The sequence below is a fragment of the Lactobacillus sp. YT155 genome, from assembly GCF_030504545.1.
Taxonomy (GTDB): Bacteria; Bacillota; Bacilli; order Lactobacillales; family Lactobacillaceae; genus BQUT01.
Genome location: NZ_JAUKWP010000001.1, coordinates 1 through 57671 on the forward strand (window position 1 = coordinate 1; position 57671 = coordinate 57671).

Sequence of the window (57671 nt, forward strand, 5' to 3'; positions counted from 1 at the left end):
AAATCTGCTCCTAATTCAAAAGTACCACCATTACTGTCATACTTAACCCATTTATTTTCTATAGCACCAATATCTGATGGTAATGCTCTACCAAATGATCTTTGGTCACTTACTGAAGTTAGAACATCAGTCATCTTGTTGTCAGCATCTTTAGCTGGTACAACTGGAATTGATGGAATTACTTGCGCATCTTTTGATGTTCCAGCTTTAATTCCTGAATAGTTAGGAACTAATGCAGGTGCGAACTGTCCAAAGACAGTCACAGGATCAACTGTGTTAGCTGTTCCATTATCGTAACCAATGTTATTTCCTAAGTCACCTGCTCCAGGAACATTAGTTGTTCTATCAGCAACGTTGTTCTTTTGTGCCGTGTTATTTACAAAGATATTACCTTTATATGCACCAGCAGAATAGTTAAGTCCGTATCCAAATCCACCAATGGCTCCACCATCATATTTTGCTGTATTTCCAACAAAGGTGTTGTTAGTGAAATTAACCAAAGCAGTTTGTTTTGCAGTCAATGCACCATTAGCATATAACTGAATAGCTCCACCACTGTTGACAGATAAGTCACGTCCGTAAGCTTCATTACCAACAAATGTATTGTTAGCAACATTAATGCCACCAGTAATCGTAGAGTTTGTTTGAATCAACATTGCTCCACCATCATCTGCAGCAATATTCTTATTAAAGGTATTACCAGAGATATTAATGTTATTACCTTCAACAACATTAAATAAAGCAACAGCTCCACCGTCTGCTAATTTAACATTTCCACCGGTAGCATCTTTTACAGCTGTATTTCCTTCAAAATAATTATTTGTCATTTCAATGGAAGCTCCAGCTTTAGGTGAGAACATATAAACCGCTCCACCTTCTCCACCGACAGTAGTTCCTAGTGCATCAGTATGATTACCAATAAATCTAGAGTTACTTAGCTTGAAACTACCAAAAGTTGATTTACTTGCAAGAGCTCCACCAGAATATCCTGGTCCAAAAACTGAGTTACCTTCAAAAGTCGAATTAGTAATATTAGTATTACCAAAGAAGTAAATTGCAGCACCATCATCATAACTTGAGAAATTGCTGAATTTAGCATTATCAACATTCAAAGTTCCAGTATTATCAAGAACAGTAAGTGCTCTAGCATTAGAAAGATTAGCGCTGTCATCAAAGTTGATGTTTTGGAATGTCAATGAACCACCAGTAAAAATTCTTAGGTTGAACATTATGAAGTCGCCACCTGGTGTCAACGTTTTGTTTCCACCATCGATTGTAACTTTGGCAGTACTTGTTGTCTTCAATTCAGTTGTGGCTGGAATTGAAGTTGGGAAGCTGCTTGATAAAGTAATAGTTGTATCAGATGTAGCAGCAGAAACAGCAGCAGCCAATTCTGCTGGTGTTGATACAGAAATGTTAGCACCAACTAAAGGTGCTTTTTCTTTTTGAGTGTCTTTTTGGATAGCTGGTGCATCCAATAAACCACCATTATCTTTTTGATCTACTGATTGATCATCATTATTAGTTGTATCATCAGTAGCACCTGGTGTTTTGTCACCATCAACAACAGTACCTGTCTTAGGTGTTGTGTCATTTAGGACTTGATCAGTCGCTAAAACATTTAAAACGGGCGTCAAAGTTCCGACTGTAATTAATCCAGTCAGTAAGATAGACGTTCTTTTTTTCATATTCCCCATCTCCTCCACTGTTTGAGATATTAGTTTTCATAAATATAAAGCATACTTATGTAATTAATTAAACCATGAATTGTCTAGGTTAGTCAATGCTTATAGAAAAATTAAGTAAATAAAAAAGGCCTCTTGGCCTTCTATTTAATTCGATTAAACTTTGAACGATCAACCCATCCAAGTACTAACCACAAAAGAATTGTTTGAATCGGAATGGTAATCAATTCTTTTGGCAATCGGATGAAGAACATCTTTATAAACAGATCAGGAATTTTACTAAGATCAGACGATCCCATCATACTAATCCAGAGAGTTGTAAAGAACATATTAATAATTACTACTATTAAAACAACTACTAACAACATTCTCCAGAACGTAATCTTTTTTTGATATAAGATTAACCCATAAATCATCCCAGCAATTCCTGCGGATAAAGTGAATCCCCAGAAGAATCCCATTGGATCTGGGAAAATAGTATTGGCAATGATATCTGATAATACGGCAGCAATAAATGCTTTAAACGGTCCAAAGTAATAACCAATCAAAGCAGTTGCTATCGAACCGAACCCTACCTTTACTACATTGTTACCTAGAGTCAACTTATTCAAAATAATCTGTAATGCAATTAATACTGCAAGCCACGTCAATTCTCTAACGTGAAAAGAATTTGTTTTTGCAACATTTTTCATTACGGACACCTCCTTTTCAGAGCTGCCACCAAAAAAAGTGGCGAATGCGGAAATAAAATCGCGAGCCAACTCTTCGTCCGATGTTCACATTCCGTTCCATCAGCACTTGACGCTTTATTTCCTACTCCATTATTTTAAAACTACTTCATGTTAACACAAAAACACGGGTAATTTATCTTATTCTTCTCTAAAATCGTGATCATAATCGTCGTTTTGATTACGACGGTTATCACTATATACTTCTTGACGTTTTCTTCTTGGCCATAAAAAAGCTAATAGTGGTAACACAATCAAGAAGAACCACCAGAAACGGAAGAAAAAGCTAATCAGAAATACTACTAGTAAGATTGGAAAAACAATTCCAGCAACATTTCTAAAAAATGTAAATGTCAAGAATGTTAAAAACAGAAACAATAAAAAGCCCATTAATTTTCTCCTTACATGAATTGAGCATATTGTACTACTTCAAATAGTTTTTTAAAACAAAAATAACTTGGCTATTGCCAAGTTATCTTTAAGTCTGCATTTCGGTTTTCTTCTGTTTGAATTCGATGATATGTCGTTAACTCCTCACCATCTTCAATTTTGACAAATGATTCCGGTGTATCACCGTAAACCAATTCATTTTCATATTTAATATCAACGGTCTTAATTTGATGTTGGCTCAAGAATTCAATATCTAAGTTATCTAAAGCCCAGTCAAAGTAATAAGCATTGTTCACATGTTGATTAATATCGATATTGTAGTAGCCTATATGAATTTCACGTCGATTATCTGTAAAGTCAGTCTTCTTAACTCGAGGGAATTTTTCCATTCCTTTTAATTCAACTGATCCCAATGGTTCAACAACATCAGCAGTAACCTTAATCACTGAACGTTCTTTTAGATCAATCAGTACCCAAATTGAATTAATTCTTACTAATTCATTGCCGGCTTCATCTTCAATCCAAAAATCACGATAACAGAAGAACTTATTGTAACTTTTTGCTTGAGTGAAGATTTCAACTTCTTCATTCACTTTTGGCATTCTGGTGACTTCAATATGATATTGAGTTACCACCCAACCTAATCCTCTCTCAGCCATACTGTTTCCATCCAACTTCAACGAATTAAGTTGATTCTCAGAAACTAGTAATCCTAAATTCAAAACTGATGATAGACTCATTTCACCGTTCTTATTGGTGAAGAAGAATGGTACTTTATGTTTTTCAGAATAGATGCTTGCTGTCATAATAACTCCTTATAATTCATGGTAAATGTCGTAAACTTTGTTCTTTGGCTGATTGATTAATGTAGATACTTCTTTAATCGCATCCTTAGGTTTTTGTCCTTGATTGACTAATGCTTGAACTTTAGCAGCAATTTCTTGATCTGACAAGTCGAGTTCTGCTTCAACCTTACCCGCAATCAAAATCACAAATTCGCCTTTAGGTTCATGTTCAACGAAATAATCACTTACTTCTTCGATTGTCCCTCTGACAAATGATTCATGAATTTTGGTCAACTCACGAGCTGCTACAACTTCACGATTAGAATCCAATATTTCTTTTAAGTCGTTCAAAGTCTTCACAACTCGAAATGGCGATTCATAGATAATTGATGTTTCTTGCCGATTAGTCAAATCTAGTAATTCAGCTTGTCGTTGTTTTCCTTTACGAGTTAAAAAGCCATAGAAGTAAAACGGTTGCGGTTCTAAACCAGAGGCAATTAAGGCTGTAGTTGAAGCACTAGCGCCCGGTAATGCTACAACTGAAATATTCTCTTCAATCGCTGCTTGTACCAGTTCCTTGCCGGGATCAGAAATACTTGGCGTTCCAGCATCAGACACTTGAGCAATATCCATCCCGGTTTTTAATTTCTCAATTAATTCAGGAATTTTTTGGGCCTTATTATGTTCGTGAAAACTTGTTTGTTGCGTAGTTATTTCAAAATGATTGAGTAACTTCTTAGTATTACGAGTATCCTCAGCTGCAATTAAATCAACTTCTTGCAATTGTTTCACTGCTCGAAAGGTCATGTCTTCTAAGTTACCAATTGGTGTTGGAACTAAAAAAAGAGACCCAAATGAATTATCATGAAAACTCTTTTGTTCATTCATTCGTTGTCCCTCACTTTACTTTGCTATTATCCTTAGTTCGATAGATGATTTCCAAGCAAAAAGCACATTCCTCATCATCCTTTCGACGTGCACCATACATTGGTTGGCAGACGTGATAGCCCTTCTCATAGAGCTTCTCTAAGTTTTGATGAGCTTTGGAAAAATCACTTAGACTTTCATCTTTATTATTAAATTTTTCGCGAAGATTTTCGTTTTCAATCTTTAGCTCCGCATTTTCAACCAAAATCTTAGAAATCTCTTTTTGCATTTCTTTCATTCGTTCACTTAATTCACTGCTTTGTTTTACCAACTGTTCAAAATCTAGAAAATAATCTTTTTGTGTCATAGAATTTTCCCTTTTTTATTTAGTCCAAAGTCAATGATTCTAAACATGCTTGAAAACTGACATTGCTCTTCCATTTTTGCACTGTACCAAGATAACTGTCGATTTGTTGTGTTAACTTAGGTACGGTGAGGTTAGGATTCACATCAGTTCCTAAAATGACTTGTTTTTTTAAATCATATTTAAATGATAGCTCATCACTGAATAGTTTTTCAACAATACTCCAAAATAATTCTTGTTTTTCTCGGCTATCAACTAGATTTTTGATTTTACTTTGTACGTCAATAAAGGCGATTGCGTCATTATTTTCGTATTTTTTGAACCAATTAATTGTCACTTCCAAGAAGTGTGAAAATTCCTCATCAGACATTTCTTGAACATTTTTTAATTCCGTCGTCGCTTGGGCAATTGCCATGTTCTTTTCCGAAAAGCCTTGTTGACTCAATTCGGTTGCCAAACTGTTTTGATCATCAGTCGACAACGTAAAGGACTGAACACGTGATAAAATCGTTGGCAAAATTTGATTCTTAGAATCAGTCAACAAAATAATCAATACTTGTCCCTCAGGCTCTTCAATAAACTTCAATAAATTATTAGCAGCTTGAGCAGTTAACTTTTGAGCATCATTAATAATGAGAACTTTGACATCCCCTTGAGTTGTCGAAGTTGACATGGCTTTTTTGTAATCTTTGACCTCATCGACACCGATACTTCTTTTATCGTTTTTGATTTCCAAAACATCAGGATTATCATTCAAATCAATCGTTTGGCAGACACTACATTCTAGACAAGGTAAATTGTCATGTAAATTCGGACAAAATTGTGATTTCACCAAAAATAACGCCAATTCATGGCGTTGTTTATAGTTACCACCCTCAAACAAATAAGCATGGTTGAGGCGGTTTGAATTCAAAATTTGTTGAAACTCTTGCACAATTTTTGTATCTAATGACATTAGTTTTCCTTTAGAATCTGTGGAAACCTTCAACAGGAAGGATGAACACAGTTGCTCCTCCAACTTGGACTTCAATTGGAGCTTGAATAGCTGCATCAGCAGTCATACTGATTGGTGGAGTCATGAATTCTTGTCTAGCATGTGAAGTTTCTTTAATAATATCTAACACATCTTGGACTTTTTCATTTTCAACACCAATTAGAAAAGTTGTATTTCCTGCTCTTAAAAAACCACCGGTTGATGACAATTTTGTAGCACGCACATCAGCGTTAGTGAAAGCATCCCCCAATTCAGCACTATCTTTGTCTTGAATAATTGCAACGATCATTTTCATGATATCGTCCTCCTAGTTAAAAAGATTTGGAAATTTGGTTATGATTAATTCTAATACATCTTGAGCAACTTGTAATGTATCTTGATTGGCATTAATTACTTGAATCCGATCAGGACTTTGCTCTTGAAGTTTCATGTAAGTATCACGAACTCGTTGATGAAACTCAATTTTTTCTTTCTCTAAACGATCTTCAGTGCCAGAACGATTTGATTTAATTCGATCTAATCCCACTTCAGAAGGGACATCAAAATAAACTGTTAATTCTGGCATAGTTCCTTCAATCGCAAAATCATTGATACTGGTAACTGCGTCAACACCAATTTGACGTCCACCACCTTGATAAGCGATTGAAGAATCAACAAATCGATCACTGATAACAATTTTATCTGCTTCAAGATTTGGCAAAATAATGTCGATTAAATGCTGACGACGCTGAGCAGCATATAATAACGCTTCGGTACGGTCATCCATTTCTAAGTTCTTAACATCTAAAATCAAATCGCGAATTTTCTCAGCAATTGGTGAGCCACCCGGTTCACGTGTTGCTACAATTTCTTTCTTTGCTCTCTTTTGAAGTTCCGGTAGAACCGCATTCAATGCTGTAGTTTTTCCAGCTCCATCAGGACCTTCAAACGAAATAAAAACCCCACTCATAAAATAATACCTCTTTCATATACTTACCATTTTACTTTAAAAAGGATATGTATTAAATACATATCCTTTAAAATCTTTTTTATTTAATTTCTTGAGAACTTACTGAATATTTGCTTTTACTTTTTGTAAGCGAGCTTGTCGATATAAGAAACGATATTTAGCTTCCTGTGTTTTCAAATCTACCAACGATTCCTGAGAAATATCGACAGCATGGTCTTGAATTGCATGGAGGTTATTAAGTCTTGCTTGTACTTTATTAATATCAGCAAGTAAGCGACTGTCTTCTTGTTGTTTATAATCTTTCTTCTTTCCAAACATCCCTATAACTCCCTTCGTCCTGAAACGGCTCTTTGTAATGTCATTTCATCAGCATATTCAATATCTGCACCAACCGACAATCCGTGTGCCAATCGTGTCACTTTGATTCCTGCCGGTTTGATTAGTTTTGAAAGATACATAGCTGTTGATTCGCCATCTGGAGTTGCGTTAGTAGCAATGATAACTTCGTTGACTTGCGAATTATCTTTCAAACGATTTAATAGTTGTTTGATATTTAACTCATCTGGTCCGATACCATCAATTGGTGACATTACTCCACCTAAAACATGGTACAACCCATCATAAGTGTTCATCTCATCGAAGACCATGATATCTCTTACCTGTTCAACCACTAGAATGGTGGATTGATCACGACTCTTGTCTTTACAGATATCACAAATATCGTCTTCGGTAATATTTCCGCAAATTGAACAAAACTTGAGCTTGCTCTTAGTATCTTGCAAAGCTGCTGCAAAGTCATCTACGGTTTCTTTATCCATATTTAATGTGTAAAAAGCTAAACGAGTAGCAGTTTTTTTACCAATTCCCGGTAACTTCATAAAACTGTCAATCAATTTAGCAATTGGTGTTGGATATTGCATAATTATAGTCCTTTAGTGTATTTTCCTAGTTTTTCTTCGGTGGTTTTAGCAATTTGTTGTTCACCATCGTTAATTGCCATGATTAATAAATCTTGAAGCATATCTGGATCTTCTGGATCAATAACTTTTGGATCAATTTGTAAGTCAGTTACTTCATGTTTTCCATTAATACTTACTTTGACTAAATCATCGGAAGCAACGCCAGTGAAAATTTGAGCGTCAATTTCGTTTTGAGCTTCAGTCATTTGTTTTTGCATTTGTTGAGCTTGCTTCATCATTTGTTGCATGTTACCAGGTATTCCGGGCATTTTTTTCATTATATATTTCTCCTAGTCTTCCTTGATAGTAATATTGTCACTTCCAAAAAGATTTTCAGCTAAACTAACTGCTTTAGTTTCTTCTTTTTCGGCAACTGGTTGGTCTTGGGTTTCTTCATCACTAGTCATCTCATCTTGATGTTCTTGAAGATATTCTTTTCGAATATCAGGCCACTGACTTTCGGCAACTGGAACAATATCAAGATTTTTCTTAGTGAGTTTGCCTAAATTATCTTTTAGAGTATCTAACAACTCTTGATCTTGGGTGACTTTTTCAAACCATAGCGCATAGTCAAATGAAACCACAATCCCATTATCACTAGCTGCCACTGGCTTAGAGACATTCATCATCGCTTGTTGAGTAATTGGCAACATCTGCATCATATCAGGCCAAATATCTCTAACTTCGTTGAGATCATCTTTTGTAGCACCGTTTAAGATAGTGAAGACAGCAGTCTTGTTAACAACCTTAGCTTTTTTAGTCTTAGTCTTTGGTTTTGCAACCGGTGCTGCTTGAGTTGCCACTGGCGCATGTTTAACTTGTTCTTGAAGCTGTTCAATTTGTTTTTCTAAACTACTGATTTGTGATTGTAATTGTGGTGATTCAACTGGAGTAGTCTCAACTTGTTCACTGATTTCTTCACAAGATTTCACCGTCATAATTTCCAAATAAATATCAATTTGATTAGAGTTCTTCAAGTTCTTTTGGGTATCAGAAACAGTATCAACAATTTTAAATAAACGGTCTTGGGTGAAAGCATTTTGCATATCATTGAGCTCATTTAACATAGTTGCTTGTGAGACTTCATCAGAGTTTCCTGATTTAACTAGAATCAAATCACGACATAAAGTGATGATGCTCTCAGTTAAGCGTTGTGCTGAACGTCCAGAAATCAAGATATCATTTAACTTTTTCAAAGCACTGGCAGTGTCATGATTAGCAATATCTTTAAAGTAATCTAGTAATTGATCATTTCTTAGTGAGCCAGTAACTTGTAAGGCATTAACCAAGGTTAATTCATTGTCACCAAAAGAAATGGCTTGATCAGCAATGCTTAAAGCATCACGCATTCCACCTTCGGCAGCAACCGCAATCGTTTCAATTGCTTGCGAATCGTATTTAACATCTTGATCTTGTAAAACGAATTCCAAGCGACTGATAATTTCACTTTTACTAATACGGCGAAAATCGAAGCGTTGCGTTCTAGAAATAATTGTTGCTGGTAATTTTTGTGGTTCCGTTGTTGCCAAAATAAAGACAACCTTAGCTGGTGGTTCTTCCAATGTTTTTAGGAGTGCATTAAATGCTCCTTGAGATAACATATGAACTTCATCAATAATATAAACTTTGTATTCAGCTTGCGTTGGGGCATATTTTGCCTTATCACGAATGTCACGAATTTCTTCAACACCATTATTTGAAGCGGCATCAATCTCGATAATATCATTTAGACGGTTTTCATTTGCATCACGACAAATTTCACACTCATTACAAGGTTCGCCATCTTTGGGATTCAAACAATTAATTGCTTTTGCTAAAATCTTGGCACATGAAGTCTTCCCAGTTCCTCTAGGTCCACAGAACAGATAAGCATGACTAGTGCGTTTGTTTGCCACAGCATTTTTTAAAGTTTTGGTAATTACATCTTGTCCCACCACACTACTAAAATCTTGGGGACGAAAAACTCGATACAATGCTTGATATGCCATCTAATGACTCCTTAAATAATCTAATAAGATAATTATACTTTACTTGAGCTAAATAAAAAACTCCTAGCCGTTTGGGCTAAGAGTGTTAATTTCTAAACATAAGGCACATGGTGCAACCTACTTAGTGCTGCTTTCTTCCGAACCTGACACGATTCGTAAGAGCATCATTGCCTATGGCCTTGCGGCAAATACTATAGTATCAAAAAACACTAAGAATTTCCATCTTTTGCTTTATTTTTTTGGCGAATTTCTGAGAAAAACTCTTGCAAGATTCCGCCGCATTCATCTGCCATCACATCTGAAATTACATCTGCTTGATGATTGTATCGCTCTTCATTTAACAAATGATTAATTGAATCGACCGAACCAGCCTTAGGATCCTTGGCCCCGTAAATCACGTTAGGAATGCGACTATTGATAATTGCACCCGCACACATTGGACAAGGTTCCAGAGTAACAAACAACGAAGTATCTTCTAGTCGCCAACTTCCTTTCACCTGACACGCTTGTCGGATAGCTTCCATTTCCGCATGAAAAATTGCATCTTGTAATTCTTCACGACGATTATAACCTGTAGCAATCACTTCTTTGGTTTCGTTATCAACTATCAATGCACCAATTGGCACTTCACGTGTTTCTTTGGCAAAGTTAGCCAATTGTAACGCTTCATTCATATATTTTTTCAGTTCATCTGGAGTAAAAATCTCATTAGTTTTCATAATTGGCTTTGAGGATATAATATCCCTTATCTTTCTTTACAACTTCGACATTGTTAAAAGTTTCTTGCATAAGTTTTTTAACCGAAGGTGCTCCTTGTTTTTTCTGAATTACCACCCAGATTGAACCACCATCAATTAAGTGCTTGCTGGCATCACTGACCATCGCGGAAACAATCTCTTTACCTGCACGAATCGGTGGATTAGTTAGAATAGCCGCGAATTTCTTTGAAATCTTGTCATATACCGAAGATTCAATTATTTCAACATTTTCAATGTCGTTGAGTTCAGCATTCGTCTTTGCCAACTCTAAAGCCCGCTCATTAACATCGGACATCGTGATTTGACGGTCGGGAAATTTCTTAGCAATTGAGAGTCCAATTGGTCCATAGCCACAACCTAAATCCAAAATCTCACCTTCTGGTATAACGGATTCATCAAAGGCTGATATTAAAACTCGTGAGCCAAAATCAACGGTGTTCTTGGAAAAAACACCGTTATCACTTTGGAATTTCAGTTCATTATCCAGTAAGGTAAACTTCCATTCTTTAATATTATGTTCTGAATTTGGATTTGTTTCAAAATATTGTTCTGCCAAAAGTTCTCTCCAATTTGTCTATTCTCTTCAGTTTACTAGAAATTAGACAACAAAAAAAGCCTTTAACAAGGCTTTTTAATTTAATTATTTAAGGTTAACTGTAGCGCCAACTTCTTCAAGTTTTGCTTTCATTTCTTCAGCAGCGTCTGTAGCTACACCGTCTTTGATAACTGATGGTGCGTTATCTACTAAGTCTTTAGCATCTTTCAAACCAAGACCTGTGATTTCACGAACAGCTTTGATAACTTTAACTTTTTCGCCACCCACTTCAGAAAGTTCAACATCGTATTCGTCTTTAGCAGCTGCTGCACCAGCGTCAGCTGCACCAGCTGCAGCTACAGGAGCTGCTGCTGTTACATCAAATTCTTCTTCGATTGCTTTAACTAATTCGCTCAATTCCATGATTGAAGCGTCTTTTAATTGATCAATAATTTTGCTTGTGTCTAAAGCCATTTTTAATTTCCTCCATTTTAGAAAATGTTATTTTTTTAATTTATAAATTATGCTGCAGGTTCATCTTTACTATCAGCAACTGCCTTAACTGCATAAGCAACGTTTCTGACAGGAGCTTGAAGTACTGATACCAACATAGACAATAGTCCATCGCGTGATGGAAGTTTTGCAAGTGCTTGAATGTCAGCAAGTTCTGAAACTTTACCTTCAATCATTCCACCTTTGATTTCCATTGCTTCTACTTCGTTTGCATATTTGTCAGCAATCTTAGCAGGAGCAACAGGATCTTCGTTAGAATATACGATAGCTGTTGGTCCTAAGAATTTGTCTTCCAAACCATCAAAGCCAGCTTTTTCAGCTGCACGTTTCAAGATTGAGTTCTTGATAACTTGCATTGATGCTTCGCTTTGACGTAATTCAGCACGCATTTCAGTTACTTCAGCAACTGTTAAACCAAGATAATCAACAATGATTACTGATTTTGCATTCTTAAGAATTTCTGCTGCTTCATCAACAGCGGCTTCTTTTTTAGCTATGATATCTTTATTCAAATGTTTTACCTCCTATAAACGCGCTCCGATTACCAGAATTTTTCCGGTACTCATCACGCTTGATTTTATTATTTTCTACTTGAGGATTTAACCCGAGATAATAAAAAACTCCGCGCCCAAGGGCACAGAGTTATCATCGATAAACTGGCCTCGGCAGGTTATTAAGACTTTCGTCACCTGAGTCTTCGGTAGAATTAATATTAATAAATTATCACTAATTTAACTTCAAGTCAATCTAATTTCTTAGGCTTCTGGGTTAATTGTAAGACCAGGACCGAAAGTAGATGTCATATTGATACTCTTAATGTAAGTACCTTTTAGTGATGCAGGACGAGCTTTTACAACTACGTCATACATTGCTTTGAAGTTTTCTGCTAACTTATCAGCTTCGAAAGAAATCTTTCCGATTGGTGCATGGATTAATCCATTAGCATCAACACGGTAAGCTACTTGTCCAGCTTTGATATCATTAACAGCTTTTTCAACGTCCATTGTAACTGTACCGGTCTTAGGGTTTGGCATCAAACCTTTAGGTCCAAGTACACGTCCAAGTTGTCCTACTTTAGCCATCATTGGTGGTGTAGCAACAACAACGTCAAAATCAAACCAACCATCTTTGATCTTATCAACAAGATCATCTGAACCAACAAAATCTGCACCAGCAGCTTCTGCTTGTTTTGCTTGGTCTCCTTCAGCAAACACAATCACTTTTTGAGTTTTACCGGTACCATTTGGTAACACGATTGCTCCACGTAATTGTTGGTCTGCTTGTTTAACATCAAGGTTAAGGTTGAAAGCAACCTCAACTGATGCGTCAAATTTTGCAAAATCAATTTCTTTTAGTAATGTTGCAGCTTCTGTAGCTGAATATGTTTTATCAGCATCTACTTTTTTTGCTGCTTCGATATATTTTTTACCATGCTTAGGCATGCTAAGTTCCTCCTTGCTTTGTGGTCTAATGGAGTTTTACTCCTCCCACTTGTTAGAAATGTTTTCACATATCTTGTAAAACTACGACAATACTTTTGAATTAACCTTCGACAGTAAATCCAATACTACGCGCAGTACCTTCAACCATACGCATTGCAGATTCAACATCTGATGCATTTAGGTCTTTCATTTTGGTTTCTGCAATTTCGCGAACTTGATCTTTTGTCACGCTAGCAGCTTTTTCAGTTTTGGGATTTCCAGAACCTTTTTTAACACCAGCAGCCTTCATTAATAATGTTGCGGCTGGAGGAGTTTTAGTTACGAAATCAAATGAACGATCTTCGTACACAGTGATAACAACAGGAATAATCATTCCAGGTTGATCAGCTGTTCTTGCATTAAAATCCTTTGTGAAAGCAACGATATTGATACCAGCTTGACCTAGAGCAGGTCCAACTGGTGGAGCTGGAGTTGCTTGTCCAGCAGGAATTTGCAATTTAACAATGTTTGCAACTTTTTTAGCCACGGTACATACCTCCTTTGTTCCGTGATGTGGTTTTAATGAGGATCACAATTTCCTCTCCCACAGTGCGCCTAAAACGCACTTTAATAGTTTAACACGGTAGAAGTTGATTTTCAATATGATTAATTACTATTGTTTATCAACAAAATCGTAGTCTAATTCGGTGTTAGTCAAACGACCAAACATATCGATTTCTACCTTTAACTTCATATGTTCGTCATCAACTTCAGTAACTTTTCCAGTTAATCCTGAGAAAGCTCCTTCAACGATAGTTACCATTTCACCAACAGAGAAGTCAGTGTCATGGTTTCTTCTACTTAATCCAGCACTGTGCAAGATGTTATCTACTTCATCTGGCAATAATGGAGCTGGCTTACTTCCGGCACCGTGACTACCAACGAATCCAGTAACACCTGGAGTATTACGAACAACGAACCATGATTCATCAGACATTACCATTTCTACCAGAACATATCCTGGGAAAGTCTTCTTCATTTCGGTTTTTGTTTTACCATTTTTTGTTTCTGTTTCTTCTTCTTCAGGAACGATAGCACGGAAAATATGATCTTCCATTCCCATTGATGTTGCACGGGATTCGATATTTTCTTTAACTTTATTTTCATATCCAGAATAAGTATGTAAAACAAACCATTGTTTCAATGTTTCTTCAGCCATAAATGTTCTCCTATTTTTAAACAAAATAAAAAAACCTCGGTTACAAGGTTTTTCTCTAACAAGACAATATTACCAAAAATTTATTTTTTTTCAAATTATTTAGAAACAAAGTTATTAATTAGAAGCAAGATAAGCGCATCAATAGCAGCAAAGAATATTCCGTACATAAGTGAAGTCATGATAACAGTCCATGAATCACGACGAGTTTCTTTGGCTGTTGGCCAAGTGACAAGTTTCATTTCATCTTTTACACTACCTAAAAATTTAAATAATCTCATTTTATTATTACCCTCAATTACCTTATCTAGTTTCCTTATGCATTGTGTGTTTACCACAGTGCTTACAAAACTTCTTAACTTCTAATCGATCTGTTCGTGCAGGATTCTCAGTTACAGTGTAATTTCTTGAACCGCAAACACTGCAGGCTAATGCTATTTTTCTTAATCCCATAATATCACTCCTACACTTATTAACAAACAATAAGTATAGCCGGGATTGGCACAGTTGTCAATTAGCTAGATAGAGTCGCAATTTCTTTTTACATTTATACAATGCCGAACGAATTTGATTAATACTAGCATCAATATCTTCCATTTTTTGTTGTCCTAATAACATTTTAAAAACTTCAAGTTCAGTATAATTCAGTTGCTTAAAAAATTCTGTTAAATCAATTTTTCTGCTAAAAGTATTGGCACCTTTGTTTGAGCCGACAAACCTACCATCAAAAGCATCAGCAATAACCGTTCCTTCAAAGGAACTAGCCTCTTTATTAATTCTTCTTTTCAATGCCAACTCACGTCGTAATAAACTACGGGCATGATTCTCCAATCTCATCTTATAGAAGTTACCGAACTTTGAACCCTGTTCTCCTTTATAACGAAAACAAGTTTCATGGCACACGATTAGAAATTCTTGTCGCCAGTCATCTTCATCAAAATCTCTGATGAAGTATCGATTCATAATCGATTCTGTGATAGGCAAAAACTTGTGATACAAAATTCTTAAAGCTTCGGAACTATTCTCATACTTCACTTGGTTTACCAATTCTAAATCATCAAAATTATTTTCCATGTTTTTCCCTTTCACACTTAATATTTTAAAAATACACATAAATCCAGTAACTATTAAGCGAACGAATGTTTATTAGACACTTGATTTTTGTGTTATTAGACTGCTTTTATATACTTTTTCATGAAAAGCAAACACGTTTTTACAGAATCTAATAACTTTCATTTTTTAAAATAAACAGGTAGCATGAATTTATTAATTCAAAAGGAGCTCACTATGCGAAAAGTTCTTTTTTATGGGGCAATTAGTCTCGACGGTTACTTAGCCGATAAGCAGGATAATCTTGATTGGTTGTTGAACAGCGACTTACAAGGAAAATCAACTTACGAGGATTTCATTTCTCATGTTGATACTTTAGTAATGGGACACAACACCTACCAAGAAACCAAGAAGATTCTTGACGGTGAACCATTTTATCCAGAACAAAAAATTTTTGTTTTCAGTCACTCTCAAGCTAGTCTCGACGATGCCACTGTAGTCAAAGGTGACGTAGCTAAATTCATCAACCAACAAAAAGAACTTGCGGGGCAAGATCTTTGGATTGTTGGCGGTGGCCCCATCGTTCAACCATTAATTGAGGCTGATTTAATTGACGAATGGCAAATCCAAATTGCTCCGTTCTTGTTAGGAAATGGTAAGCGCTTGTTTGAACCTGGTGACTACTTTAAAAAATTAAAATTAGTCAATACCACTAACCTCGGTGAATTAACTGAATTACATTTTAAGAAATAAAAAAGACAATCCTAAGATTGTCTTTTTATTTTCTTCTGGAATTGAAACCTTGATACATCAGAACACCTGCCGCTACAGATGCATTTAAGCTTTGGACATGTCCGACCATTGGAATCGTCAACATTTGATCCATTTGTTTTTTAACTACTGGCGAAATTCCTTTTCCTTCGTTACCAATGACCAGTCCCACATTGCCTTTGGCATTCCAGTTAGTGAAATCTTCACCATTCATATCAGTTCCGAAGAACCACATGTTTTTCTCTTCTTTAAGTTTCTTAATCGTATTAACTAAGTTGGTTGCTCGAACTACTGGAACATGTTCGATTGCTCCAGTGGAAGTTTTGGCTACCACTGACGTTAACCCTGTCGCGCGATGCTTAGGAATGATAATTCCGTGGACACCAACTGCATCTGCTGTTCGCAAAATTGAACCTAAGTTATGAGGGTCCTCAATACTATCCAATACTAAGACAAACAAATCCTCATTCTTCTTACTTGCTAATTCATAAATATCTTCTAGTTGGGCATATTCATAAGCTGAAATACTAGTGACAACACCTTGATGATTTCCGTTGTCAGTTAAGTTATCCAGTTTGTTCTTAGGCACCTCTTGAATTACTAATTTATTACCTTTAGCAGCTTTGAAGATTCTCGATAGTTGTTCACTATGAAGTTCTTTTTGTAAGAAAACTTTGTTTACTCTTTGACTTGCATCATCGCTATTTAGGATTTCCATAACAGCATGAATGCCAAAAATGAACTCAGCTGTTTCATCACGATTGATATCTTTTTCCATTTTCTCACCTAACTCTTTTTAATTTAAATGATAGTTCTTCGTTGCACCTGCTTCGACTTTTTCAATACACCAATTAGCTAGTTCATCAAGGCGATCATTTTGTTCCATTAATGATAAGTAGCCAAAGACCGCTTCAAACCCTGTTGACATATGGTAAGTCACAATACTGGTATTCTTGGCCTTGGTATTCACGCGAGCGTTACGACCTCTTTTATAAACGGCCAATTCATCCTCAGTCAAAAAATCCTGCTCTTCCATGATCATGATTAAGGCTGCTTGAGCTTTTGCCGAAACATAGTTTGTAGCGTTTTTTTGAAGTGCGTTAACCTTAGTTATTCCCTTACTCAACAAGTATTTTCGGATATACACTTCATACACCGCATCACCCAAGTAAGCTAAAGTTACTCCATTTAATTGTTCATATATATTCATTAATTTTCTTCCTTGTGATAACGAGTTCCATTGGGAGTATCTTCAAGAATAATTCCTTGTGCCTTTAATTCATCACGAATTCGATCACTCTCAGCAAAATTTTTATTTGCTCTGGCAGCATCTCTAGCTGTAATCATTTCTTTAATTTGCGCATCTACATCACTTGCTTCAGTCAACTCAATTCCAAAGACCCCAGTCAAGTCTAATAGTGTTTCCTTCAAGAATTCTAAGTCCCCAACAGCAACTTTGTTTTCTTCAAGATAATTATTGATAATTTTCACTAAATCATAGATAGCAGTGATTCCGTTTTGCACATTGAAGTCGTCATCCATACTTTCGACAAATGCCGACTTAATATCACCAACACTGGTTTTTAGTTCCGGATTCTCAGAACTATCATTAGTGTCGTTTTGTAGACGATAATTTAAATTATTAAAACTAGTTTTAATACGATTTAAGTTTGTTTTGGCATCCTCAATGTTCTCATCAGTATACTGCAAAGGACGACGATAGTGAGTTGTGGCCATAAAGAAACGAATTACTTGAGGATTAACGGTCTTAATCAATTCATGAACCGTAATGAAGTTTCCCAACGACTTGCTCATTTTCTCCGCATCTGCACCAACAGTGACAAATCCATTATGCATCCAATAATTGGCAAACTTCTGTCCGGTCTTAGCTTCACTTTGAGCAATTTCATTTTCATGATGAGGGAATTCCAAATCCTGTCCGCCACCATGAATATCGAAATTATCACCCAATAAATCCGTTGACATTACTGAACATTCTATATGCCAACCCGGACGCCCTTTCCCCCAAGGAGAATCCCAACTAATTTCTTCTGGCTTAGCTGCTTTCCAGAGAGCAAAATCAATGGGATCTTCTTTGATTTTTAATTCTGAGGAAGTAACATGTTGGCTCGCACCTTCTTCAAGGTCATCAATATTTTGTCCAGAAAGTTCTCCATAATTAGCGAACTTTCGGGCACGATAATAAACATCCCCATTAACTTCATAGGCATAATCTTTGGCAATTAAGTCAGCAATAAAATCGATTATCTTAGGAATATATTGAGTAGCACGTGGATTCTTCGTCGCTGGTTGAACATTCAAAGCCTGAGTATCTTCCATGAAAGCAGCAATATATTTATCGGCTAATTCAGGCACAGTAATTCCGTCAGCTTTTGCTTGTTTAATCATTTTGTCATCAACATCAGTGAAGTTAGAAATATAGTTCACTTGATATCCACGATATTCAAAATAACGACGGATGGTATCAAAGGCTACCACTGACCGAGCATTTCCAATGTGGATGTAGTTATAAACAGTAGGACCACAGACATACATTGACACTTGATTAGCAACTTTAGGAACAAAGCGTTCAATTTGATTGGTCATTGTATTGTAGATTTTCATTAACGGTCCTCCTAGACTTGATTCAATGGTTATATTCTAACAAAAAAAACTAGAATTATCTTTGTAAACTTAATCATAAGTTTAAACCGTACTATAAAAGAACAAAATAAAAAGAGTGACTTCTAAGAAGTCACTCTTTTTTATTACACTCTAAAATTGTCCTAATGTATGTTCCAAGTGTTTAATTGCTTTTTCTTTTCCTAGCAACTCAATTGCCTCTGCAATTCCTGGGCCATGCATTGATTGAGTAGTAGCAATTCTAACAGGCATAAATAACTTACGTCCCTTAACGCCACTTTCTTCTTTTGTATCATTAATTGCTTGCATAATTTGAGGTGCGGTAAATCTTTCTAATTCACTCAATTTTGTCTTGAAAATTTCTAGCATTGGTTTAGCATCATCTGCCACCAATTCATCAAGTGCTTCTTGACTGAGAGCTTCTGGTTCTTTCAAGAAGATTGATCCAAATTCTGACATTTGAGCTGTGTAACTCATTTGTTCAGTGAAGAGACTTACCATTTGGCGAATCCATTGAATGGTTTTAGCATCTGGATTCTTTTCAACTAAGCCATCATTAATCAAATCATTCAATGACAAGTCAGTTAAGGTACTCAAGTCAGTCTTTCTAACATATTGGTTATTGACCCACTCAAGTTTCTTTTGATCAAATTTCGCCGGTGACTTACTCAAACGTTTTTCATCAAACATCTTGATTAGTTCTTTACGGTTGAATATTTCATCTTCTCCCACTGGAGACCAACCTAGTAAAGCGATGAAGTTAAACATTGCATCTGGCAAATATCCTAATTCTTTATACTGTTCAATGAATTGAAGAATTGATTCATCACGCTTACTCAACTTCTTACCAGTTTCAGTATTGATGATAAGTGTCATATGACCAAACTTAGGTGCTTGCCAACCGAATGCTTCATAAATCATCAATTGCTTAGGTGTGTTAGCAATATGATCATCACCACGAAGGACATGAGTGATTTCCATTAAATGGTCATCAATTACTACCGCAAAGTTATAAGTAGGCATTCCATCACGTTTTTGGATAACCCAATCGCCACCGATAGTATCAGAATCGAAACTGATATTTCCTTTAACAATGTCGTCAAATTCATAAACAGTGTCAGCAGGAATTCTAAAACGAATTACTGGAGTGATACCAGCGGCTTTTTTCTCAGCTTGAACTTTAGCAATTTCATCATCACTCATACCAGCGTATTCATATTCGTAGTGAGGCATTTCGCTACGAGCTTTTTGTTCTTCACGCATGGCTTCAAGTTCATCTTCGGTCAGATAAGATTCATATGCCAAACCACGTTCCAATAATTCATTGATGTATTTAACATAGATATCTTTTCTTTCTGATTGACGATATGGTCCGAAGTCTCCACCAACATCTGGACCTTCATCCCAATCCATTCCCAACCATTTAAGGTTTTCCAGTTGAGATTTTTCTCCATCAGTTACGTTTCTCTTTGTATCAGTATCCTCAATTCGAATAATGAACTTGCCCTTGTTATGACGAGCAAATAAATAGTTGAATAATGCAGTACGTGCATTACCTATATGTAAATGTCCTGTTGGACTAGGTGCATATCTTACTCTAATTTTGTCAGTCAAAATTAATACTTCCCTTATTTATTTTTTATTGTTCTTTTGATTGTCGTCTTTTTTCCCGTTAATACCTTTAGTTGAATGTTTTGGTTTCGCAAAAATCATTCTACCAGCATCCGTTTGCAAAGCACTGGTTACAATTACTTCTAATTCTTTATCAATAAAGAATTTACCGTCTTCAACTACGACCATGGTTCCATCTTCAAGATACGCCACACCTTGTTGACGTTCGGTACCTTCTTTAATAACTGTAACTTTCATTTCCTCACCAGGAATAACCGTTGGCTTCAAGGTTCTAGCTAATTCGTTAATATTCAGAACTGGAACTTTTTGGAATTCACTAACTTTATTTAAGTTGTAGTCGTTAGTAATAACGATACCATCAATTGTTTTAGCTAATTTCAAGAGTTTCATATCAACTTCAGCAATGGTATCGAAGTCACCTTCATAGCTCTCCATATTGATAGTTTTATCAGCACGCATTGTATTTAAGATATCTAATCCCCGACGTCCACGTTCACGTTTGAGCGCATCGGTTGAATCAGAAATCAATTGTAATTCATGCACCACAAAGTTAGGTACTAAGATAGTTCCTTCAAGAAAACCGGTTTTAGCAATCGCATAAATTCGACCGTCGATAATCACCGAAGTATCAAGAATCTTGTATTGATAGAAGTCTTTCTTCTCTACAGGCTTGATGATTTCGCCAACATCTTCACTTTCGGTTTTTTTACGACTTGTGAATGCTTTGGTCAAATCACCAATTCTTCTTGTTCCCACTCGGAATCCTAAGTATCCAAAAGTTACCATTAAGATGACTGGAATAGCGATACTAAAGATAGGACCTCTCAGACTGTACAAAGGAATTGAAATAATGTTAGCTAAAACTAAACCAACAATTAATCCCAATATTCCAAACACTAAATAACTGGTACTTAATTCGTTTAATCGCTTTTCCACGCGATCGACAATACTGATGATAGGATTGGTAATAATCAATGAAATCAAATAAAAAATGATGGCTCCAATAAGTGCGTTGACGATTCCAAGATTTAGCCATGTGTATGTTAAGTTAAATTGCATCCATAGTAATGGTAGAACTGCAGCTCCAATACCAATTCCTACAAAGACTGTCAAAATTCTAATAACACGTTTTTTCATCTAATATTGTCCTCCTTTCTTTTAAAATATTTTTTTAATAGCTTCTGCAATGGTGCTTACACCAATAATTTCAATTTTAGTATTAGGACTCCATTTATTCAAATTATTTTTAGGAATCATAATCTTTTCAAAACCAAGTTTTTCTGCTTCGGCAACTCGTTGAGAAATTCGATCAACACTTCTAATTTCTCCAGTCAATCCAACTTCGCCGACAAAACAGGTTGATGAGGCAATACCCTGATTTTTATAACTAGAAACAATTGACATCGCTATAGCCAAATCAATTGCCGGTTCATCTAATCTCACACCACCAGTTGCCTTCAAATATGCATCTTGGTTTTGTAATAAGATATTAGCACGTTTTTCTAAAACTGCCATGATTAAGGCTACTTTGTTACTATCCAATCCCGAAGCTGTTCTTTTAGCATTGCCAAAGACTGTTGGACTAATCAAGGCCTGAACTTCAACTAAGATCGGACGAGTTCCTTCCATAGAAACCACTACTGCTGAACCGTTAGCATCTGCTAAACGCTCTTCTAAGAAAATCTCTGAAGGATTATCAACTTGAGCTAACCCTTCTTCTTGCATTTCAAAAACACCAATTTCATTAGTTGAACCAAAACGATTCTTCACCGAACGTAAAATTCGATAACTCTGATGATTGTCACCTTCAAAATACAAAACAGTGTCAACCATGTGTTCCAAAACTTTTGGTCCAGCAATCGCTCCACCTTTAGTAACATGTCCAACAACAAACACGGTAATGTTTTGTTGTTTAGCAATATTCATTAATTCAGCAGTTACCTCCCGAATCTGCGAAACGCTCCCAACAGCTGAGGTAATTTCTGGTTCATCCATCGTTTGAACCGAATCAATAATTAGATAATCAGGATTGAGGTCATTAATTGCATTTCTGATTTCAGACATATCGGTTTGTGGATAGATATAAAGATTATCACCACTAACCTCTAGCCGATCTGCACGCATTTTAATTTGTGAAGCGCTCTCTTCACCAGACACATACAAGACTGTCCCACCAGTCTGTTGAAGTTGCCCTGATACTTGTAGTAAGAGCGTTGACTTTCCAATACCAGGATCGCCACCAATCAACACTAAAGAACCCGGAACAATTCCGCCTCCAAGGACACGGTTTAATTCCGACATACCAGTCTTAACTCGAGTTTCTTCTTGGAAAGTTACTTTTGTAATTGGCTCGGGTTCAATATTTTTCGAATTTTCTCTACGACTTGGCGTTGCCTTTGTGCTTAATGTTTCATCTTGAATTCGTTCTTCAACTAATTGATTCCAAGCACCACAATTAGGACAACGTCCGAGATATTTGGGTGAAACATAACCACAATTTTGACAAACAAATTGGGTTTTAACTTTGGCCAAAAAGATTCCTCCTATTAATTACCAGATGATCCGAAACCACCATCACGAGTAGTTACACCACCAGCATCATCATCTGTTTTTAGATATGTTGTAAAAATACCTTGAGCAATTCGTTCACCTTTTTTCAAATGAACATCGAATGGGAAGTAATTGGCCATTTGTACAAAAATTTCCCCTTCATTCTTATCATTATTGTAGTAATCGGCATCAATGATTCCCATTGAATTAGGAAGCACTAATCCTCTTTTTAAAGGGCTGCTAGAGCGACTAACTAACATTAAAACTTCGTCTTCTTGCATGTATGCTTTTAGTCCTGTTGGTACTAGGACTGGTTTTAATTCTTTTTGAGCTTCTTCTTTGATCTTTTCATCCTTAAAGATTGCAGTCTGAGCTGAGTAAATGAATTGAGCAACTTTGCTTTTCCAAATTGAAGGAACAACAAAATCTTCTGCACATTCAATATCATAACCAGCTGCTGCCTTGGTTTGTCTCACTGGCAAATTAATTCCAGCATCTTGGAACTTTGAAACGACTTCAAAACCTCTTTTTTTCATAAATTAGACTCTCCTAAATATATTGTTTAAATGATACCATTTTTTAGATTTTATTTCGTCATTTATCAAATGACTTTTTAAATTATTTTAGTTACTATTAATAAGTACGCAATTAAAAATAGAAACGAGGCAATCAAAATGAATTTTGATGAACAGAATCATCGTTTTTATATAGAAGAAAATGATCAGTTAATCGGTGAAATTACTTTTACACCGATTAATGATAGTAACGTCATTAGTATTGATCATACTTTTGTTGAAGAAGACCATCGTGGTCATGGACTGGCACGTCAGCTTGTGCAAACTGTTATTGATTATGCCAAGGAAAACAATCTCAAGATCTTGCCAATTTGTCCTTATGCAAAGAAGGTTTTCGACAACGAACCAGATATTCGTGATATTTTAGAATCTAAATACTTACAAAACTTAACTAATAAGGAGCTCAATCATGGATCAAAATGAATTAAAAAAAGCTGCTGGTATTCGCTCAGTTGATTTTATTAAAGACGGAATGACTGTTGGACTTGGAACTGGATCAACTGTCTTCTTCATGGTCGAAGAACTTGGACGTCGCGTTCAGGAAGAAGGATTGAACGTTCAATGTGTCACAACTTCAGATCGCACATGGGATCAAGCAGTCAATCTAGGCATTAAGATGTTAGATGTGAATGACGTCGACCATATCGATATAACGATTGATGGAGCGGATGAAATTGACGACAATTATCAAGGCATCAAAGGTGGCGGCGCCGCTCATTTAAAGGAGAAGATCGTTGCCTTGAATTCTAAACAAGTAGTATGGATTGTTGACCAAAGTAAAATCGTTCATACTTTAGGCAAATTCCCACTTCCTACTGAAGTCATTCCTTTTGGAAGTCAAAAAACTTTTGACCTATTAGAAAAAGAAGGACTTAGTCCTAAATTTAGAACTGATGACCAAGGTGAATTAGTGAAGACTGACTCCAATAACTTGGTTATTGATTTGTACTTAAATGAAATCAAACATCCCCATTTACTCGCTAAATATCTAGATGGAATTACCGGCATTGTTGAACACGGACTCTTCCTCGACATGGTTAACACCGTTGTTATTGGTAATGAACAAGCTCCTAAAGTAATCGAAAACATTCGTTAAAGATTAGATTTTTTTTAATAATAGGAGTATCATGTCTTATTAATCAAGCAAATAAGGAGTGTACCTATGGAAATAACAAATGAATTACTCAAACGTTTTGATAAAGACGTTCAAGAAACACCTGCTTCAGCAACACTTAAAAACGCTGTAGCAACTAACGGAATCAACAAATCAAGTGAAACACTGGCTTCAAAAATTGCTATGAATCCAACTTTTTCAGTTGAATTAGAAACTGGTTCTGTAACTGATCAAATGAAATCAGGATTATGCTGGGTCTTCGCCGCACTTAATACCTTGCGTCACCCTCTTCAAGCAGATTTCAAAATTAAAGACTTCGAATTATCACAAGGATATCTTCTATTTTGGGATAAATTGGAAAAATCTAATTTCTTCTTTGAAAATGTTTTGAACACTGCTGTATTACCAGTTGGTGATCGTAAAGTTGACTTCTTAATGACTACACCTCAACAAGATGGTGGCCAATGGGATATGATTTGTGCTTTAGTTGAGAAGTACGGTCTAGTTCCTAAGTCAGTAATGCCTGATACTTTCAGTCGTCAAAATTCATCCGAACTAAACGACGTTCTCAATAAGAAATTACGCAAAGATGCAATTGTTTTGAGAAAATTAGTAGCTGACAATGCTCCTGAAAGTGAAATCAATCAAGCTAAGGAAAACATGCTTAGTGAAGTTTATCGTATTTTGGTTTATACAGTTGGTACTCCTCCAACAAGTTTTGATTGGTCATACCGTGATGACGATAAGAAATTCCATGAAGAGAAAAATATTACTCCGCAAGATTTCTTTAAAAAGTATATTAACTGGGACTTGAGCGACTATGTTTCATTAATTAACTCACCTACCGATGACAAACCTTACAATCATTTATATACAGTCGAAATGTTGGGCAATGTTGTTGGCGGTCGCCAAGTTAGACATTTAAACCTTGATATCGACACCTTCAAATCTCTAGCTATTAAACAATTAGAAGCCGGAGAATCAATCTGGTTCGGTAGTGATGTTGGACAAAGTTCAGATACAAAACTGGGAATCATGGATACAAAAATTCATGATATCAACGGACTATTTGCTGCTGACTTCCAAATGACAAAAGCTGAACGTCTTGATTATGCTGAAAGTTTGATGACTCACGCAATGGTTATCACTGGAGTTAACCTTGAAGATGGCAAACCAACTAAATGGAAGGTTGAAAATTCTTGGGGTGAAAAAGTTGGAACAAAAGGATACTTTGTCATGAGTGATGATTGGTTTGATCAATACACTTATCAAATCGTTATTAATAAGAAGTATCTTCCTGAAAATCTTAAGAAGATTATTCAAGATGAATATGATCAACCTAAAGTTCTAGCTCCATGGGATCCAATGGGTGCACTTGCTTAATTTAAAAACCAAATAAAGAACACTTTTGAGTTAATTTTCTTAAAAGTGTTCTTTTAATTTAGCCAAACAAAATAGTATTTTAATTGCTTTAATAACTAAATTAAACTGTTATAATAGCTCTTAGATAATTTATGAATAGCAAGGAAAAATTATGTCAACAGATAAAAGAAATTTAGACATTGCAATGAAGAAAAAATTGCATAATAAATTAAGCGTTGCTGGTTTTCTAATCGCGCTTGGTGTGGTTTACGGTGATATCGGAACTTCACCACTTTATGTTATGAAAACAATCATTAGTGAAAATGGTGGACTTCAAACCATTTCCACTGATTTTATCTTGGGTATCGTTTCATTAATTTTTTGGACCTTGACGATTGTTACAACGGTTAAGTATGTTTTGATTGCGCTTCGTGCTGATAATAACGGTGAAGGTGGAATCTTTGCACTTTATACTTTGGTTAGAAAACGCGGTAAATGGTTAATTGTGCCCGCCATGATTGGTGGAGCTACTTTCTTAGCTGACGGTATGATGACCCCTGCTGTTACTGTCACCACTGCAATTGAAGAATTGAAAGGAATGGCCTTCTTTAATAATGCCGTTCCAATTACAACTCAGAACCAAGTTATTATCATTACTGTAGTTATTCTCTCAATTCTTTTCTTCATTCAAAAATTTGGAACTGAATTAATTGGTAAAGCCTTCGGTCCAATCATGATGATTTGGTTTGGTTTCTTAGGATTGATCGGTTTATATAACTTTTCCTTCGACCTTTCCTTCATTCGTGCCTTGAACCCTTACTACGCTATTCAACTTCTAATGAGTCCCCAAAACATTCATGGGCTTTTCATCCTTGGTAGTATTTTCCTAGCCACAACTGGTGCTGAAGCATTGTATTCAGATATGGGACACGTTGGTCGTGGAAACATCTACGGATCATGGCCCTTCGTTAAAGTATGTTTACTACTTAATTACCTTGGACAAGGTGTTTGGTTAAATCGAGTGAAAGATAATCACAACATTATCAACATGGATGCAATGAATCCATTCTTCCAAGCTATTCCTGAACCCTTGAGAATTACCTCGGTTCTGCTAGCAACGGCAGCTGCAATCATCGCTTCTCAAGCCTTGATTTCTGGTTCATATACCTTAGTTTCTGAAGCAATTAAATTAAAGATTTTCCCACGTTTGAAGACATTTTATCCAACTAATTTCAAAGGACAATTATACATTCCAACTGTAAATAATATCCTTTGGATTGCTTGTATCTTCATCGTCTTCTTCTTCAAAACTTCAACCAGAATGTCGATGGTTTATGGTCTAGAAATTACGATTACAATGTTAATGACCACAATTCTGTTATACCAATGGTTATTATCACGAGAGAATCTAAGCAAAATTATCTCAACTGTTATTGTTTCATTCTTCTTCTTTATTGAGATTATTTTCTTCGCTACTAACTCCGTGAAATTCCTTCATGGTGCATACATTACGATGTCTATTGCCTTTGCCTTGATTTTCATTATGTTCACCTGGCTATATGGCGACTACCTCAAAGACAACAACTCATTCCGTCGTCATTACGTCTCGTTGCTAGCATTTAAAAAACAACTTCATGATCTGCAAGAAGACGATAATATTCCACTATACACTGAAAACTTGGTCTATCTAACTAAAGTTCGTGAAGGCTTCAAGATTAGAAAGAACATTATCTATTCTATTCTTGATAAACGACCAAAACGTGCTCGTATCTATTGGTTCGTAACTGTTAATGTTACTGATGAACCTTACACCGCTGCTTACAGTGTTGATACATTTGGCACTGATTATATGGTCAACGTGCAACTCTACTTAGGATTCAGAGTTGATCAAAAGGTCAACGTCTTCTTACGTCAAATCGTTAATGATATGATGATTAATGGTGAGTTAAAACCACAACCGCAAAAATATACTACGATTCCTGACCGTCAAGTTGGTGACTTCTCCTTTGTTCTTATCAAAGAAGTTCTCTCACCTGAGACTCAGGTCAACTGGTTTAACAAATTCATAGTTGGTACAAGATTGAAACTTCAAAAATTCATTTCACCAGCTAACTGGTTTGGTCTTTCCTACAGTGATGTTGTAGAAGAACGGGTTCCATTAGTTGTTGGTCGTTTGGCCGTCGAACGTTTCCGACTCACTCGAGTTAATGAAACCGAAGCTGACGATCTTGATATCGAAAAAGAAATTGATATTAATGATGATGAAGAATAACAAAAAGAGGATATACAATGTATATCCTCTTTTTGTTATTTTAATTTCATATGTAGTGTCGGATATGGCTGTCCCTCATCATCAACTTCTGATCTACTTGAGACCTCAAAACCATTCGCCTGATAAAACTTAAGAGCTCGTGGATTGTCTTCATTAACATCTAGAGTTTTAACGCCAAAGTTATCAACTAATTGTTTAATTATTAGATGACCATACCCCTTGCCAATACTGTCAGAATCTAAAAATAACATATCTAAGTTACTGTCTTTAATTCCAGAAAAGCCAATAATCTTATCTTCATCAATCCACAGCATAACTTCTGCTCTAGGAAAATAAGTTAAGATTTTCTCTTTTAATTCGGCACGATATGAATCACTCAAAAAATCATGAGTTGCGATAACTGATCGTTCCCAAATATCCGCTAAGGTAGCATAATCACTTCTTTCAGCAATTCTATAGTTCATTATTATTTCCTATCAATTAATTTCAATTTATCATCAAACTCATAAATAATTGGCTGAGCATTGTCTACTTCTACGCCATCAATATCTTCATCAGAAATATCTTCTATGTATTTGATTAGAGCTCGAATTGTACTACCATGAGCTACAATCATTTGATTCTTTTGGTCTAATAATCGTGGTGCAATCACATCTTGAAAATAAGGAATTAATCGCTTGGTTGCATCTTCCAAACTTTCACCAACCGGCATAGATTTAATATCTAGATATTTGTACATCTTTTCAGTTTCATCAGGTCGTCCAAGTAATGGTGGTCGTTTCTTATAACTGCGTCGCCATAAGGCAACTTCGTGCTTCCCATATTTTTCACGAGTGTAATCTTTGTTTAACCCCCGTAACGCCCCGTAATGACGTTCATTTAGTCGCCAAGATTTAGTTAAAGGTTTTGCCAAATCATCCAATTCTTCTTGAATAATATATGACGTCTTAATTGCTCGGCTAAGCAATGATGTGTGATACTCAGCTATCTGATCATGAAAGCTATTTGAAAGCAACTGACCGGCTATTTTGGCTTGATTTTCGCCCTTTGGTGTTAAGGGACTATCTGTCCAACCTGTATAAATATTTTCTTCATTGGCCACACTTTGACCGTGTCTAACTAAAATTAATGAAACCATTACAATATCCCTTGAGGTACATAGTTTTGAAGCATGTTTACACATTGCTATCTGAAGCGCGTTCTAACCGTTATTTGTCACGCTCTATTTGATCATTGGTTCTTCTAATCCTTTTTTACATTCCACCTGCAAAGTGACGTGGCCAATGTTATATTTCTCTTTTAAAAGTGATCCCACTTTGTCATATATTTCTTCAATGTCGATTACTTTTTTACTTTGGTCAACATTAATGTGGGCATCGAAGTTAATACTATTCTCATCAATCATCCATAAATGAGCATGATGGACACCCTTAATTTCTGGAATTGTTTTTATTGTTTCTTTAACTTCGTCTAAATCAATTTTGGGTCCAGCTTCCATCAAAATATTGACTGTCTCTTTAACTACCCCAAATGACTCCTTCATAATCCACAAAGCAACAAGTATTGTAATTAGTGGATCAACCCAGTTCCAATGAAATAGTTGTACGAAGATGGCAGCAGCTACAACCCCAACAGAAGATACTGTATCAGAAAGCATATGCAGCATAGTAGCCTTGATATTCAAATTGTTTTTGGAATCTTTAAGTAGGACCAGCATTGAAATACCATTAGCAATTAAACCAATAATTGCCACTGTCATCATTAAACCACCATCAATTTCTTGAGGTTCACTGATACGTTTAATACTTTCAATAACCAATAAAACCGTGATGGCAATCAATACACTGGCATTGATAAATGCCGCTAAGATTTCGGCACGCTTATATCCAAAGGTCTTATTCGAATTGCTAGCTTTTTTCCCAATTACATGGGCAATATATGAGATAACAATTGAAATTGTATCTTGTAGATTATGAACAGCATCAGATAACAAACTTAGAGAACCAGAAAAAATTCCACCCAAAAACTCAAGTGCTGTAATCACAGCATTTAAGATTGTCACATAGAAGAATTTCTTTCCGGTTATATCGTGATTATCTTCCATCTTTTCTCCTCTTTTCTAGCTTCATTGTACCAAAGTAACAAACAAAAAGCAGTTAGACTATTGTCTAACTGCTTATTTTTAGCGGTTTACTTTTGTATCAATTTTAATTGGTTTATGAATATCCATGGAATCGGAGTAAGAGCGGAAGATATAATGCTTCATTCCTTCTTTTGCTTCTCGTTTGGAAACATTGTGGCAAATACGTTTTTTGACAATTTGTTTGCCTTCAATATTTCTGAAACTACAGGTTACTTCATAATCTCTTGCACTATCAAAGAAAAGCACTCTTTTTTCCTCCTGGGAATTCCCTTTTATTTTTTTCAACCAGATAGTTATACCACGTTCAAAAAGAGTTAGCAATACCTTTGCTTAAAATAATTTGATCTTTTTTTGTAATATTTATTTACGGTTAAAAATCCCTTTAATACCGCGGCCTAAGACTTGGAAAAATCCAAGTGATTTAACGATTTTATCAGGCCCTAAATATTTCCGAATAGCACGTAATGTCTTCTTATTGTCTCGAGTTGAAAATGTCAAAGTACCATTCTTTTTAGTCATAAATCCGAAACGCGGAATGTAACGCCCACCAAACAAAACAGAGACCGCCACTTTATCAACTTCTGCCCACGGAATTTGCACAAAATCCTTTGGATCTTTGTCATTAAAAAATTCAAATCCACGGTCACCAACAACAATAAATCCATAACTAGAAAATCCTAGAAATGAAGTAGCTTTTATTTCTAATTCAACTTCTTTATTAATTGATCCAACCATTATTACTTAGCTCCAATTCATTCTTCATCAATGAATCTATTATAACAAAAAAAGCCTTTAAAAAGGCTTTTTCTATCTTTTATTTATGCTAGGTCTTCACCATTAGAAGCGATAACTTTTTTATACCATTCAAATGAATCTTTTTTCATTCGTTTCAAGCTACCATTACCTTCATTATCACGATCAACGTAGATGTAGCCGTAACGTTTTGCCATTTCACCAGTTCCTGCACTGATTAAATCAATACATCCCCAGCTAGTGTAGCCTAGACATTCAACACCATCTTCAATTGCATTACCCATTTCTTCAATATTATCTCTTAAATATTCAATTCGATAATCATCATGGATCTTGCCATCTTCAGTGACAGTATCTTTAGCACCCAAGCCGTTTTCTACAATAAATAGTGGTTTTTGGTAACGATCATAGAGATCATTCATTGTTACACGCATACCTAAGGCATCAGTTTGCCAACCCCACTCACTAGTTTTTAGATATGGATTCTTCAATGATGGGAAAACATTCCCTTCAGTTTCTGCCATTTTTTCAGGATCTGCACTAGTCATTTTTGAAGCATAGTAACTGAATGAAATAAAATCAACTGTATATTTACGAAGAATATCTTCATCATCAGCTTCCATCTTCAAATTAATATTTTCTTTTTTGAACATACTCTTAGCATAATTTGGATAGTAGCCACGAGATTGAACATCAACAAAGAAATATCCTTCACGATCAATTTTCATTGCCGCAAAAACATCCTCAGGATTTGGTGTAGCTGGATAAGTTTTACCAGCAGCTAGCATACATCCAATTTGGAAATCCGGATTGATTTCATGTGCCAATTTAGTTGCAAGTGAAGAAGCAACTAATTGATGATGCGCAGCTTGATATTGTAATTGCTTCGGATTGCTTGATTGAGTAACATCCATTCCGCCACCTAAGAAAGGTAAGTGCAAAATCATATTGATCTCATTGAATGTTAACCAATACTTCACAACGTCTTTATAACGTTTGAATAGCACTTCACAGAAGTTAAGATAATAATCAATCAAGACACGATCAGTCCATCCATTACATTTATCTAGTAAGGCTAGCGGTGTATCAAAGTGATTAATGGTTACTAAAGGTTCAATATTGTATTTCTTACATTCTGCAAAAACTTTGTCATAGAATTCTAATCCAGCTTCATTAGGCGTTTGTTCATCACCATTTGGAAAAATTCTAGGCCAACTAATTGAAAGTCGGTAAACTTTGAAGCCCATTTCTGCGAATAGTTTAATATCTTCTTGATAATGATGGAAGTGATCAATTGATTCATGACTAGGATAGAATCCATAATCTGTCTCAACAGCTTTCTTAGGATTCAACAGTGCGTCCATTCTTCCATTAGGTCCAGTTGGTAGGACATCAACTAATGACATTCCTTTACCATCTTCTTGATAAGCACCTTCACATTGATTAGCAGCAGTAGCGCCACCCCATAAGAAATCTTTTGGAAATTTTGATGTCATAATATAATGTTCTCCTTAGTTTTATTTTAGTTCTAGAATTTCATCGCCAACTTTAATTGCACCACTATTTTTTAATGGTTCAACAACTTGGTAATCCTTGAAGTTAGTTACTACAATCGGTGTTTCCATGTCGTAACCAGCTTTTTGAATTTCTTCTAAATCAAAACTGATTAGTAATTGACCTTTTTTAACTTCGTCATCTTTTTTTACATGAGTTTCAAAGAATTTACCGTCAAGTTGAACAGTATCCATTCCTAAGTGAACCATAATTTGAGCACCGTTACTAGTTGAAATCCCAATTGCATGACCAGTTGGGAAAATCATTTCAACTTTACCATCAGCAGGAGCATAAAGATTTCCGTCAGCAGGTTGGATAGCAATTCCAGGTCCCATTGCTTTTGAAGCAAATACTTCATCTTTTACTTTTTCTAATGGAATTATTTCACCATTTAATGGACTACTAATATCTTCAAGAACTGAAAGGTTCTCTGTATCTAAATCGTCAACTTCTTCTGTATCAACAGCCACATTTCCAGCAGGAGTAGCAACTGCAACTTTTTCTTCAACTAAATCTTCTTTAGAAATACCAAACATTAAGGTAAGAACTAAACCAACGATGAATCCGATGAGAGCACCAATGATAGTTCCCCAGAATGGCATGCCGATACCACCATTAGGATTGATGTATGAAGGAAGAGCGAAAACTCCCATACCACCCATTTGATAACCTTTTGAACCAAACATTCCGATAATTGCACCACCTAAGGCACCACCAATACAACTGATGATAAATGGTTTTCTACGTGGAAGAGTAATACCGTAAATAGCTGGTTCGGTAATTCCAAAGATACCAGTAATGAAAGCTGAGATTCCTAAACCTCTAAGTTTCTCATTCTTAGTTCTCATCGTAATAGCTAGAACCGCACCAATTTGAGCCCATGAACATGCAAATGTTAACACTAACATTGGATCAGCCCCTGATGCCATATTAAGAATAGCGATAGGAATAAGTCCCCAATGTAACCCAAACATAACTAATACTTGCCATAGTCCACCAATTACAAGACCGGCTAAAATTGGACTGAAGTTGATCAAGGCAATACTTGCAGCACCAACCGCATTACTTGCCCAAGTTGAGATAGGTCCGATTACTAGTAAAGTAACAGGAATTGAAATCAACAAGTTTGTGAAAGGAACAAGGAAAACTTTTGTAGATTCCGGAATATACTTTTCAGTTAATTTATTAACTTTTGAAGCAAACCAAACTGCCAAGATTATTGGAATAACCGATGAAGTGTAGTTCATCATAATTACTGGTATTCCTAAGAATGTATCGTAAACAGGTGAAGCAAAAATTGATCCTGCAAACAATGTAAATAATGGCTTAGCTCCTCCAGCTGCTAAAGTAGCTGGATTCATACCAACAATTGTTGGATACACTAAGGTTGCACCCAGAACCATTCCCAAGAATGGGCTGACTTTGAATTTCAAACTGGCTGTATAACCTAACATAACTGGTAAGAAGTAGAAGAACGAATCACCTAATGCGTTAAGAATTAGATATGTTCCACTCTTGTCTGATAACCAACCCATGCTCAAACATAATGCAGCTAAACCTTTAATCATACCGGTAGCTGCCATGTAGCCTAACGCTGGCGCAAAAATTCCGGAAATTAAATCAACAAATCGATCAAGTAGGCTCCCTGTAGCCTCATCAGAACTTGCTTCTTGTTCATCCATTCCTAATTCACTTAAAACTGCTTTATAAACATCGGCAACTTTGTTACCAATAACAACTTGATATTGTCCACCAGATTGAACTACGGTTACAATACCGTCTGTATCTTTTAAGACGTCTGTCTTTGCTTTGTCATCGTCTTTCAACTTAAATCTCAATCTAGTTGTACAATGAACCACACTATTAACGTTTTTGCGTCCGCCAACGCCGTCGACAATTATTTTTGCGATTTCTTCGTATGCCATATTCTTCCTCTTTCCAAAATAAAAACCCAAACACAAAGAGAGTCTTCGTCTCTTCGTATTTGGGTTAATGCCCGCTTTTGCGGTAACACACCTATTTTGTCTATTTTTTATGTGTAACTCTAAAGATATGTAACGAGAGATAAACTTTCTCATCAGGTGTCAACTGCCAATGTTCAGTTTTCTCTAGAAAATCAGTAATGATTTCTACTGTTTCATATGCTTTAGGATATTTCATCTGCATCAAGGATGCAAAACCTGGATCTAGATCATCTGCTGTTACTTCTTCACTATTTAAGTGACGTAAGATAAACATATGTAAGTGAGCAATAAATCGACTGTAATTAAATGATTTAGTGTCGATTACTTCACCATATTGATACTGAGTTATTTCAACTATGTGGTTGATTAATTCAGTGATATAAATCGTATCTTGCATCTCTTCGTTGTCAGAAGCGGCGTTTAGAAAATGATAAGTGAAAAATATTGCTTCACCCTTATCCAATTCTATTTCTAGATTCTTCTCCACTATTTCCAATGAATCTAGTGCGACTTGATACTCCTTAGGGTACATATTACTAATACTCCAATTAATCGCACCATCTATCATTTCGACCTTTTGCTGAGCGCGCTTTACAGCAAAGTCTACGTGATCGGCAAGTGTTAAATACTGGTAATCGTCAAAAGTGATTTTTAGAGATTCTTCAGCATGTTTAATAATTTCATTAACTGTCTGTAAAACTTCTGAAGGAATTTCTATTAAGGTTTTTAATTCACTATTGGTATCGTCATCGGCTTTATAGCGATACTCGATTTTGTCTTCATCAACTTCTTGTCCTGATTTTTTCCCAAAACCAACGCCATTCCCAACTACGACGAACTCCCGATCCTTATCATCTCTGACTAAGGCAGCATTATTATTAAAATTCTTAATAAATTTCACTTCTTAGATTTGCCTCCTTTCAGTCAAACAAAAAACCCACCAATTTGTATACAAATATATTGTACAACTAATTAGTAGGTTTATGCCTGATCGAATCAGTAACACACTTGCTTAATTAAAAATATATACTTAATTGTAAACGTTGTCAATAAGAAAATAATAAAAGACTTCGAAATACTTCGAAGTCTTTTATCTAAATAAATTCTTAAATTACATTACATTAAGTACGTGTAATCCAACACCAAGGATGAATAATCCGAAGATGATAAGAATAGGTGAAACTTTCTTTCTTAGTAGCCACATGCAAGCTAGAGTCAATAGCAATCCAGCAAGTCCTGGAATTAATTGATCTAAGTTATCTTGTAAAGTAGTTACTTTAACATTTGACATTGATAGTCCTTGAGCTTGTTGTTCAAGAGCTTGTTTAATTCCTTGTCCACCTGAAGGTAGTTTATCCCAATGTATGTAAGCTTTTGGATCTTTCAAAGGAATCTCAGCAATAACTGGGGTGAACTTAATCGATACCCAACGGTTAACTAAGGCGCCTAAAATAAACATACCTAAAATTGAAGCACCTTTAGTGATGTCTTGTAACAATCCACCAGAAAGGTCATCAGTAATTTTTGAACCAGCTTTGTAACCAAATTCTTGTGTGTACCACATGAATGCCATACGAATTGCGTTCCAGGCAACGAAATAAATAATTGGTCCCATGATGTTTCCAGCCATAGCAAGTGAAGCTGCCAAAGCACCAATAATAGGTTTAACTGTAAACCAGAACACAGGGTCACCGATACCAGCCAAAGGACCCATCATACCAATTTTAACACCTTGAATAGTAACATCATCAACAGGTGCACCGTTAGCACGTTCTTCTTCAAGAGCCAATGTAACACCAATAACTGGTGATGCTAAGTATGGATGAGTATTAAAGAATTCCAAATGTCTTTGTAGAGCTGAGGCACGGTCTTCTTTAGTTGTATAAAGTTTTTTAAGGGCTGGGATTAATGAGTAAGCCCAACCACCGTTTTGCATACGTTCATAGTTCCATGATCCTTGAAGGAAAGTTGAACGCCACCAAACGGACAAACGATCTTTTTTAGTTAATTTAATTTGATCTGCCATTATTTTGTCTTCCTCCTTCTAGTAATTGTCTATGACATCGCCGACTGGGTCACCAGTATTGCCGCCGCCATTGTTTCCTGATCCACCTGATTTTGATAAAGCAAGATAGATAAGAGCTAATGAGACACCAATAGCACCAAGTCCGATAAGAGTAATTTGTGAGACAGTTGCTAGGACAAAACCAATAGCAAAGAATGGCCATACTTCACGACTTGCCATCATGTTGATAACCATAGCATAACCTACGGCAACAACCATTCCACCACCAATAGCTAATCCGTCTGTCAACCATGCTGGCATTTGGTTTAGAAGATCTCTAACGGGTCCTGAACCAACAGCTAAAATTAAACCAGCTGGAATAGCAATACGTAAACCTTGCATACAGATAGCAACAATTTGCCAAAAATCAATCATTTTAAAGTTACCTTCTTTAGCAGAAGCATCCATAAAATGAACGATAGCAGTAGCTAATGTACGAACAAGAATTGTTAATAACAATCCTGCAACAGCTAAAGGTACAGCGATAGCGATAGCTGAAGAAACACCTTTTTCACCTTGTCCACCAAGAACTAAGATGATAGCTGAAGCAACTGAAGCTAAAGCAGCATCAGGGGCAACAGCAGCACCAATGTTTGCCCATCCAAGAGCGATCATTTGAAGTGTACCACCTAGAATAAGACAAGGAACTAAATTACCTGTAACTAAACCGATCAAAGTACATGCAATAACTGGTTGATGGAAATGGAATTGATCCAAGATACCTTCCATACCAGCCATAAATGCAACAACTAAGATCAAAATAACTTGAACAAAATTAGGAACCATAGTTATTAATCCTCCGTTTTCTTAATGACTATTTTGTTTTATCGATTTCTTCTTGAGCTTTTTTAAGAATTGCATCCATATTGTCTTTTGAATCATTAGGAACTTTACGTACATCAAAACTGATGCCGTCTTTTTCTAATTTAGCAAAAGTATCAATATCATCTTGGTCAAAAGCCAAAACCTTATTAGGTTGAACTTTACCAGTTGAATGTGCCATTGAACCAACATTAACTTCTTTCAATGGAACACCACCTTCAACAGCTCTTAAAACATCTTGTGGTGTTTCGAATAATAGCATTACTTTTTGGCCACCAAAATGTTTGTCATCTTGGGCCAATTTAATCATTTGTTCTACAGGAACAACGTGAGCTTTAACTCCAACAGGTGCAGCTTGTTGAATCAAACTCTTTCTAAGTTCATCTCTAGCAACATCATCAGAAACAACAATAATACGAGTTGGTTGAGTTGACTTTGTCCATGCAGTAGCAACTTGACCGTGTAGCAATCTAGTATCAATACGAGCAAGCACGTATTGCATCTTACCTGGAGCACCAGCGTTTGCTGTAGCATTAGAACTTGTTTCAGCTTTAGGTGCCTTGTCCAAAGTTTCAGGTTTAACCTTAACCCCTTCTCTTCCAGCGCCGATAATTGCTGTAGCAATTTCTTGTGCAGAATCCATCGACATTCTTGCAGAGTATGCTTCGATAAGCATTGGTAAGTTAAGACCTGTAACAATTGCCCAGTCATCTTTGTGCTCTTCGAATAAATTGTTTGATTGATTAAAAGGTGAACCACCCCATAGATCAACCAAGAATAGCACTTGATCACTGGAACTTAGATTCTTAACTGCTTCTTCCAAATGAGCCTTCAAATCATCAGGACCTTCATTTGGCATGAATGTAACAGTTTGTACATCTTCTTGTTCGCCAAAAATCATTGAACCGGATTGTTTGATTCCTTCGGCAAATTGACCATGGCTCGCAATAATAATTCCAACCATTACAAAACCTCCCTTGTGTATTTTTGGCTTCAAATTTAACCAAAAATTGATTTTTCTGAAACCGATTCCCTAGCTTACATATCAAATCTGGGAACGTTTTTAATTATAAACTAGTTCAAAATAAAAGACCACAATTTTAAGTCGTGATCTTGAAATTTGTTCCCACAAAAGATAGGGGGTATTTATTATAGGAAGCTTAATAATTTTTTAAGTCTAAAGATATGTTTTTTAGCAATTCACTAAGTTGATTATTAGGATGCTCTTTTCTGAATTTCAAGGGACTTTGACCTACTTCTTTTTTGAATAAAGTACTAAAATATGCCGGGTTGTTAATTCCAACTTGCTTAGCAACCTCTGGGATTGTTAAAGTGGAAGTCTTCAGAAGCTTCTTACTTTTAGAGATTCGAATTTTTATTAATTCATCTAACGGAGTATTTCCAGTTGTCTCTTTGAACTTGTGATGTAGATAATATGGTGCTCCGTGTGCCATCTTGGCTATTGATTCTAAATTAAGATCTTTTTGATAATTTAATTTCACAATATTCTTTACTTCTTTGGCCCAATCTTCATCAGTGGCAACATCCCCCATTGGACGACATTTCTTACATGGTAAGTATCCATTATTTCTAGCCTCTTGGGCATTATCAAATAATTCAATAGCTTCTTTTTGTTCAACTTCATACTGACAAGAAGGTACACAAAAAATCTTTGAATCTTTTAATCCGTAAACAAATTGACTATCATACTCTTTGTTATTTTCTTGAATGGCTTGCCATCTTTTTTCAGTTAAACGATGTTGTGACATATTTTTTCCTCAGTAAGATATAATATAACTATCTTATGACTTTTTCATAGAAAAAGCCAGATTTCAAAAAAACGTAAGATATCCTTAAAAGTTAATGAGGTATTAATAATGCAAGTTTTTTACGACAATATTGTTCATAATAATGACTGTTTCTACTATGCTTATACAAATAATGGTCTTTGTTTTATTGGAACTCCGAACAAAGATTTTTCAGAAATTAAGCAATTTATTTCTGACGCTGAATTTTCTGAGCAAAAGAATTCACAGCTTAGAGGAACTCTACTAAATTATCTTGATGGCAAATCAAAAGGTTTCAATGTCGATCTCGACTTAAGTTGGGCAACTTCTTTCCAAAAGTCTGTCTATCAACAATTACAAAAAGTTAAGTACGGACAAACAGTTACTTATGAAGAGCTAGCAAGTAATTTAGGAAAACCAACCGCCACCAGAGCAGTCGCCAGTGCAGTTGCCAAGAATCCAATTTTATTTGTCATCCCATGTCATCGAGTAATTCGAAAAGATGGATCTCTTGGTGGATTTAGAGCTGGATTACCACTAAAACAAGCACTTCTAGATTTAGAAGCAAGCAAATAATTAATTACAAAAGTTGCCACTAATTCTAGAATTTGCTAAGATATTTTTAACAAGCCACCGGGCATTGATAACTTCTTTAGGTCTAAGTAGAAGTTATTGATGTCCTTTTTTATTTACAGAGGAGGAATTTCTTATGGCCTGGATTTATTTAATGATTGCTGGTGTGAGTGAAGTTTGGTGGGCAACCACGATGAAGCTTAGCCACGGATTCTCTAAACTGAATTTTTCAATTTTGACGGTTGTTGGAATGATTGTCAGTTTCTATTTTTTGATTAAAGCTTCCAAAGTATTACCACTCAGTTTGGCATACCCAATCTGGACCGGAGTTGGTGCAGTGGGCTCTATTATTATTGGTGTAATTTTATTTAGAGAACAGATTGCACCTCTTACTTGGTTATTCATTGCTCTACTATTAATTGGAATTATCGGTATTAAGGCAACTAGTGGTCATTAAAAAAACATCTGCTGTAATTAGCAGATGTTTTTTATCATGATTTTGTCTATCTGTATTTTTTCACCAATTTTAAATTGATGTTGGGTTAATTCAACAAATCCTTGCTTGTTATAGAAGTTCAAAGCCTTTTCGTTATGGCTCCACACTCCCAACCAAATTGCCTGTTTATGATTTTCCTTGGCAATACTCAAAGCCTTATCAAACAACTTTTGACCCAGCCCTAAATGTTGAAATTTTTGTTGAATATAAATTCTTTGCAATTCCATATTATCAGCACTAAAATCTTCAGTTTGTGCCTGATCGAAGTTAACTTTCAAATATCCAGCAATTTCTTCTTGATAATAAATAAAGTAAAATTGTGAATCTTGATTTTGCAATTCTGCTGATAGTTTTGCTTCATTAAAAGCCTGATTCAAATACTCTGCCAAATTTTCTGGTGAATTAAATGGTGCGAAGGTTTCTTGAAAAGTCTGGCGGCTTATCTGCTGCAAGTCAGCTAGTGATGATAGATCACAACGTTTAATAGTAATCATGTCATTCTTCTCATACTCTCTTTATTTACTACAAATATAACAAAAAGAAAGTATTACTCAACCACTGTTTTTTGTTTGTCAAAATAGTTAATTACAAATACCAAAATAAATAGGATAACTACCACTAAATAAATACTGTGCATATTATTAATGATAATATATTGAATTTCTTGCCCAACGTTTTTTCCTAAACTAGACTTGGTTACTGAGCTGATTTCATTAGTAATTTGTGTCAGTGAAATATTGTTGAAATTCTTTAATTGCGATTGGGTTGCTAAATTGAAAATCAGTCCAAAAACTCCAGTCATAATGGTTTGTCCCAGAGTACGACCTAGAGTAAACATTGAAGAAGCTGTGCCCAGATAATCCTTAGGAACTAAATGCTGGGAAATAACGGTTGTTGTCGTAATAACAATCCCCATTACCAAACCATTGATTGTTGCAATTAGATAAAATGTTGCTTCAGGAAGTTGTCTGGTTGCAAATACTAATGGTAAAAAGATGATTGTTTCAATCAAAACTAGTGGCATAATAATTCTTTTTGGTGCATAACGTTTGATCAACCAACCGACAAAAAATGATCCTACTAACCACATAATTGAACTAGGTGTAATAGCTAGGCCAGCCATAGATGGTGAAAAACTATAAACTGATTGCAGCCAAATTGGGAAATATATTTGATAGCCCATTTGTACTCCACTCAAGATTAATGCCGTAACTATTTGAATTGAAAAAGTTGAATTTCTAAATAATTTCAACGGTATCACTGGATCTTTAACTTTTCTTTCCACCACTAAAAATAAGATCGATGAAACGATAATAATGATAACTAGAGTAATCAATTTTGACATTGCTAATTGGGGATTACTCAAGTCTTGGAATAATAACAATAGTGAGACCAACGAAATGGATAGAAAAATGATTCCCAAATAGTCAATATTTAGCTTTTTCTTTTGAAATTCAGTTTCATGATACATATACCCAATAATCAACAAGACTATCAATCCTAACGGAAGATTGATGAAGAATATCCAATGCCAGTTTAATTTTTCAACAATGAATCCACCTACTATTGGTCCAAACAATGCGGAAATTCCCCAGGCTGTATTATTGAAGGCAATCTTATTCGAACGCTTTTCATATGAGAATAAGTCAGCAATAATAGTGAAAGTTACCGGCATAATTGCGCCAGCTCCTAATCCTTGAATGGCACGAAAAACAATTAGAGCTTCAATATTTCCCGCAATACCACACAAAAATGAGCCTAGTAAAAATAACGAGGTTCCAATAATAAAAATTGGTTTACGGCCGACTGTGTCTGCTAATTTCCCATAAACCGGAGTACTGATAGCGCTGGTTAATAGATAAGTAGCAAAGACCCAGCTCTGCATTGATAATCCATTTAAATCAGAAATAATTGTTGGTAATGCCGTCGTGACAATTGTAGCTTCAATCGAGGTCATAAAAGTAGCAATAAATATAGCCACCATGATTAAGTGAGAATTATTTGTTTTTTGATTCAAACTAGCCATCTCCTAATTATTTTTAATTTAACTATAAAACAAATCCAACAAAAAAATACCCTAAATTTAGGGTATTTTTTAATTAATTAGTCGATTGCTGTTAGTTTCCAACTCATATCGGCTTGATATTGACCAGATTCGTACTTTTCATTATATGGTAGTTTGAAAAGCATCTTTGTTGATTGCAAATCAGAAGAATCTGAAATTGTGGGAGCTGTTTGCATTCTGTGAAGAACTGAAATCGTTCCTTCATCGCCATTGATGATTGGCATAAACGCATCATCTGCTTCCATTTTGTACAAAAAGTTTTCCTTAATTGTTAGAGGATTATTCGTATTCTGGTTTGCATCAATAAGATTCCTGTTTAATGATAAATCAAAGCTGGTCTTGAACGGATTATAGACATTTATTACTGGAGTCGCATTTTCAACTTGAGTTGCCGTGTTTCGAAGTGATGCATCAATTTCGTTAACGAGTACTTCTTGAACAAACTCATCTTTTTGACCCGATATTTCCGTGCCCATATTTAATTTATCTGGAACAACTGCTTCTAAAGAACCATCAATATTTAAAGTAAATTCAAAAATATCTTTAGGTTTAAACTCTATTTGGCGTATTTTAGTATTGATAGAAGCTGGTTCCACTGCCAATTCAAAAATATTACTTCTCTGAAGTAAGAAGCCCATATGATTCTTAGTTGTTACTGGCAATTTTCCAACTTGATGACCACGGTCAAAACTTGAACTAGCCGTAACTAACGACTCCAAATCATTGATGGTGATTTCAGTAGTTGAAGCAGATCTTTTAGTTTGATTTTGTTGATCTAGTTTTTTCCAATTAGTATCACTCTTCAGCTTATAATAAACGTTTAAGTCCTTAGCAACTGAATTAATTTTTAAATTGGCTTTGATTCCAGATTTTGGCAAGTCGTTTACAGTATCTTTGGCTATATCAAAATTTGCCGTACCATTATTCAAAACTTCTTGAGTGCGCCCTGCTGTTAAATCAACACTTTCAATAATCGACTTCTTGTCAGGAGATTGTAAATCCGGAAAATCAGTATCTCCATTTTCTTTACGACCAAAGACACCGAAAGCTCCGTTATTCTGATCTGGTGAAATAGGTGCTCCATGACCGTCTAGAGTAATATTATTAGCAGCAGTAATTCCACCAACAAATGAAGAATTACTAGCTCCATTTGTATAAAAAGATCCATGAGGAATCAATAATGAACCATACATCAAATGATTTTGGGATCTAAAGAAAACCGCAGCTTTATCACCCTTCAATCCCGCCATATCTCGCGCACTGCTAGAATAACTTTCTGGATAATTATCAACATCATAAACATCCGTGAAGTTATTTAGAATTTGTGAACCCATCCAGAGAACCTTGGAATTATTCCAATCTCCCTTAGCTACTCCTAAAGCTTCATTCATTAACTTTTCATTTGCTAACTTGCCATCTTTTACTTCCGCAGTTCCAAAGGTGTCAGTATCACCCCAGATAAATTGTCCCGGATGATCATCCTTCGTAAATCCCTTGTAATTAAGTACAATATAAGGAATTTTTGAAGCATCTAGTTCACCATTTGCGTTATAGAATTCTTTTGAAAAGTTAAATAGTAAATGCATCCCGACTATCGGATGATTATTCAATGCCGCTAACATTTTTTGTTTATCAATGGCAACTGTTACTACTGGTTTACTACCAGTATCATAATCAACATCTGGATTTTGTTTTATATTAATAACAGTTGCTGCCACGCTAGGATCAGCTTCAGAAAAATATTGTGGGTTTTCTTGCTGGTCATCAATAATACGTGAATCACTGACTGCAAAAGTGGAAGCAGCATCGTTACCTGGTGCTAAGTTGTAATAGAACTCTGATACATCTTGAATATCATTTTCCACACTACGCCCAGCCACCGAGGTATTTTGCGTTAGATATTTAACTACATTATTGTCCTTGAATTGTGTTAAATCACCTAATCCATTAATTGGCGTACCCGCTTCGGTTTTAACATCTAAGTTGTTCTTCCAAGCAGTATCCAATAATTGTTGTGAGCCAGCATCAATGCTTTTTTGGACTTCTTCCTTGGGTGTATCGGTAATAAACCGAACTCGTTTTTGATCATCAGGATAGATTTTATAAGGCGAAGTTCCTGGAGCATAAGGCCACATTCCCGCAACATTAGTGACTAATTGATCTGTTGGCTTACTAAAAGTTGGGTCTTTAATTGTACTTTCTTTAGTAAAATCGTTGATTATCACTGCTGGATTCCATAATTGACTATAAAAATCATTTGCAACATCAAGTGAAATACCACTGTCATAAGTATTCAAACTATTATTCCAAATACTGCCAGAATTAAAGCCAGAACTATCTAGCGCCATAGAGTTTGTCATGACACGACCAGAAATAAGATTCCCACCGATATTTCGAATTCGGTTCCCGGCAACTAACATATAATCAGATGCGACACCCATTGGATACTGGCCATCTATTCGAGCATCATTGCCCGCCGCCTGAATCTTATTTCCCTGCAAATACGGTAAAAAAGACATTAAGCAAACAAACAGAATTGCCACTTTTTTAAATTTTTGAGTCATAAGACTATCTCCTATGAAGTTAACTCACTCTTTTTCCGTCGTTTCTTCCAAATAATTAAAATTAGAACTAATAGAACAATGATGATTACTGCTAATAAAATCCATAACCAGCGTAAACTATTATTATGCTGATTCAATTTCATTGCGGTCATAAAATCAATCGTAAAATCCTTATTAATCACCCAGCGTTGAACACCATTGGTTGCGATCATTTTCAAATGATACTTTCCAGGATTTAGCCATTTATTTCCAAGACCAATTCCATATAAAAAACTTGAATTCGGAGCAACACTACGATTATTCTCACTTTTTTCTAATAATACTTTTGATGAGCCGGCAGGAGTTATCGTAGTTGTTATGGAGAGATTCCCAATTGTCGCATTTTTATTATTTTCAATTTCCGTAAGAATTGCGGAATTTAAAGTGTAATTGCTGGCACTGGGACGAATTTGACGCAATTTAAAATCCGGTTGAACATGTTGGTTCTCGTGTTCTCTCAAAATTAACCCTACAGCCATTGAATAACGATTTTTGATTGAAAATCCATTGTTGTTACTCTGATTCGACTTCTTGTCACTAACGTCCGTTGCGTAGAATGCTCCTTCAAGAATTCCTTGGTATTTCGTTGTAGGCATTCGTACTTCAAACGATATATCTTTAGTCTCATGGGCCTTCAACTTAACAGTTTGTGGTTGAGAAACAATATTTTTGAACGAATAAATCTGATGACCGTTTTTATTTTGATTGTATTTGTCATATGCTTCACTGGCACCATTAGCCGTATAGGCACTATTAGGCGAAACTTTGATGGTTTTAGACATACCAGTTAAATTTTCTACGGTTAGAACCAATTTTTGATTCTGTCCTGGCTTCATTAACAAATCAAAATAGGTTACGGAGTCGTCATATTGATTGTCTGGTAACTTAGCGTTGATTGTAAATCCAGCATCTGCAGCTTGAACTTCTTGAAAATGGTTAAATATTCCTGTGAATAAAAAGATGCTGCCTAGAACAAATACTAATTTAAGAATTCTGTTTTTCATTTTGTGCTCCCAATTAAGTTCACATTAAAAAAAGTTGAGGATCTTTCCCCAACTTCTTACTACCTATCCCTTTGTTGCTGATTGCGTGGTGTTTTCCAATACCCAATTAACTGTTGCTTGGTAATTACCTGATTGTAATGCTAATGGATTACTTAGTGTTAAAGTACTTCCTTGAGACATATCAATACTTGATTCACCCTGACCATCAATTAATTCCCCTTGAGCAGTGTAAGCTTGATCTGAAGTCCAGATAACGCTTTGGCTGCCAGAAATTGATGCATCTTTATTGACACCAGCCAGATTGATGAGCCCTGAAACTGTTCCTGTTCCGTTCAAGTTCTTAAAATCAGAAATTGAAGCACTCAATTGCCAACTGTTACCAGATCCACGATAATCGCTAACCGCCAAATGTGAGTTATCACTTGTTATATCATGACTATCACTGTGAGGATCAACAGTATTACCACTTTGACTCATTGATGCTTTGTTATTTATCAATGTCATTAAATCTTGTAATGTATGACCACCAAAATTAAAATCTGGTGCGGACTTCAAATTTAATTGTCCTGGTTCGACATTAAATTGTGCGGTTGTATTAGCAGTTGCTGAATCTGAATCATCGGCTGCTTTTACAAAAGTAGATGTGCTTAGAAATAGTCCAGAGATAACGACTATTGAGCTTAAAAATAGTTTACTTGATTTCATATTATAAACCCCTTTTTCAAATTATAATAAAATATTGTTTAAAAGATGAACATTTAACCGCTAATATCATAATCTATTTGTACCCACAAATCAAGTATGAATGTACATTTATTTATCTAGACTTCATTTCTAGATTATGATAATATAATGTCTAGATGAGGTATATTATGCAAACAAAAAAGCAAAAAATCATTTATGAAGTCTTTAACGCCATCACACACGGAATAGGTTTTATAGTTAGTCTAGTCCTAGTAGTAATGTTACTGATGCGCGCTAACGAACACGCTTTAGACGCTATTCAAGTTACAAGTTTAGTGGTTTACAGTACAACTTTATTATCTTTATATCTGGCATCAACACTATTTCACTGTTTAGCTTTTACTCGGGCTAAACGAGTCTTTCAAATTTTTGATCACAGTAATATCTTCTTGTTAATCGCTGGAACGTATACTCCATACTGTGTCATTACAATTGGTGGAAAGTCCGGATTCATCATGCTGGTAGCAATTTGGATTCTGGCGATTTCCGGAATTATCTTACATATTCTCAGCCATGGAAAAATGCAAAAACTTGAAACCACCATCTATATCGTGATGGGTTGGCTCTGTATGTTAGCTGCAACTAGTCTATATGCGAATTTGTCTAGCCTAGGATTTTGGCTCTTAGTCATTGGTGGAGTTACATTTACCGTTGGAGCAATTATTTATAGCTTTCCAAATATCCAAGGCATGCATTTAATTTGGCATTTCTTTGTATTAGCCGGAACGACGTTGATGTTCTTTTCAATTTATTTAAACATTTAAAAAAGACTGCCTTTAGATTGGCAGTTTTTTTATATTACTTTGATATCTAAAAATTTTCGGCTCAATAATCCCGATTGATTTTCATTAACAATGACTCCTTTTAAGTCGTATAAACTCAAGTCAATATTTTCAAATTCACAACTACTTAAGTCTATGCCCTTCAAGCTAGTGTTATTAAAGTCAATGTTGTTTATCTGGCAATTAAGAAAAGTTGTTTCTTTGATTTTTGAATCATTTATGATGACATCGTTCAATCGCGAATTTTGAAATTTAGCGATTAACTTTGCCTGGTTCAGACTGGCATAAGTAAAATTGCATTCAGTAAAGGTAACATTCTTAAAATAAGCTTGGTCCAAGTTAGTTCCCAAAAACTTGCAATTACTGAACTCACAATTGTAAAAACTGGCTTCACTTAGATTGGCATTACTAAAATCACAATTCTTAATTGTAGTATCAGTTAATTCGATTTTTTCAAAAGTATTATCGGCTAAGTTCACATTCTTAAGAAAACTGTTTTCAATAATTGGATGCCTAAGTTCAAGCTCATTAACTGTTTCATCCTCAATTCTAACAAATTCTAATAAGTGATCTTCGGCAGCAATGATGTCGTTAAATTTTGTCAAAGTCAATTCATTTTCCATAAAAACCTCTTACATAATTAGATCTAAAAATAGTTTATTTAATGGCTCCCATTGGTTGTCACGTTTGTTCGGCATTGATTGCGCATATGCTTCTAATTGATCTAAATTCGTATTGATATATTCATCAATTTGCGGATTCTTTCTAATCATCTTAAGCTCGGGAACGTTCATTTTTTTATCCAATAATTCATTAATAATTGGTTTCAAGGAATCATCTAATTTCGCCTCAACCAAGTCTGTAAATAACATTGGTGGATTTGTATGATTCTCAACCACCCATTTACCAGCTAGAATTGCTCTTAAAACATAGAAATATTTCTTGATGCGAATCATATGCTCGCCATTTTGTACAAATTCTTTATTATTACCACTTGCCATATGCCAGTAGCTATAGAGTGTTTTTTTATCTGAGAAATACTGTGGCAATATTTCTCTCATCTTATCGGCTTTTTCAGTTTTGTAATAAACAATTGGTGAAGCAAACCACTCAAAAATTGTAGCGTTAGAGCGATACAGTAACTGCAAGGCTTTTCGTAAATCCCAGCCGTTGATATCTAGCGTTTCATCTAATTGCCATTCGATAACATCCCTAATGCCTTCTAACTTCAAATAATCAGCAGGCTTACGAGTATATATGAATCTGACATCGTAGTCACTATCAGGAGAATCAAATCCCCAAGCACGGCTACCTGATTCAATAGCCATAATTACTTCAACATTTTCAACCGCTTCAATCTCTTTAATTTTGGCTTGTACAAGTTCTTGCATCTTATTATCCATAAAGGCACCTTCTTTCTAAATTAATTATAGCAATAAAAAAAGACTTATTTAATAAGTCTTTTTAAAAGTAATCTCGTAATGCTGGTTTCTTTACTGTTAATAATTTTTCTAGTTTATGAAGTTTATCCGGACTTCCTTGAACTTTGTCAAAGAAATTAAGTTCGGCAAGTGTTTTCTTACCAAAAATAACTTGGCTCAATTCTCGAATATCAATTTGAATATCATATTCTGACGAGTCTGTCTTCTCCCCTTGCAGAGTCCAACAACCATCATTTTCTGAAAGAACATTGTCAGTCACTTTGATGATAATATTCTCATCGCTAGCAAAATATTGCTTGAACAATTCGGAGACGTTCACAATTCTTGCCATCATATATGGTTTGATTTCTAATTTCACTTGTCCAGGTTCAGCGAATAAATCGAGGTTATTCACTAGAATTGGTGAGTCATATTGTAAAGTTTTGTATGAATTAGCATGACGTTTGATAAATTTCATCAACATCTTAAACGCATTAACATCTTGATAAATCAATTCTTTGATGGTCATTACATCACCAACTAAGGTGTAAATCAAATAACCAGTCAATTGCTTATTAGCGTTGAAATATTCAACCACTTGCCAATCTTGCGGACTAGCTGCTAAGAAATCCCACCACCAGTCAGGGCGGATGACTCCACCTTCATCATGTTGAGTCAAATTATGGTATAACTCTTTTAATTCGGTATCAACTTCGGACAAATTTACCTTAACTAGCTTGCCGTTTGATGCGACTGGGATTTTTGGAAATTTATCAAAAGATATCCGATATCCATAATTGTCAAAGACATACTCATAACCACATTGACGATAATAACTAAAGGAAAATGGTGCTAAATACGAAAATGTCACACCTTCAGCGTACATATCCTTTAATGCTTGTTTCAAGATAGTTGTTGCGTTGACTGCTGAAAGATTTTCCGGCAAAGACATTACTTCACCAATTCCATCCATGGAATATTGTTTACCAGCTAGTTGAACTTGAAATGGTAACCGTAATAAACCCGCAAGAAATTTCCCATCTTCATAGTAGCCGTATGGCTTAACATTCTGATATCTAATTTTGAAATACTCACGTCGTTCTTGGGTATCCTCACCTTTAAACGACAGTAAGTATGCTTGATAAAAATCTTCAAAGTTCTTATCCGTTAGTCGATAATCTGTCATTTTTTACCCTTCTACTAATTCAAATTCACTCCAAGTTTTAATTGATGGAATTAGGAATTTTTCTGCGTCAGCAATGTGACCAACAACATTTCTACGTCCATCATTTTCAATATCACAAAGTGCAATTTGAACTTCCCCTTTATAACGTGAATACTCATCATTAACCACAATCAAGTCACCACGTTTAATATCAGGTACATTATGTTTTGGAAGTGAACGATCTGCATATTTCACACGCATCATCGTATCACGAATTAAATAATCTGAGGCATCACCACGATATAAGTGAACATTATCTAGAACAAGTTCTTTTTCTAAGTCACTAATATCGCTATTCAACTCTACTTTTAATGAAGTAAATTGACTATGGAACACATCTGCAACTTGTTTAAGCTCTTCTTCTGTAGCAAAAGCATTTCCAATAATTATGTCATCAATCACTCCAAAACTAAGTAAATGTCTCGTCTGCGTATCAACTGGTAGATCACGATCTTTTTCCAAAGTTGGCAAACCTTCACTGATTGGCCAAGGACCAAATTTTGCAGTCTGTGAACTGACGAATGCCGCCGTATTAAGATTATAGTCAGAGAAAACTTTTGACCATTTAGCGAAGAATTCATCACCTAATGCGGTATATTTTTGAGGATAGAAATTATGACAACCTAACAAGTTATTCTTGTCTGGTCCATAAGACATAATGTTATCAACATAGTGAGTTCCCGCACTCATATTAATTTCAATTTTTAAACCGAAAGGATTTCTTGTCATTCTGGCTTCTTCCTTACCAGTGAAGCCTTCATCTAACCTAACTCCCCAAACACCTAAATCTTTGAAGAAAGAAAGATCATCATAGGAAATTCCTAGTTGATCAAATAATGCTGGATTAACATCTAACATTACTTCAAATCCAAGTGAATTAGCATAACTTACTATTTCACTAAATTCTTTAACAACACTGTCTTTACCATCACTTATTTCAAGTAATGACATAAAAATTCTTTGGTAACCATATTTAGCTGCCAATTGTAAATATTCTTGGTTCTCTTTAAATGTACTTTGTTCTGGATAAATTGAAATACCGATACGTCCCATTTAGTGCCCTCCGATTTAAACAATAAAAAGATGGAACAGTTAGTAAATTCCATCTTTTAATTATTACTATTTATTTTTCAAGATCTTCAATAGCAGTATTCAAAACTTTTTCACCGTTCATCATACCGTAATCTTGCATATTTATAGAAACAACTGGAATATCTAATTTCTTCTTGTAATCTTCTTCCATATATTTAACTTGTGGTCCAAGCATCAAAATATCTGGATGTTTTTCTTCCAATTTGTTCTCTGCATCTGATGCTCCTGTTGCAAATATTTCTGCATCTAAGCCTTTTGCTTCTGCTGCTTTTTGCATTTTTGTTACCAATAAGCTGGTTGACATTCCAGCTGAACATACCAACATAATTGTTTTTTCTGCCATAATTACCTCCATTTGTAACCGTTATCATGTTATAATACCATTATAATTCATGGGTACAAATTTAACAAGAAATAACTAACTTTGTTATTAAATGTTCTTAAGTTATACTTAAATAAAGAATTAGTTTTGGGGGTATACATTATTTATCATACAATTGCTGAACAAATCATTGATTCAATCATTACCAAAAAATTCACAACTAAGCTGCCAACTGAAGCACAATTAATGGAATTATATGGCGTTAGTCGTAATACTATTCGTCGTGCAATTGGGGTTGTTTTTCAGCGAGGATTATTAAAAAGAGTCCAAGGATCAGGATATTTCATTAACGATATTACTCGTGATGGAAAACTTGTTGTCAATTTATCTATGGGAGCAGGTGAACCAGTTCGTGATCAAGATACTGGTTTTAAATCAAAAGTTCTTTCATTTAGAGAAATTACTGTTGATGAAGAATTCTCCAAAGAATCGAAAATTCCCGTTGGCGAAAAAGTTTACCGAATTATTCGACTTAGATTCTTAAAAGAAAAAATATATTGTTTAGAAACAGCTCATTACTTGAAATCAGTGGTTCCTTATATTCCTAGAGATGCTGCCAAGAAATCACTATTCAAGTTTATTAAAGAAGCCTATGACCTTGATATCACTAATAGTGAAAACTATACTTCAGTAACTTGCCTTGACGAAACTCAAGCAAAAAATCTAGAGAAAAAAGTGGGCTCACAAGAACTCACTTTGACTCAATACAGTTACTGCCGCAATAACGTTTTGATGAATTATACTTATACGATTTATGTTTACCCAAATCTTAACTTCTACTTCACCTCAACTCGTAATAACGAATCGTAATCATGGAGAACTAAATGAACAAGAATATCAATATTTTCAATATTATATCTTCACATTATTCTTCCTTTACTCCTGTAGAGGAAGCTATTGCTGACTTCTTCATCAATAAAAACAAACTAGAGAATTTTAATATTAACTATCTTTCAAAAAAAATTAATACCTCTACTTCTTCAATAACAAGATTTGTAAAAAAAATAGGTCTGGATAACTACAAAGAATTAATCTATCTCTACAATACTTCCTTAGAGCACCAGAACCTTTCATCGACAATAAGAACAGATATTGCACAAAATTATTCCAGCTTAATATATGAATCTGAAAAGAATTTCCGTCCCCACGCTGTAAAAACTTTTTCAAATCTAATTTCCAAGAACAGATACATATGGTTTTGGGGACTAGGTTTTAACTCATTTGCGGGTGAAGATTTTTACTTCAAGTTTTTTAGATTTGGAAAAATAATCACAGTTTTGAAAGATCACCATACAATCTTCGCTTCCTCTCATCAGGTGAAGCCTGGTGATCTCATTATCATTTCATCATTAAGTGGTCAAGATTCCTCACTTATTGAAGGCGCAAAAATTGCTAGTGAAAAAGGAGCTACTATTTTGGTCATTACTGGAAACGAAGAATCTCCATTAATTGACTATGCAACAGAAACAATATATTGCAGTGCCCTAGACTCTAATCAAAAACTTGGCCAAGTATCTCCACAAATACCAATTCTCATACAATTAGACATCGTGTACTCTCAATATTATACCGATCACGAAACTATTATCGGTCGAAAATGGGATGAATCCGAAAACTTTTTAAATTAAACTTTACCCATTATTAAAAAAAGACTGACAATTAAAATGTCAGCCTTTTTTATTAGTTATTATAGGCAACCACTGCCCCTATCAAGTTGGCATCATTTTGATACTTACAAGGTTTCACATTAATCTCAATTTCTTCATAACCACGTGAATGCAAGTGCTCATTCGCACACTTTTGAATTCTCTCAACTAAATTATGATTTTGAGACATCCCTCCACCTAAAACAAACATCTCCGGATCAATAATCACTTGAATATTGAAAATCATTTGACCCATAGTTTCAACGAATTCTTCAATTAGTTTTTGAGCTTTTTCATCAGTCATCTCAACTAAATCCTTGCCCGAAACTTGATTCGTACTGTTTTTATTGTATTTAATAGCTTGATTTACTAGAGTAAATTCTCCAACAATGTCCTTGCCGGTTTCAATCATCCCATATTCACCAGCAATCAAATGATGTCCAGAGAGAATTTTGTCCTCATGAACAAAAGCTCCACCAATTCCAGTTCCAATCACAATGAAAGCACTAGAATCTGTTCCTTTGGCAACGCCATATTTTGATTCACATAACGCTGCACAGTTGGCATCATTTTCAATTGTTACATGATGACCTAGTTCTTTTTCTAAAATTTTGACAAATTCAATTTCATGAATGTAAGGAACTGCGCTTAATCCAGTGATACGTCCTTCATTTTTATGCACAATCCCCGGGCAACTTATTGCTACACCTTCAATATCTTGAGTCCCAAGATATGACTTCATCTGAGCAATCATTTCATCTAGGTTATCAGGTGTTTCAAAACTCTCATGATTTGTTACTTTTTCATTCTGCCAAATTCCACACTTAACAGATGTTCCACCAATATCAAAACAAGCTAGCATATTTTTCCACCTCTTTTAAATTTAGTCAAAACCATTATTCTGAGCTAATTCACGATACCATAGACCACTCTTCTTAATTGTTCTTGAATAGTCGTTCAAATCAACACGATAAAAACCATAGCGATTTTTATATCCATTCAGCCAAGACCAACAATCTATAAAGGTCCAAGTATGATAACCAATACAGTTTGAGCCCTCTTCAATAGCTTTATTCAATTGAGCTAAATGTTCCTTCATAAAGTCAATTCGATAGTCGTCTTCAATCATGCCGTCTGCATTCATGAAACGTTCTTCGTCAGCAACACCCATTCCATTTTCAGAAATATACCATGGTTTATCAGACAATTTGTCGATGGTCTTGGCAATATCATAGATAGCTTCTGGATATATTTCCCAACCACGATAAGGATTAATTCGACGTTCTTTCCATTCATAATTAGCGTAAAGATCACTCGGATCTTCAATTTTTTCAGCGTGTTTTAATGGGGCTTGGACTCTAATTGGTTGATAATAATTAACCCCTAAGAAATCTACTTCACAATATTTAATAATTTCAGCATCGAAATGAATTTGGTCATAATCAATTAGGTCACTTTGTTTCAAAAGCGCAACTAATTCATCATTGATTTTTCCAGACAACGCTGGTGTTAAGAAACTATAGATATTTAATAGATCAGCATTTTTAGCAGCTAACTTATCAGCTGCAGCTTCACTCTTAGGATATGCAGGTGTTAGGTTCAAGATTATTCCAATTTTAGCAGTATTCGCATATTCACTATCTTTCAAAGCCTTGACAGCTTTAGCATGAGCCAATAGTGTATTGTAACCTACTGTGATAGCTTTTTTAAAATCATGGATTGCTGGATAATGATAGCCATGCAAATATGCCATTTCAATATGCACTAGAGGCTCATTGAAGGTTGTCCAATTTTGAATTTGGTCGCCAAAAAGTTCAAAACACTTCTCAGCATAAAATTGAAAATAATCAGATGATTGAGAGTTCTCCCAGCCACCTTTTTCCATTAACCACCAAGGCATATCAAAGTGGAACAAATTAATAATTGGCTTGATATCGTTTTGAAGTAATTCATTGAAATAGTCACGATAAAAATCAACCGCTTCTTGATTAACCGTCTTTCCATCTGGAAGAAGACGTGCCCAAGAAATTGATGTTCTAAAAGAATTAAAACCAAGTTCTTTCATTCTTTGAACGTCTTCTTTGTAATGATCATAAAGCATTGAAGTGTTTTCAGGACCTTCATTGTTATAGAACTTCTCAGGATTCATTTCAAACCATTTATCCCAAGTAGTTGCTGATTTTCCGTTCTCAAGTGAATGTCCTTCTGATTGTGGGGCCGATGTTGCAGCACCCCACATGAAATTCTTAGGGAAATTGTATTGCATAGTTAGTTCTCCTCAATGACAAGTGTTTTAATTTCTCCAGGATTAAAGTTTCCAACGGTAATTTCTTTTCCTGTTGATGTTTTTTTCTTATTATCACCATTAAAATCTGTATAGGAAACCTTTAAATCGCTTACAGAATTAATTTTACCACCTTCAACCATTTCATTACTATAGTTAACTAATCGAACTAAAACTCCATTGTCTAATTTTTGTGTAGTACTAATTTCTACATTAATATTTTTAGTATTAAAATAGTCAAAGTTATTAATTGGACGTGGTAATTTATTCATCACAAAGTATTCCAATATGTTAGTAAATTTATTTAAACCTTGTACTTGATAATGAGGTAAGTATATTGAATAATCATGAAATTCTTTTACTGTTTTATTAGCGTCAAATGATGTTTTTGTTAGATCTATTGCAAAATTGAATTTCAATTTTCTTAATAACTGGCTGTCTGGTGTCTCAATATATTTGAATTGATTACCCGATGCTACACCAGGTCTTCTTATTAAATCTGGTCTTCCCAAAAATCCAACCGATCTGTATAAGGTCAATGCGATAGACTGAAATTTTGAACCTACAAATTCATATTCCTTTACACCCTTTGAATAGACTGTATATGAAGATTTATTATTATGAGCATTCACAAAATGAATCATTGGATAAATTGAGGAAGGTTCCTCTTTATAATTCAATTTTTTCCAGTCAGCAATATTTTCATCAATCACTTTTCTTTTAATGAATCCAAATGGAGTATCTGCATATGAATAATTATTCTCAATAGCTGAGTTTAAAATAACTCTTAAACGGTGATCTTTAACGGTATTATTTATTTGCAAATCAAACTCTATCAAATTAGAATTCTTTTTCAAAATAACAGTCAACTTATATTTAATAGATGTATCGCAATTGTTTGCTGCCCTAGATTTCAAATCCTTAGGCAGATTCCACTCTCCATTAATAATCATCTTATTTTCTAGGATACCGGTCACTGTTTTGAAAACAGAATTTTCTAAATTTAAAGAATAGATATTATTTTTATACGCTGGTGAATAGTCATATGTATCCCCCTCATCACCTGTATCTTCAAAATATAAAGCATTATCAAACTTTTGATTATTTAGCTTGTTAGTAATAGTTACTGAGCCATTACTATTTACTTCAAACTTAAACTTATCATTCTCAATAACGTTATCCATTCCGAATGAAGTTTCTAAGCTATCATTGCTTTTTGATATTTGATATTTAACATAGCTAAATGCTGGTACTTTTACCTCTACTAGAACTTTGTTTAAATAATAGTATTTGTCGTCTTCATACTCAGAAGTATCACGTTTAACTTGTCCTGAATATATTTTTTCTTTTGAGATACTTTGAAATTGAACAAGCTTATTATCTATATCAGTAATTTTAAAGTCACTAAACTTTGTAGAAATTTCCATCTCAGTAATTTTCTTAATTGGATATGATTGTGGATTATAGACAAATAAATCATTCTCTATGCTTCCATCCATTGAAATAGACATTTTTCTAGTAAGATAATCTATTTCAGAATTAACCAACCGCTCCGCTTCTTTGAAACGAGAAATAATATCTTCATTTGTAAAGTCACTATTGCAACCTCCAGCAGAATCATGAGCTTGGTTTCTACTCATAATTTTCCATATTTTATCAATTAATCCATGTTTATAAGGAATTTCATTTTTGTCAGCCATCATCATTAAAGGTTCTAACGTTTCAATGATCAATCTTTCTAAATGATCATTAAATTGCTTTTGATCATATCGTGATGAATAAATAGATCTATGAATTTTAGATACTGAAGGATCAATAAACTCCCCGGATAAGGTATCCAAACCAGTGTTTTTCTCTTCAAGTTCATCAAATGTGGCTGGATAGTTATTTTCAACAAATTCATAACTGGTAAACTTTTCATTTGCCTGTTGTAATTTTTCTTTAATATCAAAATCAACATATCTTTGATCTCCGCCGAGAGGCAATACAATTTCAGAAGTATTTTCTCCTTTAAGAGTATTCAAAATTTCAGGCAACTGTTTTTGATCTTCAATAAGAGGCACTCCCGCAAAATAGCCACCATTTATATTTAAAACATTAACAATACTCCCATCACTAGCTTCCCACTTGAAAAATCTATCATTT

Annotated in this window: 64 protein-coding genes, 1 other RNA gene, 1 pseudogene, 1 riboswitch and 1 other annotated feature (1 of these 68 running past the window's edge); of the genes and pseudogenes, 10 read left to right on the forward strand and 56 right to left on the reverse strand. The window is 35.1% G+C overall.

The features are described from left to right. The 24 genes and pseudogenes from Q2T76_RS00005 to Q2T76_RS00120 all read right to left on the reverse strand — a co-directional run. Positions 1-1688 (reverse strand): annotated as a pseudogene (locus Q2T76_RS00005) (hypothetical protein); the annotation flags it as partial. 140 nt (positions 1689-1828) lie between these two features. Continuing rightward, complete coding sequence (locus tag Q2T76_RS00010; RefSeq protein ID WP_302082912.1) at positions 1829-2377, reverse strand: folate family ECF transporter S component; 549 nt, start codon at positions 2375-2377, stop codon at positions 1829-1831. A 36-nt stretch (positions 2378-2413) separates the two neighbouring features. Next, a riboswitch (THF riboswitch) is annotated at positions 2414-2508 on the reverse strand. 46 nt (positions 2509-2554) lie between these two features. Then, positions 2555-2803, reverse strand: a complete 249-nt coding sequence (locus Q2T76_RS00015) for a hypothetical protein (RefSeq protein ID WP_302082913.1) — start codon at positions 2801-2803, stop codon at positions 2555-2557. A 71-nt stretch (positions 2804-2874) separates the two neighbouring features. Further along, entirely contained in the window at positions 2875-3609 is a 735-nt protein-coding gene (locus Q2T76_RS00020) for an acyl-[acyl-carrier-protein] thioesterase (protein ID WP_302082915.1), read from the reverse strand. Between the two features lie 9 nt (positions 3610-3618). Then, on the reverse strand, positions 3619-4476 hold the full coding sequence (rsmI, locus tag Q2T76_RS00025; RefSeq protein WP_302082917.1) for a 16S rRNA (cytidine(1402)-2'-O)-methyltransferase: 858 nt from the start codon (positions 4474-4476) through the stop codon (positions 3619-3621). A gap of 10 nt (positions 4477-4486) precedes the next feature. Beyond that, the gene (locus Q2T76_RS00030) at positions 4487-4822 is read right to left on the reverse strand and encodes an initiation control protein YabA (RefSeq protein WP_302082918.1); all 336 of its coding nucleotides are present in this window, start codon (positions 4820-4822) and stop codon (positions 4487-4489) included. 19 nt (positions 4823-4841) lie between these two features. Next, the gene (locus Q2T76_RS00035) at positions 4842-5774 is read right to left on the reverse strand and encodes a DNA polymerase III subunit delta' (protein ID WP_302082920.1); all 933 of its coding nucleotides are present in this window, start codon (positions 5772-5774) and stop codon (positions 4842-4844) included. A gap of 10 nt (positions 5775-5784) precedes the next feature. After that, positions 5785-6108: a cyclic-di-AMP receptor gene (locus Q2T76_RS00040; protein ID WP_302082922.1), complete on the reverse strand. Its 324-nt coding sequence runs from the start codon at positions 6106-6108 to the stop codon at positions 5785-5787. A 12-nt stretch (positions 6109-6120) separates the two neighbouring features. Continuing rightward, a complete protein-coding gene (gene tmk / locus Q2T76_RS00045; RefSeq protein WP_302082924.1) occupies positions 6121-6762 on the reverse strand; it encodes a dTMP kinase in 642 nt (213 codons plus the stop codon). Positions 6763-6861: 99 nt separating this feature from the next. Then, positions 6862-7080, reverse strand: a complete 219-nt coding sequence (locus tag Q2T76_RS00050; RefSeq protein WP_302082925.1) for a YaaL family protein — start codon at positions 7078-7080, stop codon at positions 6862-6864. Positions 7081-7082: 2 nt separating this feature from the next. Beyond that, positions 7083-7682, reverse strand: coding sequence for a recombination mediator RecR (recR, locus tag Q2T76_RS00055; RefSeq protein WP_302082927.1), 600 nt, complete (start codon positions 7680-7682; stop codon positions 7083-7085). Positions 7683-7684: 2 nt separating this feature from the next. After that, on the reverse strand, positions 7685-7990 hold the full coding sequence (locus Q2T76_RS00060; protein ID WP_302083876.1) for a YbaB/EbfC family nucleoid-associated protein: 306 nt from the start codon (positions 7988-7990) through the stop codon (positions 7685-7687). A 21-nt stretch (positions 7991-8011) separates the two neighbouring features. Then, positions 8012-9709, reverse strand: a complete 1698-nt coding sequence (gene dnaX / locus Q2T76_RS00065; RefSeq protein ID WP_302082929.1) for a DNA polymerase III subunit gamma/tau — start codon at positions 9707-9709, stop codon at positions 8012-8014. Positions 9710-9800: 91 nt separating this feature from the next. Continuing rightward, positions 9801-9888, reverse strand: an RNA gene (gene ffs, locus Q2T76_RS00070) — signal recognition particle sRNA small type. Positions 9889-9918: 30 nt separating this feature from the next. Continuing rightward, complete coding sequence (locus Q2T76_RS00075; RefSeq protein WP_302082931.1) at positions 9919-10428, reverse strand: nucleoside deaminase; 510 nt, start codon at positions 10426-10428, stop codon at positions 9919-9921. Then, complete coding sequence (locus Q2T76_RS00080) at positions 10418-11023, reverse strand: class I SAM-dependent methyltransferase (RefSeq protein WP_302082932.1); 606 nt, start codon at positions 11021-11023, stop codon at positions 10418-10420. The genes Q2T76_RS00075 and Q2T76_RS00080 overlap by 11 nt, the downstream gene beginning before the upstream one ends. Positions 11024-11107: 84 nt before the next feature. Next, positions 11108-11476, reverse strand: a complete 369-nt coding sequence (gene rplL / locus Q2T76_RS00085; protein ID WP_302082934.1) for a 50S ribosomal protein L7/L12 — start codon at positions 11474-11476, stop codon at positions 11108-11110. Positions 11477-11523: 47 nt separating this feature from the next. Next, positions 11524-12027: a 50S ribosomal protein L10 gene (gene rplJ, locus Q2T76_RS00090; RefSeq protein WP_302082936.1), complete on the reverse strand. Its 504-nt coding sequence runs from the start codon at positions 12025-12027 to the stop codon at positions 11524-11526. Positions 12028-12120: 93 nt separating this feature from the next. Beyond that, positions 12121-12234, reverse strand: a sequence feature (ribosomal protein L10 leader region). A 36-nt stretch (positions 12235-12270) separates the two neighbouring features. Continuing rightward, complete coding sequence (gene rplA / locus Q2T76_RS00095) at positions 12271-12957, reverse strand: 50S ribosomal protein L1 (RefSeq protein WP_302082938.1); 687 nt, start codon at positions 12955-12957, stop codon at positions 12271-12273. Positions 12958-13057: 100 nt separating this feature from the next. Then, positions 13058-13483 (reverse strand): 50S ribosomal protein L11, encoded by a 426-nt coding sequence (rplK, locus tag Q2T76_RS00100; protein WP_302082939.1) that lies wholly within the window; start codon positions 13481-13483, stop codon positions 13058-13060. 126 nt (positions 13484-13609) lie between these two features. Continuing rightward, positions 13610-14155, reverse strand: coding sequence for a transcription termination/antitermination protein NusG (gene nusG, locus Q2T76_RS00105; RefSeq protein ID WP_302082941.1), 546 nt, complete (start codon positions 14153-14155; stop codon positions 13610-13612). Between the two features lie 95 nt (positions 14156-14250). After that, positions 14251-14433 (reverse strand): preprotein translocase subunit SecE, encoded by a 183-nt coding sequence (gene secE, locus Q2T76_RS00110; RefSeq protein WP_302082943.1) that lies wholly within the window; start codon positions 14431-14433, stop codon positions 14251-14253. Between the two features lie 22 nt (positions 14434-14455). Next, entirely contained in the window at positions 14456-14605 is a 150-nt protein-coding gene (gene rpmG, locus Q2T76_RS00115) for a 50S ribosomal protein L33 (protein WP_302082944.1), read from the reverse strand. Positions 14606-14662: 57 nt separating this feature from the next. Further along, positions 14663-15226 (reverse strand): hypothetical protein, encoded by a 564-nt coding sequence (locus Q2T76_RS00120; RefSeq protein ID WP_302082946.1) that lies wholly within the window; start codon positions 15224-15226, stop codon positions 14663-14665. Between the two features lie 213 nt (positions 15227-15439). On the opposite strand from Q2T76_RS00120, the gene Q2T76_RS00125 reads away from it, so the two are divergent. Next, complete coding sequence (locus Q2T76_RS00125; RefSeq protein WP_302082947.1) at positions 15440-15955, forward strand: dihydrofolate reductase family protein; 516 nt, start codon at positions 15440-15442, stop codon at positions 15953-15955. A gap of 25 nt (positions 15956-15980) precedes the next feature. On the opposite strand, the gene rlmB is transcribed toward Q2T76_RS00125, so the two are convergent. The 7 genes from rlmB to Q2T76_RS00160 form a co-directional block, all read right to left on the reverse strand. After that, positions 15981-16751: a 23S rRNA (guanosine(2251)-2'-O)-methyltransferase RlmB gene (gene rlmB, locus Q2T76_RS00130; protein ID WP_302082949.1), complete on the reverse strand. Its 771-nt coding sequence runs from the start codon at positions 16749-16751 to the stop codon at positions 15981-15983. 18 nt (positions 16752-16769) lie between these two features. After that, the gene (locus Q2T76_RS00135) at positions 16770-17183 is read right to left on the reverse strand and encodes a Mini-ribonuclease 3 (protein ID WP_302082951.1); all 414 of its coding nucleotides are present in this window, start codon (positions 17181-17183) and stop codon (positions 16770-16772) included. Then, entirely contained in the window at positions 17183-18598 is a 1416-nt protein-coding gene (gene cysS, locus Q2T76_RS00140; protein ID WP_302082953.1) for a cysteine--tRNA ligase, read from the reverse strand. The genes Q2T76_RS00135 and cysS overlap by 1 nt, the downstream gene beginning before the upstream one ends. A 150-nt stretch (positions 18599-18748) precedes the next feature. Further along, complete coding sequence (gene gltX, locus Q2T76_RS00145; protein WP_302083878.1) at positions 18749-20233, reverse strand: glutamate--tRNA ligase; 1485 nt, start codon at positions 20231-20233, stop codon at positions 18749-18751. Between the two features lie 15 nt (positions 20234-20248). Beyond that, positions 20249-21385, reverse strand: coding sequence for a PIN/TRAM domain-containing protein (locus tag Q2T76_RS00150; protein ID WP_302082954.1), 1137 nt, complete (start codon positions 21383-21385; stop codon positions 20249-20251). Positions 21386-21406: 21 nt separating this feature from the next. Further along, a complete protein-coding gene (radA, locus tag Q2T76_RS00155) occupies positions 21407-22780 on the reverse strand; it encodes a DNA repair protein RadA (RefSeq protein ID WP_302082956.1) in 1374 nt (457 codons plus the stop codon). A gap of 14 nt (positions 22781-22794) precedes the next feature. Continuing rightward, positions 22795-23334, reverse strand: coding sequence for a dUTP diphosphatase (locus Q2T76_RS00160; protein ID WP_302082957.1), 540 nt, complete (start codon positions 23332-23334; stop codon positions 22795-22797). 132 nt (positions 23335-23466) lie between these two features. Here Q2T76_RS00160 and Q2T76_RS00165 point away from each other — a divergent pair, with 132 nt between their 5' ends. From Q2T76_RS00165 to Q2T76_RS00180, 4 genes are all read left to right on the forward strand, one after another. Then, positions 23467-23796, forward strand: coding sequence for a GNAT family N-acetyltransferase (locus Q2T76_RS00165; protein WP_302083881.1), 330 nt, complete (start codon positions 23467-23469; stop codon positions 23794-23796). Beyond that, the gene (rpiA, locus tag Q2T76_RS00170) at positions 23783-24469 is read left to right on the forward strand and encodes a ribose-5-phosphate isomerase RpiA (RefSeq protein WP_302082959.1); all 687 of its coding nucleotides are present in this window, start codon (positions 23783-23785) and stop codon (positions 24467-24469) included. Before Q2T76_RS00165 ends, rpiA begins: the two co-directional genes overlap by 14 nt. A gap of 66 nt (positions 24470-24535) precedes the next feature. Beyond that, a complete protein-coding gene (locus tag Q2T76_RS00175) occupies positions 24536-25870 on the forward strand; it encodes an aminopeptidase C (RefSeq protein WP_302082961.1) in 1335 nt (444 codons plus the stop codon). Positions 25871-26054: 184 nt separating this feature from the next. After that, on the forward strand, positions 26055-28121 hold the full coding sequence (locus Q2T76_RS00180; protein ID WP_302083883.1) for a KUP/HAK/KT family potassium transporter: 2067 nt from the start codon (positions 26055-26057) through the stop codon (positions 28119-28121). A gap of 35 nt (positions 28122-28156) precedes the next feature. Here the strand turns inward: Q2T76_RS00180 and Q2T76_RS00185 are convergent, their stop codons facing one another. The 12 genes from Q2T76_RS00185 to Q2T76_RS00240 form a co-directional block, all read right to left on the reverse strand. Next, complete coding sequence (locus Q2T76_RS00185) at positions 28157-28585, reverse strand: GNAT family N-acetyltransferase (RefSeq protein ID WP_302082962.1); 429 nt, start codon at positions 28583-28585, stop codon at positions 28157-28159. Positions 28586-28587: 2 nt separating this feature from the next. Continuing rightward, positions 28588-29259 (reverse strand): 2,3-diphosphoglycerate-dependent phosphoglycerate mutase, encoded by a 672-nt coding sequence (locus tag Q2T76_RS00190; protein ID WP_302082964.1) that lies wholly within the window; start codon positions 29257-29259, stop codon positions 28588-28590. A gap of 84 nt (positions 29260-29343) precedes the next feature. Next, the gene (locus Q2T76_RS00195) at positions 29344-30225 is read right to left on the reverse strand and encodes a cation diffusion facilitator family transporter (RefSeq protein ID WP_302082965.1); all 882 of its coding nucleotides are present in this window, start codon (positions 30223-30225) and stop codon (positions 29344-29346) included. A gap of 78 nt (positions 30226-30303) precedes the next feature. After that, positions 30304-30510: a hypothetical protein gene (locus Q2T76_RS00200; RefSeq protein ID WP_302082967.1), complete on the reverse strand. Its 207-nt coding sequence runs from the start codon at positions 30508-30510 to the stop codon at positions 30304-30306. Positions 30511-30624: 114 nt separating this feature from the next. Then, positions 30625-30999, reverse strand: a complete 375-nt coding sequence (locus tag Q2T76_RS00205; RefSeq protein WP_302082969.1) for a DUF956 family protein — start codon at positions 30997-30999, stop codon at positions 30625-30627. 83 nt (positions 31000-31082) lie between these two features. Next, on the reverse strand, positions 31083-32513 hold the full coding sequence (locus Q2T76_RS00210) for a 6-phospho-beta-glucosidase (protein WP_302082971.1): 1431 nt from the start codon (positions 32511-32513) through the stop codon (positions 31083-31085). Between the two features lie 21 nt (positions 32514-32534). After that, positions 32535-34496: a beta-glucoside-specific PTS transporter subunit IIABC gene (locus Q2T76_RS00215; protein WP_302082972.1), complete on the reverse strand. Its 1962-nt coding sequence runs from the start codon at positions 34494-34496 to the stop codon at positions 32535-32537. A gap of 100 nt (positions 34497-34596) precedes the next feature. Continuing rightward, positions 34597-35436 (reverse strand): PRD domain-containing protein, encoded by an 840-nt coding sequence (locus Q2T76_RS00220; RefSeq protein ID WP_302082974.1) that lies wholly within the window; start codon positions 35434-35436, stop codon positions 34597-34599. 210 nt (positions 35437-35646) lie between these two features. Further along, the gene (locus Q2T76_RS00225; RefSeq protein WP_302082976.1) at positions 35647-36561 is read right to left on the reverse strand and encodes a PTS system mannose/fructose/sorbose family transporter subunit IID; all 915 of its coding nucleotides are present in this window, start codon (positions 36559-36561) and stop codon (positions 35647-35649) included. An 18-nt stretch (positions 36562-36579) separates the two neighbouring features. Then, positions 36580-37386, reverse strand: a complete 807-nt coding sequence (locus tag Q2T76_RS00230) for a PTS mannose/fructose/sorbose transporter subunit IIC (RefSeq protein WP_302082978.1) — start codon at positions 37384-37386, stop codon at positions 36580-36582. Between the two features lie 28 nt (positions 37387-37414). Continuing rightward, positions 37415-38386 carry a mannose/fructose/sorbose PTS transporter subunit IIA gene (locus tag Q2T76_RS00235; RefSeq protein ID WP_302082979.1) on the reverse strand — a complete coding sequence of 324 codons (972 nt, stop codon included), beginning with the start codon at positions 38384-38386 and terminating at the stop codon, positions 37415-37417. A 196-nt stretch (positions 38387-38582) separates the two neighbouring features. Then, entirely contained in the window at positions 38583-39191 is a 609-nt protein-coding gene (locus Q2T76_RS00240) for an Ada metal-binding domain-containing protein (RefSeq protein ID WP_302082981.1), read from the reverse strand. A 108-nt stretch (positions 39192-39299) separates the two neighbouring features. On the opposite strand from Q2T76_RS00240, the gene Q2T76_RS00245 reads away from it, so the two are divergent. Both Q2T76_RS00245 and Q2T76_RS00250 read left to right on the forward strand, forming a co-directional pair. Beyond that, entirely contained in the window at positions 39300-39785 is a 486-nt protein-coding gene (locus Q2T76_RS00245; protein ID WP_302082982.1) for a methylated-DNA--[protein]-cysteine S-methyltransferase, read from the forward strand. Between the two features lie 133 nt (positions 39786-39918). Continuing rightward, entirely contained in the window at positions 39919-40239 is a 321-nt protein-coding gene (locus tag Q2T76_RS00250) for a multidrug efflux SMR transporter (protein WP_302082984.1), read from the forward strand. A 17-nt stretch (positions 40240-40256) separates the two neighbouring features. Here Q2T76_RS00250 and Q2T76_RS00255 read toward each other — a convergent pair whose 3' ends face one another. From Q2T76_RS00255 to Q2T76_RS00275, 5 genes are all read right to left on the reverse strand, one after another. Further along, positions 40257-40772 carry a GNAT family N-acetyltransferase gene (locus Q2T76_RS00255; protein ID WP_302082986.1) on the reverse strand — a complete coding sequence of 172 codons (516 nt, stop codon included), beginning with the start codon at positions 40770-40772 and terminating at the stop codon, positions 40257-40259. Positions 40773-40825: 53 nt separating this feature from the next. Continuing rightward, on the reverse strand, positions 40826-42304 hold the full coding sequence (locus Q2T76_RS00260) for an MDR family MFS transporter (RefSeq protein WP_302082987.1): 1479 nt from the start codon (positions 42302-42304) through the stop codon (positions 40826-40828). A gap of 77 nt (positions 42305-42381) precedes the next feature. Then, positions 42382-44907 (reverse strand): hypothetical protein, encoded by a 2526-nt coding sequence (locus Q2T76_RS00265; RefSeq protein ID WP_302082989.1) that lies wholly within the window; start codon positions 44905-44907, stop codon positions 42382-42384. 11 nt (positions 44908-44918) lie between these two features. After that, positions 44919-45950 (reverse strand): DUF916 and DUF3324 domain-containing protein, encoded by a 1032-nt coding sequence (locus tag Q2T76_RS00270; protein WP_302082991.1) that lies wholly within the window; start codon positions 45948-45950, stop codon positions 44919-44921. Positions 45951-46013: 63 nt separating this feature from the next. Then, positions 46014-46655, reverse strand: a complete 642-nt coding sequence (locus tag Q2T76_RS00275; RefSeq protein ID WP_302082993.1) for a WxL domain-containing protein — start codon at positions 46653-46655, stop codon at positions 46014-46016. Between the two features lie 164 nt (positions 46656-46819). Here Q2T76_RS00275 and Q2T76_RS00280 point away from each other — a divergent pair, with 164 nt between their 5' ends. Beyond that, entirely contained in the window at positions 46820-47458 is a 639-nt protein-coding gene (locus tag Q2T76_RS00280; RefSeq protein ID WP_302083886.1) for a hemolysin III family protein, read from the forward strand. A 29-nt stretch (positions 47459-47487) separates the two neighbouring features. On the opposite strand, the gene Q2T76_RS00285 is transcribed toward Q2T76_RS00280, so the two are convergent. From Q2T76_RS00285 to Q2T76_RS00305, 5 genes are all read right to left on the reverse strand, one after another. Next, positions 47488-48099, reverse strand: coding sequence for a pentapeptide repeat-containing protein (locus tag Q2T76_RS00285; RefSeq protein WP_302082995.1), 612 nt, complete (start codon positions 48097-48099; stop codon positions 47488-47490). 9 nt (positions 48100-48108) lie between these two features. Continuing rightward, positions 48109-48879 (reverse strand): nucleotidyltransferase domain-containing protein, encoded by a 771-nt coding sequence (locus Q2T76_RS00290; RefSeq protein ID WP_302082996.1) that lies wholly within the window; start codon positions 48877-48879, stop codon positions 48109-48111. A 61-nt stretch (positions 48880-48940) separates the two neighbouring features. Next, positions 48941-50083, reverse strand: a complete 1143-nt coding sequence (locus Q2T76_RS00295) for an enhanced intracellular survival protein Eis (protein WP_302082998.1) — start codon at positions 50081-50083, stop codon at positions 48941-48943. Positions 50084-50086: 3 nt separating this feature from the next. Continuing rightward, entirely contained in the window at positions 50087-51175 is a 1089-nt protein-coding gene (locus Q2T76_RS00300) for a DUF871 domain-containing protein (protein ID WP_302083001.1), read from the reverse strand. Between the two features lie 70 nt (positions 51176-51245). Continuing rightward, the gene (locus tag Q2T76_RS00305; protein ID WP_302083003.1) at positions 51246-51557 is read right to left on the reverse strand and encodes a PTS sugar transporter subunit IIB; all 312 of its coding nucleotides are present in this window, start codon (positions 51555-51557) and stop codon (positions 51246-51248) included. A 126-nt stretch (positions 51558-51683) separates the two neighbouring features. Between Q2T76_RS00305 and Q2T76_RS00310 the strand changes: the two genes are divergently transcribed. Both Q2T76_RS00310 and Q2T76_RS00315 read left to right on the forward strand, forming a co-directional pair. Further along, positions 51684-52406 (forward strand): GntR family transcriptional regulator, encoded by a 723-nt coding sequence (locus Q2T76_RS00310; RefSeq protein WP_302083005.1) that lies wholly within the window; start codon positions 51684-51686, stop codon positions 52404-52406. A gap of 14 nt (positions 52407-52420) precedes the next feature. Further along, positions 52421-53224 carry a MurR/RpiR family transcriptional regulator gene (locus Q2T76_RS00315; RefSeq protein WP_302083007.1) on the forward strand — a complete coding sequence of 268 codons (804 nt, stop codon included), beginning with the start codon at positions 52421-52423 and terminating at the stop codon, positions 53222-53224. 52 nt (positions 53225-53276) lie between these two features. Here the strand turns inward: Q2T76_RS00315 and Q2T76_RS00320 are convergent, their stop codons facing one another. The 3 genes in view from Q2T76_RS00320 to Q2T76_RS00330 are tightly spaced (at most 21 nt apart) and all read right to left on the reverse strand, a layout consistent with a single transcriptional unit that may run on beyond the window. Further along, positions 53277-54104, reverse strand: a complete 828-nt coding sequence (locus Q2T76_RS00320) for an ROK family protein (protein WP_302083009.1) — start codon at positions 54102-54104, stop codon at positions 53277-53279. Between the two features lie 21 nt (positions 54105-54125). Then, entirely contained in the window at positions 54126-55508 is a 1383-nt protein-coding gene (locus Q2T76_RS00325) for a glycoside hydrolase family 1 protein (RefSeq protein ID WP_302083011.1), read from the reverse strand. 2 nt (positions 55509-55510) lie between these two features. Continuing rightward, positions 55511-57671: the 3' portion of a glycoside hydrolase family 38 C-terminal domain-containing protein gene (locus Q2T76_RS00330; protein ID WP_302083013.1), read on the reverse strand. The gene runs 467 nt beyond the window's last position; the window shows 2161 of its 2628 coding nt (coding positions 468-2628); the start codon falls outside the window, past its right edge — the gene reads right to left on this strand; its stop codon occupies positions 55511-55513.

Excerpts from the sequence above, each read along its gene's own strand:
- Q2T76_RS00300 (WP_302083001.1), bottom strand. The coding sequence starts at position 51,175 with ATGGGACGTATCGGTATTTCAATTTATCCAGAACAAAGTACATTTAAA.
- Q2T76_RS00315 (WP_302083007.1), top strand. The coding sequence starts at position 52,421 with ATGAACAAGAATATCAATATTTTCAATATTATATCTTCACATTATTCT.
- Q2T76_RS00050 (WP_302082925.1), bottom strand. The coding sequence starts at position 7,080 with ATGTTTGGAAAGAAGAAAGATTATAAACAACAAGAAGACAGTCGCTTA.
- Q2T76_RS00235 (WP_302082979.1), bottom strand. The coding sequence starts at position 38,386 with ATGGTTGGAATTATTATTGCGAGCCATGGTCAATTTGCCGAAGGAATC.
- Q2T76_RS00150 (WP_302082954.1), bottom strand. The coding sequence starts at position 21,385 with ATGAAAAAACGTGTTATTAGAATTTTGACAGTCTTTGTAGGAATTGGT.
- Q2T76_RS00190 (WP_302082964.1), bottom strand. The coding sequence starts at position 29,259 with ATGGTTTCATTAATTTTAGTTAGACACGGTCAAAGTGTGGCCAATGAA.
- Q2T76_RS00295 (WP_302082998.1), bottom strand. The coding sequence starts at position 50,083 with ATGACAGATTATCGACTAACGGATAAGAACTTTGAAGATTTTTATCAA.
- rsmI (WP_302082917.1), bottom strand. The coding sequence starts at position 4,476 with ATGAATGAACAAAAGAGTTTTCATGATAATTCATTTGGGTCTCTTTTT.
- Q2T76_RS00255 (WP_302082986.1), bottom strand. The coding sequence starts at position 40,772 with ATGATTACTATTAAACGTTGTGATCTATCATCACTAGCTGACTTGCAG.
- recR (WP_302082927.1), bottom strand. The coding sequence starts at position 7,682 with ATGCAATATCCAACACCAATTGCTAAATTGATTGACAGTTTTATGAAG.
- Q2T76_RS00215 (WP_302082972.1), bottom strand. The coding sequence starts at position 34,496 with ATGGCATACGAAGAAATCGCAAAAATAATTGTCGACGGCGTTGGCGGA.
- rplA (WP_302082938.1), bottom strand. The coding sequence starts at position 12,957 with ATGCCTAAGCATGGTAAAAAATATATCGAAGCAGCAAAAAAAGTAGAT.
- Q2T76_RS00210 (WP_302082971.1), bottom strand. The coding sequence starts at position 32,513 with ATGACATCAAAATTTCCAAAAGATTTCTTATGGGGTGGCGCTACTGCT.
- Q2T76_RS00020 (WP_302082915.1), bottom strand. The coding sequence starts at position 3,609 with ATGACAGCAAGCATCTATTCTGAAAAACATAAAGTACCATTCTTCTTC.
- rpiA (WP_302082959.1), top strand. The coding sequence starts at position 23,783 with ATGGATCAAAATGAATTAAAAAAAGCTGCTGGTATTCGCTCAGTTGAT.
- Q2T76_RS00175 (WP_302082961.1), top strand. The coding sequence starts at position 24,536 with ATGGAAATAACAAATGAATTACTCAAACGTTTTGATAAAGACGTTCAA.
- dnaX (WP_302082929.1), bottom strand. The coding sequence starts at position 9,709 with ATGGCATATCAAGCATTGTATCGAGTTTTTCGTCCCCAAGATTTTAGT.
- Q2T76_RS00125 (WP_302082947.1), top strand. The coding sequence starts at position 15,440 with ATGCGAAAAGTTCTTTTTTATGGGGCAATTAGTCTCGACGGTTACTTA.
- Q2T76_RS00185 (WP_302082962.1), bottom strand. The coding sequence starts at position 28,585 with ATGAACTATAGAATTGCTGAAAGAAGTGATTATGCTACCTTAGCGGAT.
- Q2T76_RS00030 (WP_302082918.1), bottom strand. The coding sequence starts at position 4,822 with ATGACACAAAAAGATTATTTTCTAGATTTTGAACAGTTGGTAAAACAA.
- secE (WP_302082943.1), bottom strand. The coding sequence starts at position 14,433 with ATGAGATTATTTAAATTTTTAGGTAGTGTAAAAGATGAAATGAAACTT.
- rpmG (WP_302082944.1), bottom strand. The coding sequence starts at position 14,605 with ATGGGATTAAGAAAAATAGCATTAGCCTGCAGTGTTTGCGGTTCAAGA.
- Q2T76_RS00035 (WP_302082920.1), bottom strand. The coding sequence starts at position 5,774 with ATGTCATTAGATACAAAAATTGTGCAAGAGTTTCAACAAATTTTGAAT.
- Q2T76_RS00265 (WP_302082989.1), bottom strand. The coding sequence starts at position 44,907 with ATGACTCAAAAATTTAAAAAAGTGGCAATTCTGTTTGTTTGCTTAATG.
- Q2T76_RS00270 (WP_302082991.1), bottom strand. The coding sequence starts at position 45,950 with ATGAAAAACAGAATTCTTAAATTAGTATTTGTTCTAGGCAGCATCTTT.
- Q2T76_RS00250 (WP_302082984.1), top strand. The coding sequence starts at position 39,919 with ATGGCCTGGATTTATTTAATGATTGCTGGTGTGAGTGAAGTTTGGTGG.
- Q2T76_RS00010 (WP_302082912.1), bottom strand. The coding sequence starts at position 2,377 with ATGAAAAATGTTGCAAAAACAAATTCTTTTCACGTTAGAGAATTGACG.
- Q2T76_RS00285 (WP_302082995.1), bottom strand. The coding sequence starts at position 48,099 with ATGGAAAATGAATTGACTTTGACAAAATTTAACGACATCATTGCTGCC.
- Q2T76_RS00160 (WP_302082957.1), bottom strand. The coding sequence starts at position 23,334 with ATGAAAAAAAGAGGTTTTGAAGTCGTTTCAAAGTTCCAAGATGCTGGA.
- Q2T76_RS00195 (WP_302082965.1), bottom strand. The coding sequence starts at position 30,225 with ATGGAAGATAATCACGATATAACCGGAAAGAAATTCTTCTATGTGACA.
- Q2T76_RS00240 (WP_302082981.1), bottom strand. The coding sequence starts at position 39,191 with ATGTCACAACATCGTTTAACTGAAAAAAGATGGCAAGCCATTCAAGAA.
- Q2T76_RS00075 (WP_302082931.1), bottom strand. The coding sequence starts at position 10,428 with ATGAAAACTAATGAGATTTTTACTCCAGATGAACTGAAAAAATATATG.
- nusG (WP_302082941.1), bottom strand. The coding sequence starts at position 14,155 with ATGGCTGAAGAAACATTGAAACAATGGTTTGTTTTACATACTTATTCT.
- Q2T76_RS00290 (WP_302082996.1), bottom strand. The coding sequence starts at position 48,879 with ATGGATAATAAGATGCAAGAACTTGTACAAGCCAAAATTAAAGAGATT.
- Q2T76_RS00135 (WP_302082951.1), bottom strand. The coding sequence starts at position 17,183 with ATGAATATATATGAACAATTAAATGGAGTAACTTTAGCTTACTTGGGT.
- Q2T76_RS00260 (WP_302082987.1), bottom strand. The coding sequence starts at position 42,304 with ATGGCTAGTTTGAATCAAAAAACAAATAATTCTCACTTAATCATGGTG.
- Q2T76_RS00120 (WP_302082946.1), bottom strand. The coding sequence starts at position 15,226 with ATGGAAAATAATTTTGATGATTTAGAATTGGTAAACCAAGTGAAGTAT.
- tmk (WP_302082924.1), bottom strand. The coding sequence starts at position 6,762 with ATGAGTGGGGTTTTTATTTCGTTTGAAGGTCCTGATGGAGCTGGAAAA.
- rplL (WP_302082934.1), bottom strand. The coding sequence starts at position 11,476 with ATGGCTTTAGACACAAGCAAAATTATTGATCAATTAAAAGACGCTTCA.
- Q2T76_RS00275 (WP_302082993.1), bottom strand. The coding sequence starts at position 46,655 with ATGAAATCAAGTAAACTATTTTTAAGCTCAATAGTCGTTATCTCTGGA.
- Q2T76_RS00245 (WP_302082982.1), top strand. The coding sequence starts at position 39,300 with ATGCAAGTTTTTTACGACAATATTGTTCATAATAATGACTGTTTCTAC.
- Q2T76_RS00015 (WP_302082913.1), bottom strand. The coding sequence starts at position 2,803 with ATGGGCTTTTTATTGTTTCTGTTTTTAACATTCTTGACATTTACATTT.
- Q2T76_RS00060 (WP_302083876.1), bottom strand. The coding sequence starts at position 7,990 with ATGCCCGGAATACCTGGTAACATGCAACAAATGATGAAGCAAGCTCAA.
- Q2T76_RS00325 (WP_302083011.1), bottom strand. The coding sequence starts at position 55,508 with ATGCAATACAATTTCCCTAAGAATTTCATGTGGGGTGCTGCAACATCG.
- cysS (WP_302082953.1), bottom strand. The coding sequence starts at position 18,598 with ATGAAAATCTACAATACAATGACCAATCAAATTGAACGCTTTGTTCCT.
- Q2T76_RS00230 (WP_302082978.1), bottom strand. The coding sequence starts at position 37,386 with ATGGTTCCTAATTTTGTTCAAGTTATTTTGATCTTAGTTGTTGCATTT.
- Q2T76_RS00305 (WP_302083003.1), bottom strand. The coding sequence starts at position 51,557 with ATGGCAGAAAAAACAATTATGTTGGTATGTTCAGCTGGAATGTCAACC.
- Q2T76_RS00320 (WP_302083009.1), bottom strand. The coding sequence starts at position 54,104 with ATGCTAGCTTGTTTTGATATTGGTGGAACATCTGTTAAGTGTGGAATT.
- rlmB (WP_302082949.1), bottom strand. The coding sequence starts at position 16,751 with ATGGAAAAAGATATCAATCGTGATGAAACAGCTGAGTTCATTTTTGGC.
- Q2T76_RS00180 (WP_302083883.1), top strand. The coding sequence starts at position 26,055 with ATGAAGAAAAAATTGCATAATAAATTAAGCGTTGCTGGTTTTCTAATC.
- Q2T76_RS00205 (WP_302082969.1), bottom strand. The coding sequence starts at position 30,999 with ATGGTTGGATCAATTAATAAAGAAGTTGAATTAGAAATAAAAGCTACT.
- Q2T76_RS00225 (WP_302082976.1), bottom strand. The coding sequence starts at position 36,561 with ATGGCAGATCAAATTAAATTAACTAAAAAAGATCGTTTGTCCGTTTGG.
- Q2T76_RS00040 (WP_302082922.1), bottom strand. The coding sequence starts at position 6,108 with ATGAAAATGATCGTTGCAATTATTCAAGACAAAGATAGTGCTGAATTG.